This is a genomic window from Thalassotalea sp. ND16A (genome assembly GCF_000764205.1).
In the GTDB taxonomy this organism is placed as follows: domain Bacteria; phylum Pseudomonadota; class Gammaproteobacteria; order Enterobacterales; family Alteromonadaceae; genus Thalassotalea_A.
In genome coordinates this window covers 1-56,532 of sequence record NZ_JQDZ01000043.1, presented here as the reverse complement: position 1 = coordinate 56,532, position 56,532 = coordinate 1, and the positions used below count along the sequence as shown (strand labels likewise).

65 protein-coding genes and 2 pseudogenes are annotated in these 56,532 nt (G+C 42.0%); 34 read left to right on the top strand and 33 right to left on the bottom strand.

Annotation, left to right across the window (positions count from 1 at the left end):
• Positions 1-210 (bottom strand): annotated as a pseudogene (locus ND16A_RS21670) (IS110 family transposase); the annotation flags it as partial.
• A gap of 191 nt (positions 211-401) precedes the next feature.
• Here ND16A_RS21670 and ND16A_RS11510 point away from each other — a divergent pair.
• The 4 genes from ND16A_RS11510 (at position 402) to ND16A_RS11525 (ending at position 1,803) form a co-directional block, all read left to right on the top strand.
• A complete protein-coding gene (locus ND16A_RS11510) occupies positions 402-662 on the top strand; it encodes a hypothetical protein (RefSeq protein WP_033077146.1) in 261 nt (86 codons plus the stop codon).
• Between the two features lie 128 nt (positions 663-790).
• A complete protein-coding gene (locus ND16A_RS11515; RefSeq protein WP_033077145.1) occupies positions 791-1,087 on the top strand; it encodes a hypothetical protein in 297 nt (98 codons plus the stop codon).
• Between the two features lie 171 nt (positions 1,088-1,258).
• Entirely contained in the window at positions 1,259-1,516 is a 258-nt protein-coding gene (locus tag ND16A_RS11520; protein WP_033077144.1) for a type II toxin-antitoxin system Phd/YefM family antitoxin, read from the top strand.
• On the top strand, positions 1,504-1,803 hold the full coding sequence (locus ND16A_RS11525; protein WP_033077143.1) for a type II toxin-antitoxin system RelE/ParE family toxin: 300 nt from the start codon (positions 1,504-1,506) through the stop codon (positions 1,801-1,803). Before ND16A_RS11520 ends, ND16A_RS11525 begins: the two co-directional genes overlap by 13 nt.
• Positions 1,804-2,216: 413 nt before the next feature.
• On the opposite strand, the pseudogene ND16A_RS19900 reads toward ND16A_RS11525, so the two are convergent.
• A pseudogene (locus ND16A_RS19900) lies at positions 2,217-3,371 on the bottom strand (IS110 family transposase).
• Positions 3,372-3,494: 123 nt separating this feature from the next.
• Between ND16A_RS19900 and ND16A_RS11535 the strand changes: the two are divergent.
• From ND16A_RS11535 to ND16A_RS21260, 11 genes are all read left to right on the top strand, one after another.
• Entirely contained in the window at positions 3,495-3,728 is a 234-nt protein-coding gene (locus tag ND16A_RS11535) for a hypothetical protein (RefSeq protein WP_033077142.1), read from the top strand.
• Positions 3,729-3,846: 118 nt separating this feature from the next.
• Positions 3,847-4,293: a hypothetical protein gene (locus tag ND16A_RS11540; RefSeq protein WP_033077141.1), complete on the top strand. Its 447-nt coding sequence runs from the start codon at positions 3,847-3,849 to the stop codon at positions 4,291-4,293.
• A gap of 167 nt (positions 4,294-4,460) precedes the next feature.
• Complete coding sequence (locus tag ND16A_RS11545; RefSeq protein WP_033077140.1) at positions 4,461-4,922, top strand: DUF6326 family protein; 462 nt, start codon at positions 4,461-4,463, stop codon at positions 4,920-4,922.
• Between the two features lie 122 nt (positions 4,923-5,044).
• Positions 5,045-5,620 (top strand): undecaprenyl-diphosphatase, encoded by a 576-nt coding sequence (locus ND16A_RS11550; protein WP_033077139.1) that lies wholly within the window; start codon positions 5,045-5,047, stop codon positions 5,618-5,620.
• A gap of 135 nt (positions 5,621-5,755) precedes the next feature.
• Positions 5,756-6,115, top strand: a complete 360-nt coding sequence (locus tag ND16A_RS11555; RefSeq protein ID WP_033077138.1) for a nuclear transport factor 2 family protein — start codon at positions 5,756-5,758, stop codon at positions 6,113-6,115.
• 131 nt (positions 6,116-6,246) lie between these two features.
• Entirely contained in the window at positions 6,247-6,630 is a 384-nt protein-coding gene (locus tag ND16A_RS11560; RefSeq protein ID WP_033077161.1) for a VOC family protein, read from the top strand.
• A gap of 102 nt (positions 6,631-6,732) precedes the next feature.
• Positions 6,733-7,140, top strand: coding sequence for a DUF2784 domain-containing protein (locus ND16A_RS0119025; protein WP_033077137.1), 408 nt, complete (start codon positions 6,733-6,735; stop codon positions 7,138-7,140).
• A 46-nt stretch (positions 7,141-7,186) separates the two neighbouring features.
• Entirely contained in the window at positions 7,187-7,885 is a 699-nt protein-coding gene (locus tag ND16A_RS0119020; RefSeq protein ID WP_052072993.1) for a DUF5050 domain-containing protein, read from the top strand.
• 224 nt (positions 7,886-8,109) lie between these two features.
• On the top strand, positions 8,110-8,685 hold the full coding sequence (locus ND16A_RS11565; protein ID WP_033077136.1) for a YdeI/OmpD-associated family protein: 576 nt from the start codon (positions 8,110-8,112) through the stop codon (positions 8,683-8,685).
• Between the two features lie 44 nt (positions 8,686-8,729).
• Positions 8,730-9,134 (top strand): hypothetical protein, encoded by a 405-nt coding sequence (locus ND16A_RS21265; protein ID WP_160173496.1) that lies wholly within the window; start codon positions 8,730-8,732, stop codon positions 9,132-9,134.
• Positions 9,135-9,216: 82 nt separating this feature from the next.
• On the top strand, positions 9,217-9,360 hold the full coding sequence (locus ND16A_RS21260) for a hypothetical protein (protein ID WP_160173495.1): 144 nt from the start codon (positions 9,217-9,219) through the stop codon (positions 9,358-9,360).
• Positions 9,361-9,579: 219 nt separating this feature from the next.
• Here the strand turns inward: ND16A_RS21260 and ND16A_RS11575 are convergent, their stop codons facing one another.
• The 3 genes from ND16A_RS11575 to ND16A_RS11585 all read right to left on the bottom strand — a co-directional run bounded on the left by ND16A_RS11575 (position 9,580) and on the right by ND16A_RS11585 (position 12,203).
• Positions 9,580-10,764, bottom strand: coding sequence for an acetyl-CoA C-acyltransferase family protein (locus ND16A_RS11575; RefSeq protein ID WP_033077134.1), 1,185 nt, complete (start codon positions 10,762-10,764; stop codon positions 9,580-9,582).
• 70 nt (positions 10,765-10,834) lie between these two features.
• Positions 10,835-11,491 carry a 3-oxoacid CoA-transferase subunit B gene (locus tag ND16A_RS11580; protein WP_033077133.1) on the bottom strand — a complete coding sequence of 219 codons (657 nt, stop codon included), beginning with the start codon at positions 11,489-11,491 and terminating at the stop codon, positions 10,835-10,837.
• Between the two features lie 10 nt (positions 11,492-11,501).
• Positions 11,502-12,203 (bottom strand): CoA transferase subunit A, encoded by a 702-nt coding sequence (locus ND16A_RS11585; RefSeq protein ID WP_033077132.1) that lies wholly within the window; start codon positions 12,201-12,203, stop codon positions 11,502-11,504.
• Positions 12,204-12,340: 137 nt separating this feature from the next.
• Here ND16A_RS11585 and ND16A_RS11590 point away from each other — a divergent pair, with 137 nt between their 5' ends.
• Positions 12,341-13,246, top strand: coding sequence for a LysR family transcriptional regulator (locus tag ND16A_RS11590; RefSeq protein WP_033077131.1), 906 nt, complete (start codon positions 12,341-12,343; stop codon positions 13,244-13,246).
• Here ND16A_RS11590 and ND16A_RS21485 read toward each other — a convergent pair.
• From ND16A_RS21485 to ND16A_RS11595, 3 genes are all read right to left on the bottom strand, one after another.
• Positions 13,241-13,786: a DMT family transporter gene (locus tag ND16A_RS21485; protein WP_052072992.1), complete on the bottom strand. Its 546-nt coding sequence runs from the start codon at positions 13,784-13,786 to the stop codon at positions 13,241-13,243. The two genes, ND16A_RS11590 and ND16A_RS21485, sit on opposite strands and share 6 nt — an antisense overlap.
• Before the next feature lie 8 nt (positions 13,787-13,794).
• Positions 13,795-14,181, bottom strand: coding sequence for a DMT family transporter (locus tag ND16A_RS21480; RefSeq protein WP_052072991.1), 387 nt, complete (start codon positions 14,179-14,181; stop codon positions 13,795-13,797).
• Between the two features lie 250 nt (positions 14,182-14,431).
• Positions 14,432-14,710: a chlorhexidine efflux transporter gene (locus ND16A_RS11595; protein WP_033077130.1), complete on the bottom strand. Its 279-nt coding sequence runs from the start codon at positions 14,708-14,710 to the stop codon at positions 14,432-14,434.
• An 85-nt stretch (positions 14,711-14,795) separates the two neighbouring features.
• Between ND16A_RS11595 and ND16A_RS11600 the strand changes: the two genes are divergently transcribed.
• Positions 14,796-15,719: a LysR family transcriptional regulator gene (locus ND16A_RS11600; RefSeq protein ID WP_052072990.1), complete on the top strand. Its 924-nt coding sequence runs from the start codon at positions 14,796-14,798 to the stop codon at positions 15,717-15,719.
• 28 nt (positions 15,720-15,747) lie between these two features.
• Here the strand turns inward: ND16A_RS11600 and ND16A_RS11605 are convergent, their stop codons facing one another.
• The 4 genes from ND16A_RS11605 to ND16A_RS11620 form a co-directional block, all read right to left on the bottom strand.
• A complete protein-coding gene (locus ND16A_RS11605) occupies positions 15,748-17,166 on the bottom strand; it encodes an alanine/glycine:cation symporter family protein (RefSeq protein ID WP_033077129.1) in 1,419 nt (472 codons plus the stop codon).
• A gap of 274 nt (positions 17,167-17,440) precedes the next feature.
• Positions 17,441-18,280: an S-formylglutathione hydrolase gene (fghA, locus tag ND16A_RS11610; RefSeq protein ID WP_033077128.1), complete on the bottom strand. Its 840-nt coding sequence runs from the start codon at positions 18,278-18,280 to the stop codon at positions 17,441-17,443.
• A gap of 79 nt (positions 18,281-18,359) precedes the next feature.
• Positions 18,360-19,490, bottom strand: coding sequence for an S-(hydroxymethyl)glutathione dehydrogenase/class III alcohol dehydrogenase (locus ND16A_RS11615; RefSeq protein WP_033077127.1), 1,131 nt, complete (start codon positions 19,488-19,490; stop codon positions 18,360-18,362).
• 182 nt (positions 19,491-19,672) lie between these two features.
• Positions 19,673-19,999 (bottom strand): DMT family transporter, encoded by a 327-nt coding sequence (locus ND16A_RS11620; RefSeq protein ID WP_033077126.1) that lies wholly within the window; start codon positions 19,997-19,999, stop codon positions 19,673-19,675.
• A 181-nt stretch (positions 20,000-20,180) separates the two neighbouring features.
• Between ND16A_RS11620 and ND16A_RS11625 the strand changes: the two genes are divergently transcribed.
• From ND16A_RS11625 to ND16A_RS11635, 3 genes are all read left to right on the top strand, one after another.
• Positions 20,181-21,047 (top strand): LysR substrate-binding domain-containing protein, encoded by an 867-nt coding sequence (locus ND16A_RS11625; RefSeq protein WP_033077125.1) that lies wholly within the window; start codon positions 20,181-20,183, stop codon positions 21,045-21,047.
• A 152-nt stretch (positions 21,048-21,199) separates the two neighbouring features.
• Entirely contained in the window at positions 21,200-23,521 is a 2,322-nt protein-coding gene (locus tag ND16A_RS11630; protein WP_443080315.1) for a DPP IV N-terminal domain-containing protein, read from the top strand.
• A gap of 298 nt (positions 23,522-23,819) precedes the next feature.
• Entirely contained in the window at positions 23,820-24,107 is a 288-nt protein-coding gene (locus ND16A_RS11635; protein WP_033077124.1) for a GIY-YIG nuclease family protein, read from the top strand.
• A gap of 574 nt (positions 24,108-24,681) precedes the next feature.
• On the opposite strand, the gene ND16A_RS11640 is transcribed toward ND16A_RS11635, so the two are convergent.
• The 5 genes from ND16A_RS11640 to dinB form a co-directional block, all read right to left on the bottom strand.
• On the bottom strand, positions 24,682-26,565 hold the full coding sequence (locus ND16A_RS11640; RefSeq protein ID WP_033077123.1) for a M56 family metallopeptidase: 1,884 nt from the start codon (positions 26,563-26,565) through the stop codon (positions 24,682-24,684).
• Between the two features lie 2 nt (positions 26,566-26,567).
• Positions 26,568-26,945: a BlaI/MecI/CopY family transcriptional regulator gene (locus tag ND16A_RS11645; RefSeq protein ID WP_033077122.1), complete on the bottom strand. Its 378-nt coding sequence runs from the start codon at positions 26,943-26,945 to the stop codon at positions 26,568-26,570.
• Positions 26,946-27,414: 469 nt separating this feature from the next.
• The gene (locus tag ND16A_RS0119010; RefSeq protein WP_327144248.1) at positions 27,415-27,681 is read right to left on the bottom strand and encodes a GIY-YIG nuclease family protein; all 267 of its coding nucleotides are present in this window, start codon (positions 27,679-27,681) and stop codon (positions 27,415-27,417) included.
• Between the two features lie 436 nt (positions 27,682-28,117).
• Entirely contained in the window at positions 28,118-28,993 is an 876-nt protein-coding gene (locus ND16A_RS11650; RefSeq protein ID WP_052072989.1) for an MBL fold metallo-hydrolase, read from the bottom strand.
• Between the two features lie 74 nt (positions 28,994-29,067).
• Complete coding sequence (dinB, locus tag ND16A_RS11655; RefSeq protein WP_443080313.1) at positions 29,068-30,132, bottom strand: DNA polymerase IV; 1,065 nt, start codon at positions 30,130-30,132, stop codon at positions 29,068-29,070.
• Positions 30,133-30,287: 155 nt separating this feature from the next.
• On the opposite strand from dinB, the gene ND16A_RS11660 reads away from it, so the two are divergent.
• From ND16A_RS11660 to ND16A_RS11670, 3 genes are all read left to right on the top strand, one after another.
• Entirely contained in the window at positions 30,288-31,058 is a 771-nt protein-coding gene (locus tag ND16A_RS11660; RefSeq protein WP_033077120.1) for a MaoC/PaaZ C-terminal domain-containing protein, read from the top strand.
• 58 nt (positions 31,059-31,116) lie between these two features.
• A complete protein-coding gene (locus ND16A_RS11665; RefSeq protein WP_033077119.1) occupies positions 31,117-31,680 on the top strand; it encodes a DUF4136 domain-containing protein in 564 nt (187 codons plus the stop codon).
• Positions 31,681-31,808: 128 nt separating this feature from the next.
• Complete coding sequence (locus ND16A_RS11670) at positions 31,809-32,069, top strand: hypothetical protein (protein ID WP_033077118.1); 261 nt, start codon at positions 31,809-31,811, stop codon at positions 32,067-32,069.
• Positions 32,070-32,117: 48 nt separating this feature from the next.
• On the opposite strand, the gene nqrM is transcribed toward ND16A_RS11670, so the two are convergent.
• From nqrM to ND16A_RS11685, 3 genes are all read right to left on the bottom strand, one after another.
• A complete protein-coding gene (gene nqrM / locus ND16A_RS11675; RefSeq protein ID WP_033077117.1) occupies positions 32,118-32,339 on the bottom strand; it encodes a (Na+)-NQR maturation NqrM in 222 nt (73 codons plus the stop codon).
• A 31-nt stretch (positions 32,340-32,370) separates the two neighbouring features.
• Positions 32,371-33,453, bottom strand: coding sequence for an FAD:protein FMN transferase (locus ND16A_RS11680; protein ID WP_033077116.1), 1,083 nt, complete (start codon positions 33,451-33,453; stop codon positions 32,371-32,373).
• Positions 33,454-33,645: 192 nt separating this feature from the next.
• On the bottom strand, positions 33,646-35,280 hold the full coding sequence (locus ND16A_RS11685) for an electron transfer flavoprotein-ubiquinone oxidoreductase (RefSeq protein ID WP_200880819.1): 1,635 nt from the start codon (positions 35,278-35,280) through the stop codon (positions 33,646-33,648).
• 574 nt (positions 35,281-35,854) lie between these two features.
• Between ND16A_RS11685 and ND16A_RS11690 the strand changes: the two genes are divergently transcribed.
• The 3 genes from ND16A_RS11690 (at position 35,855) to ND16A_RS11700 (ending at position 38,107) form a co-directional block, all read left to right on the top strand.
• Positions 35,855-36,604, top strand: a complete 750-nt coding sequence (locus ND16A_RS11690) for an electron transfer flavoprotein subunit beta/FixA family protein (protein WP_033077155.1) — start codon at positions 35,855-35,857, stop codon at positions 36,602-36,604.
• A complete protein-coding gene (locus tag ND16A_RS11695) occupies positions 36,604-37,530 on the top strand; it encodes an electron transfer flavoprotein subunit alpha/FixB family protein (protein ID WP_033077114.1) in 927 nt (308 codons plus the stop codon). The genes ND16A_RS11690 and ND16A_RS11695 overlap by 1 nt, the downstream gene beginning before the upstream one ends.
• 241 nt (positions 37,531-37,771) lie before the next feature.
• The gene (locus tag ND16A_RS11700; RefSeq protein ID WP_033077113.1) at positions 37,772-38,107 is read left to right on the top strand and encodes a translation initiation factor; all 336 of its coding nucleotides are present in this window, start codon (positions 37,772-37,774) and stop codon (positions 38,105-38,107) included.
• 47 nt (positions 38,108-38,154) lie between these two features.
• On the opposite strand, the gene ND16A_RS11705 is transcribed toward ND16A_RS11700, so the two are convergent.
• The 9 genes from ND16A_RS11705 to ND16A_RS11745 all read right to left on the bottom strand — a co-directional run bounded on the left by ND16A_RS11705 (position 38,155) and on the right by ND16A_RS11745 (position 46,366).
• The gene (locus ND16A_RS11705) at positions 38,155-38,766 is read right to left on the bottom strand and encodes a fumarylacetoacetate hydrolase family protein (RefSeq protein ID WP_033077112.1); all 612 of its coding nucleotides are present in this window, start codon (positions 38,764-38,766) and stop codon (positions 38,155-38,157) included.
• A gap of 71 nt (positions 38,767-38,837) precedes the next feature.
• The gene (locus tag ND16A_RS11710) at positions 38,838-39,830 is read right to left on the bottom strand and encodes an amidohydrolase family protein (protein ID WP_033077111.1); all 993 of its coding nucleotides are present in this window, start codon (positions 39,828-39,830) and stop codon (positions 38,838-38,840) included.
• Between the two features lie 54 nt (positions 39,831-39,884).
• Positions 39,885-40,421: a 3-hydroxyanthranilate 3,4-dioxygenase gene (locus ND16A_RS11715; protein WP_052072988.1), complete on the bottom strand. Its 537-nt coding sequence runs from the start codon at positions 40,419-40,421 to the stop codon at positions 39,885-39,887.
• Positions 40,422-40,436: 15 nt separating this feature from the next.
• Positions 40,437-40,868, bottom strand: coding sequence for a RidA family protein (locus ND16A_RS11720; protein ID WP_033077153.1), 432 nt, complete (start codon positions 40,866-40,868; stop codon positions 40,437-40,439).
• A 70-nt stretch (positions 40,869-40,938) separates the two neighbouring features.
• Positions 40,939-41,739, bottom strand: a complete 801-nt coding sequence (locus tag ND16A_RS11725) for a 2-keto-4-pentenoate hydratase (protein WP_052072987.1) — start codon at positions 41,737-41,739, stop codon at positions 40,939-40,941.
• Between the two features lie 52 nt (positions 41,740-41,791).
• A complete protein-coding gene (dmpG, locus tag ND16A_RS11730) occupies positions 41,792-42,901 on the bottom strand; it encodes a 4-hydroxy-2-oxovalerate aldolase (RefSeq protein ID WP_052072986.1) in 1,110 nt (369 codons plus the stop codon).
• A 9-nt stretch (positions 42,902-42,910) separates the two neighbouring features.
• Positions 42,911-43,930, bottom strand: coding sequence for an acetaldehyde dehydrogenase (acetylating) (locus ND16A_RS11735; protein WP_052072985.1), 1,020 nt, complete (start codon positions 43,928-43,930; stop codon positions 42,911-42,913).
• Positions 43,930-44,790 carry a 2-keto-4-pentenoate hydratase gene (locus tag ND16A_RS11740; protein WP_052072984.1) on the bottom strand — a complete coding sequence of 287 codons (861 nt, stop codon included), beginning with the start codon at positions 44,788-44,790 and terminating at the stop codon, positions 43,930-43,932. The genes ND16A_RS11735 and ND16A_RS11740 overlap by 1 nt, the downstream gene beginning before the upstream one ends.
• 97 nt (positions 44,791-44,887) lie before the next feature.
• Positions 44,888-46,366 carry a 2-hydroxymuconic semialdehyde dehydrogenase gene (locus ND16A_RS11745; RefSeq protein WP_033077110.1) on the bottom strand — a complete coding sequence of 493 codons (1,479 nt, stop codon included), beginning with the start codon at positions 46,364-46,366 and terminating at the stop codon, positions 44,888-44,890.
• 428 nt (positions 46,367-46,794) lie between these two features.
• Between ND16A_RS11745 and ND16A_RS11750 the strand changes: the two genes are divergently transcribed.
• The 5 genes from ND16A_RS11750 to ND16A_RS11770 all read left to right on the top strand — a co-directional run bounded on the left by ND16A_RS11750 (position 46,795) and on the right by ND16A_RS11770 (position 50,702).
• Positions 46,795-48,108, top strand: coding sequence for an MFS transporter (locus ND16A_RS11750; RefSeq protein ID WP_033077109.1), 1,314 nt, complete (start codon positions 46,795-46,797; stop codon positions 48,106-48,108).
• Positions 48,109-48,240: 132 nt separating this feature from the next.
• A complete protein-coding gene (locus ND16A_RS11755) occupies positions 48,241-49,053 on the top strand; it encodes an aspartate dehydrogenase (protein ID WP_033077148.1) in 813 nt (270 codons plus the stop codon).
• A 76-nt stretch (positions 49,054-49,129) separates the two neighbouring features.
• Entirely contained in the window at positions 49,130-49,606 is a 477-nt protein-coding gene (locus ND16A_RS11760) for a VOC family protein (RefSeq protein ID WP_052072983.1), read from the top strand.
• Positions 49,607-49,647: 41 nt separating this feature from the next.
• Positions 49,648-50,382: a sulfite exporter TauE/SafE family protein gene (locus ND16A_RS11765; RefSeq protein WP_033077108.1), complete on the top strand. Its 735-nt coding sequence runs from the start codon at positions 49,648-49,650 to the stop codon at positions 50,380-50,382.
• Between the two features lie 11 nt (positions 50,383-50,393).
• A complete protein-coding gene (locus ND16A_RS11770; protein ID WP_033077107.1) occupies positions 50,394-50,702 on the top strand; it encodes a 2Fe-2S iron-sulfur cluster-binding protein in 309 nt (102 codons plus the stop codon).
• A gap of 11 nt (positions 50,703-50,713) precedes the next feature.
• On the opposite strand, the gene ND16A_RS11775 is transcribed toward ND16A_RS11770, so the two are convergent.
• The 3 genes from ND16A_RS11775 to ND16A_RS11785 are packed head-to-tail and all read right to left on the bottom strand — an operon-like array spanning position 50,714 to position 52,738.
• Positions 50,714-52,000 carry a hypothetical protein gene (locus ND16A_RS11775; protein WP_033077106.1) on the bottom strand — a complete coding sequence of 429 codons (1,287 nt, stop codon included), beginning with the start codon at positions 51,998-52,000 and terminating at the stop codon, positions 50,714-50,716.
• Positions 52,000-52,281 carry a DUF2249 domain-containing protein gene (locus ND16A_RS11780; protein WP_033077105.1) on the bottom strand — a complete coding sequence of 94 codons (282 nt, stop codon included), beginning with the start codon at positions 52,279-52,281 and terminating at the stop codon, positions 52,000-52,002. Before ND16A_RS11780 ends, ND16A_RS11775 begins: the two co-directional genes overlap by 1 nt.
• A gap of 19 nt (positions 52,282-52,300) precedes the next feature.
• Positions 52,301-52,738, bottom strand: coding sequence for a hemerythrin domain-containing protein (locus ND16A_RS11785; RefSeq protein ID WP_033077104.1), 438 nt, complete (start codon positions 52,736-52,738; stop codon positions 52,301-52,303).
• A 320-nt stretch (positions 52,739-53,058) separates the two neighbouring features.
• Here ND16A_RS11785 and ND16A_RS11790 point away from each other — a divergent pair, with 320 nt between their 5' ends.
• Positions 53,059-53,598 carry a 3-hydroxyanthranilate 3,4-dioxygenase gene (locus tag ND16A_RS11790; RefSeq protein WP_033077102.1) on the top strand — a complete coding sequence of 180 codons (540 nt, stop codon included), beginning with the start codon at positions 53,059-53,061 and terminating at the stop codon, positions 53,596-53,598.
• Positions 53,599-53,953: 355 nt separating this feature from the next.
• Here the strand turns inward: ND16A_RS11790 and ND16A_RS11795 are convergent, their stop codons facing one another.
• On the bottom strand, positions 53,954-54,268 hold the full coding sequence (locus ND16A_RS11795) for a hypothetical protein (RefSeq protein WP_033077101.1): 315 nt from the start codon (positions 54,266-54,268) through the stop codon (positions 53,954-53,956).
• A gap of 417 nt (positions 54,269-54,685) precedes the next feature.
• On the opposite strand from ND16A_RS11795, the gene ND16A_RS11800 reads away from it, so the two are divergent.
• Both ND16A_RS11800 and ND16A_RS11805 read left to right on the top strand, forming a co-directional pair.
• Positions 54,686-55,060, top strand: a complete 375-nt coding sequence (locus ND16A_RS11800) for a BlaI/MecI/CopY family transcriptional regulator (RefSeq protein WP_033077100.1) — start codon at positions 54,686-54,688, stop codon at positions 55,058-55,060.
• Positions 55,053-56,252 (top strand): M56 family metallopeptidase, encoded by a 1,200-nt coding sequence (locus ND16A_RS11805; RefSeq protein WP_033077099.1) that lies wholly within the window; start codon positions 55,053-55,055, stop codon positions 56,250-56,252. The genes ND16A_RS11800 and ND16A_RS11805 overlap by 8 nt, the downstream gene beginning before the upstream one ends.
• The last annotated feature ends 280 nt before the right edge of the window (positions 56,253-56,532 follow it).

The window sequence follows — 56,532 nt, the reverse complement described above, 5'->3', positions numbered from 1 at the left end:
GCTGACCCAATACCAGCAATGCATACATTCAACGCCTAATACGAGATCATCTAAATAAGGTTTTAATAATTCATGAAGTGCTAATCGATCTGCTTTAATCTGTTGATGTAACACCTTTTTTCCGTCACTATCTAAAATACAAACGTATAAAATGTACGCATGAAGATCGATTCCACAATAATATTTGTGAGAATTGGTATAGAATTTCATTTGAGTCTTCTCCTTTTGGTTTTGTCGCCTTGAAGTCTAGTTTAAAGCTGGACTTCAAGGAGAAGGCTCAATAAGTATCAAGTTGTTTAAATAGGACAAAAAACAGTTGGCTTTTGCTCCTTCGTCGCTAATTTTAGCCAACTATTTTATTGCCTCTTAACGAGGCGTTATGAGTCACGAGGCATCTGCGTATGAGCGATAATCATAAGTGCGAATCAATGGCTCTTGCAGAGGCGTGGATCGAAAAAAGTGGAAGATACTGGGTTCTTAATATAAATAGTGTAGCTACTGAGCAAGATCTTGAAGATAATCACTATCTTGAAGAGATTGGGCAAACGATACGTCAGGTTACCATTCAAATAAAATTTTGCCCGTATTGTGGCTTTAAATTAAGTAAATCTCGGAATAATGTTATACCAGGTTTCGAGCTACATGATTTTTCTAAGTGGTAAGCCGAAGAAACTCATAACAATGAACTCAAGTGGGACTGCTAACAGCTTGCTCGGTTCCGCTTCGCTACACATTTTAGCAAGCTATTATCAGCCCCTTAGTAGGGCGTTGGTATTTACAAGGAGGTTCAGTGTTTTACTTTAAACTTTATGATGATAAAAGGTTAAAAGAACTCAAGCATACTAAAAAAATCGAGATCGTAAATAATGCGGTTAAACTGTATCGAAAAGACAAGCCATTGAATATTTCTACCCGATTACTATCAATATTAATTTGGTGCGCTATTCCTGCTTTAATATTATTTTTAGTATCAAGTTTTAGTTTTTCTATTGGTTGGTTCTCGCTATCTATCTTTATTCTTAATATAAAATTAGCTAATAATGAAAGCGCAGATGTTGAAACTTATCTAAATCAAGCATTAGAGTAATGTAAATATAACAAGCATTTAAAGCGGGACTGCTAACAGTTGGCTCGGTTTCGCTTCGCTACACAATTTAGCAAACAATTATCAGCCCCTTAAATGGGCGTTAGCCGTTTAAGTTGTAACCGATAGGAGATGTGCTACTATAGTGATACATTTTTCTAACTAGGAAATATTATGAGAGTTGAATTGGTTACAACACTCAAGCGACAAGCTACAAAAATATTAGCTGATCTTCACTCTTCAAAAGAGCCTGTTTTAATTACAGAGCATGGACAACCCTCTGCATACTTAGTTGATGTCGATGATTATGAGTTCATGCAACAAAGAATGGAAATACTTGAAGCTGTCGCTCGAGGTGAGCAGGCTATTAATAACGGCAATGTTTATTCTAATGAAGAAGCTAAAGAGAAAATGAATAAATGGCTGAAGTAACGTGGACAGCCCCAGCTCTTAACGATCTAAATGAAATTGCAGAATACATTGCGCTAAGTAATTTGCTAGCGGCCAAAAGTTTGGTTCAGAAGGTTTTTGATAAAGTAAACAGGCTTGAAATTTATCCTGAATCAGGGAAAACGCCCCTAGAATTACAAAATTTCAACTATAGAGAAATTATTGTTAACCCCTGTCGAATTTTCTATAAAGTTGAAGAAAACCACGTTTACATTTTACATGTAATGCGTCAGGAACGAGATCTTAGAAAGTTTCTTTTAAATAGCTAGTAAACGGCTAACAAGATACTCAATAGGACAAATAACACTGTCACGGCTTTTGCAAAAAGCGCAAAACCACGTGCCAGTATCATTAGCCTCTTAGTAAGGCGTTGATATGACTCCCCACGTCAAGAAAAAATACACTGATCCTTGCTGTTAATTTTCAAGCCATAAGTTTTATTCATAATAATAAATGAGTTAACACATTAGATGAAGCCAGTAATTTCGTCGGTTATCCTGCTGGTATTCGTGGATTACTAATCTGCTGATTAGCAGCGCCTACCTTACATGTTCCGTCGTGGCACTTGGTTTCAATCTATGTTCGAGGTTCAATGATGATTGCTTATCATTGCCTTCCTAACGCCGTCGGTGGTTGTGCCACAGCCGATGCTTGACCCAATGCATTAACTCAAAACTCTTCATCATGCTGGTACTCTCGAAATGCGCAGTTCTGGTTTCACTGGTGATACTGCAATTTCTCTCGATATTGCCCAAATATAGGCAATGAGTTCCCGAGCGATTGCGGTAACCACAACGCTCCGATGTTTACCTTTGTGCATTAATCGTTGGTAACGACGGCACAATCGAAGCTGAGCCTCTCAGGCGATATCAACGATTTCTTTGCTTAAACTTTCTTGCCGTTTTTTTAATTCCGTTGGTATGTTTGGTTTGTGTTTATACGAATGTGCACACTCGACCAATAGTCGTCTTGCTCTGGTATTACCGCACTTAGTGATTGCGCCCAATCGACGTTTGTTGCTGCTGGTATGCTCGGAAGGCACAAGTCCTAAATAAGACATCAGTTTTCTTGGATGATCAAAGCGGCGTAAGTCACCCAATTCCACAATGATCCCGGTTGCCGATAGTATTCTAATGCCACGCATGGCTTGAATGGCTTTCACCACTGGATAGAAACGCCAATTTCTAATGTGATGCCTTAACTCGTTATCAAGACGTTTCAAGCGTTTTAACCACTCTGAAATGGTCATGATCATTTCCGTGAGTACAATTTGCTGGCAAGGATGGGGTAAAACGAGTTCAGTTAACCAGCGTAGGTGCTTATTACTCCAATTATCGTTCACTTTACAGTGAATATGATTACGCAAAAATAAGGCTTTGAGTTGATGCTTTGCATCTTTTAAATCACTCATCGCGCTCTCTCTGGCACGGGATAAATCGCGTATTGCTTCATCATCCGGCTCAGGTACATAAATAGGAGTGAGCTCCTCATCTTTTAATAACTTAGCCAGTTTCAACGCATCGCGTTTATCCGTTTTCACTCGTTCGCCAGGCTTCTTTGGAATTAAAGAAGGCGCGATTACATAGCAGCAATGGCCAAGGCTGGTGAGCAATCGATAAATCCAATAACCACAAGGGCCCGCTTCATAGACAAAATGTAATGTGGCATTAGGGTACTTAGACTGAAATTGCCAAGCCAGTTTTATCAATGACTTTTTATTGCTCGGAACTTTGCCGTAGCTTTGCGGTTTCGGACCACGACCGTCTTCCAGAGTTGCTACTTGAGAGAATTCTTTGTGGGTATCTAACCCAATGAAAAGTATGTTATGTTTATTCATGCTAGCCTCCGCTTTAGTTATGTAACAAACTAATTATGGCACTGGCTTTAAGCTAACCCACGATTGGAGGCTAGCACCTCGTGGGAGTCATTATGTCTATAAGACTAAGGAAGAATGTAGTAAATGGAAGAAATAGTTGAAGGTTTCGGGCGTGGAATTTTTCGAATTATAAAATGGATTTTAATCGACGCATTTGTTGAATTTTTCCTATATGGCTATGGTTATGTCTCGCTTAAAATAGCTACATTTGGTAAATACCCAAAGCCAGGCCGTGATAATGAAACCTTGTGTATTGTAACTGGCTTAATATCAGTGGCTGTAACAATAGTGTTAATTATTTGGTTTGGCTCAATATAGTCTTACAACAAGTCAATCAAGCAGGACTTTTCCCCGTTGGCTGGGTTCCGCTTCGCTTCACATTTTAGCCAACTGATAAAAGCCTCTTATTGAGGCGTTACGCATTCAGGAAAGTATCGTGCACTCATGCAATAATAAATATTTATTCCTCGGTTCGATTTGTAGTGCTCTTGCTGCTATAGCTCATTTGGGGTGTATCATTTTCGGTGGTGACTGGTATCGTTTTTTTGGTGCTGGTGAACAAATGGCAAGAATGGCCGAGGATGGACATTGGTACCCAACTGTTGTTACATCAATTATTGTTTTGATTCTGTCAGTGTGGTCTCTTTATGCGCTTTCTGGCTCAAAAGTTATATTTCGGCTTCCGCTTCTTCGATTAGGGTTGGTTGTTATTTCTCTTATCTATTTACTTCGAGGTGTAGCATTTATGGCCATAATGCCAATATTTCCCGAAAATAGTTTAACGTTTTGGCTTGTCAGTTCGGGGATTTGTTTAATTATTGGTACGCTATATGCCGTTGGTACTTTTCAGTCTTGGTCACAATTAAGTGTAAAAAATGTCTAAGTTACTCAATAGGACAAATAACACTGTCACGGCTTTTGCAAAAACGCAAAGCCACGTGCCAGTATAATTCGCCCCTTAGTAAGGCGTTAGGTTTTGTTACACATTTATGCACTCAGCCAAGTATGACTCTGTTATATTTACAATAATTATTCGAATGGAATGAGCCAATGACTGATACAACACAAACAACAAAAAGAAAAATGGATGTGGCAGTTAAACTATCGATACTATGGATGGTCGTTATGTTTAATATGATTTATGCTGATATTCTTGCATTTATTTCCGCATTTATTACTCCAGGAGTTATAGATGAACTAATGAACGGATATTCAGGGAGAGTAAAACTTTCTCAAGAATTATTGCTCATATCTGCCTTCTTTATAGAAATACCTATCATGATGATTTTTCTTTCCCGAATACTAAAGCATCAAGTTAACCGCTGGGCAAATATAATAGCAGGTATGTTAACGCTTTTATTTGTTGTTGGTGGTATAGAAACCGAGCCATTCTTCTTATTTTTAGCCGGTATTGAGGTCTTGGTTATCATGGTAATTATCTGGACTGCATTCAAATGGAAAAGCCCTGTTTCAGCGCCTATTGCTATTACTAGTGGAGCCACTCAAACCTAACAAGCCAATTAAGGCGGGAGTGCTAACAGCTTGCTCGGTTCCGTTTCGCTGCACATTTTAGCAAGCTATTATCAGCTCCTTAAATGGGCGTTAGGCAGTCATAGGAGTTTTGAGCAAGTATCATGGAAGAATTTAATGTAGCAACTTTTATATTCATCAATCAATATGCAGGGAAAAGTAGTTTATTGGATGCTGCTCTAATTGGTTTTGCTGAAGCTATGCCGTACATTTTTATACTCATAATTATTTATTTATGGTTTGGTGGCTGTATCGAGAGAAAAAAGTCGAGCTTCAATTCTGGGCTTTCAGTATTACTTGGTATGTTAACTAGCTATGTTATTTCACTTTTTTATTATCACTCGCGCCCATTTGTAGATAATTTTGGAACGCAATTGGTCGAACATGCTCCCGATTCTTCATTTCCTTCGGATCACACGACTTTTATCTTCTCTATATCTGTAATGTTGCTATTTAATAAATCAACTAGAATTATCGGTAGTATTCTATGTTTTCTTAGCTTTATTAGTGGGTTGTCTAGAGTTTTTGTTGGTGTCCATTTCCCTTTAGATATATTTGGTGCGATTTTGGTCGCAATTTTTTCATCGGTGGTTGTGTTTAAATTACAATACAAAACCCGTTTTATCTTAATCTATTTGGTGCAAAAAATGCCTAACAAGGCAATAAAGTCGGATTTGTAACAGTTTGCTCGGTTCCGCTGCACATTTTGCCAACAATTATCAGCCCCTTAGTTGGGTCTATTTTTCCGTGTTCCCCCACAATTAGCGGATACCTTCTATAGTTAATTCGTATCAATTAATTTAGGAGAATATACAATGAAATTAGCTGACATAGTACAACGTGGTTGGGTGGCAGTTGGCACTGGAGATTTTGATGCCTTAGTTAAAGATTACATGGAAGGTATGACATTCATCATGCCTGGGCAAGTCGACATTCTGGAGGGGCGGCAAGAGTTTCGTTCTGCGTTAGATGGTCTTGGTTCCATCCTTCCTCCAGGTTTTGAAATCACGGAACTTAGGCATATAGAAGGGGAAAATGAAGTCGTCTCTATCGTTGAATGGAAATCCGATAAGATTACCGCTTCTCAGTTATCAGTTTTGTTCAAGTTTGAGAGTGAAAAAATCTATGAGGAGCGCTGGTTTATAGATACTGAACAGTGGAAAAGCGCATTCTGAGCTGTAGGGAAACATAACAACAATTTAAAACGGGACTGCTAACAGTTTGCTCGGTTTCGCTTCACAATTTTAGCAAACTATTATCAGCCCCTTAAATGGGCGTTGGTAGAATCTACAGTGAGGAACATATTTTGATATTATCGTTAGTAAGTATTCCTGTACAAAATCCAATTGAAGCTCACGAACTTTACACTTCAAAGTTAGGGTTTATTACAAAAGAATTCAATCCTGAGCTAAATTTAGCAATAGTTGCTTCCTCAGAAGATCCTCAAGGCGTATCCATTTTGTTAGAGCCTTGTAAAGGAACTTTTGCCGAGAGCTATCAAACTTCAGCTTATAAGGCTAACCTGCCGATAATGATCTTTTCTACTCAAAACGTAGAAACAGAATTAGAAAGGTTAAAGGCACAAGGCGTAAAGTTACGTCCTGAATTAAATAATCCTGAGTGGGGATTAATGAATATGTTCGAGGACGGTTGTGGAAACATACTGATGCTCGAAGAAAAATCTGCATAACAAGAATTTCAAGCGGGACTGCTAACAGTTGGTTCAGTTCCACTTTGTTTCACATTTTAACCAACAATTATCAGCCTCTTAGTTGGGCGTTAGGTGTAAGGTTTGTCCAGAGAATCACTGCTAATATTCTTGGCAGATATCATTCTAGTCACGCATGTATTATTCGTGTTCTTCGTGTTTTTTGGCCTTGTGGCTATTTACTTGGGATATTATCTAAAGTGGCATTGGGTTAGAAACCCCGCTTTTCGGATATTACATTTGGTGGGTACCGGAATTGTGGTCGTGCAGTCTTGGTTTAGTGTTATTTGCCCTTTAACCATTTGGGAAATGTCGCTCCGGGAAGAGGTTGGCTCTGAGTCTTATTCGGGTTCATTTATCCAATACTGGATTCAGAATATACTTTACTACAGTGCGCCCGAATGGGTATTCATTGTATTGTACACTGGCTTTGGCGGCCTAGTTCTAAAAAGTTGGTTTTTGGTACGCCCAAACCAATTTAAAAGGAAGTAATATGAGTCAATCACCTAATAAGCTGTTCAAGCGTGACTACTAAAGTTTGGCTCGGTTTCACTTCACAATTTTAGCCAAACATTATCAGCCCCTTAACCGGGCGCTAGTTGCAATTCCACTAAACATAAAATTTAAATTTAAATTTAAATTTTTCGAGAGCCAGTATTCTCTGAAAATTACAAGTCATACCGAAAGTGATAGCTACCCCGCCGTTTCCCCTGACGGAAAAAGCATTGCTTTTTATGGAAAATATGACGGCAATAAAACATGGTCCATTCACACCATAAACATTGATGGTACCAATATGCAGAGATTGACGAGTGCAAAAAACAAATGGGATAGCTCGCCTACATGGTCACCTGATGCCAAAACCGACACTAGTGAAATTTCTATTGCAGATAGCGATGGTAGTAACGTCATTAGGCTTACGCAAAATAATGCTGACGATTGGTATCCTGAGATTTCACCTGATGGTACGCAAATCGTATTTATGTCAGATAGAGATGGAAATCGAGAAATTTACACTATGGATATCGATGGCTCCAATCAGAAACGATTGACTGTTAATGATGTTGCAGATTGGAACCCATCTTGGTTTGCTGATGGCTCTAAACTCATTTTTACCTCAGAGAACAAGGAGGATTTTTTTGATATCTATATGATGAATAAGGATGGTTCTTTCCAGGTTATAAGTTTTTGTTATTTCCTGGAATTATATTTATGCTTCCGTTTAGCGAAGAATTAGATTTTGGGTTAAAGCTTGTTTTGCTACTTGGCGGTCAATTTTTAGTTACTTCAACTAGTACCATTATTATATTAAAATCATATTTTTACTTTTTAGGTAAATTAAAAAAACAAGGCGCTCAACATGACAAATAATACTGTCACAATTTCTGCAAACGGCGCAAAAATGTGTGCCAGTATCCTTTGCGTGTTAGATTAGTGTTATGCCGAAGAGAATCTAATTTAATGCCTGAATCCGATCCATTGAGAATCATGACATTTGCAACACCGAAAGATCTCTTTCAGTGGCTCAAGGTGAATCACGCCACTGAAAGAGAGCTATGGGTGAAGGTATACAAGAAAAATACTGGGATTTTGAGCGTGACTTGGAATGATATCGTGATCGAGGCTCTATGCTGGGGCTGGATTGACGGTGTTAAGAAGTCAATCGATGCCCAAGCCTACCTTCAGCGCATTACTCCCAGAAAAGCGCGAAGCAACTGGTCTAAAAGGAACACGGAGCATGTGGAACGTTTGAAAAGTGAGGGGCGGATGATGGAGTCAGGGCTCGTGCATGTTCGTGCTGCGAAAGCGGACGGTCGTTGGGAAAACGCCTATGTGATCAGTGAAATAGAAGTGCCCGCAGATTTCCTAGCGGCATTGGAAAGCAAGCCGAATGTGAAACAGTTTTTTGAAACACTCAATAAATCGAGTCGTTATGCTATAGCGTACGGATTGACAAGTGCGAAGAAACCCGAAACCAGAGAAAGGCGGTTTGCAAAATTCATGAACATGCTTGTTCACGAAGAAAAACCTAAATAAGTGGAATACGCCATAACAGGGCAATTCATCAGGACAAATAACAGTTGGTTTTTGCACCTGCGTCGCATATTTTAACCAACTGGTATTGGCCATTATTTGCCCCTTTTATGCCTAAGGAAAGTATGCATCGTTTTCTTGCCATCTTTATAGCTACAATTGCAGTAATCCAATGTTACGGTATTGGGGAAAGGATTATTCATGCATCGTGGCAATGGTACAAATTCTATGGTTATAGTAATGATGGGTACACAACTTTAAGTGTTGGTATGACAATATTCACTTTTGCTGCTTCGATAATTACTTTAATTTGGGGTTTGAGTATTTATGAAAACTCTAGTGATAAATTTACTCTTTTAACTATTAAATATTCATCTTACTCATTGGCGTTTTGGTCTTTTTTATTGGCTTTATTGGTAATGAGCCCACTTGGACAAATAGTTCAGAGATAGCTAGTTATTCTTAATCAATCGAAAGGTTTGGTTTTAAAAGCCGCATAACAAACGGTTAAATAAAGAGTCGAGTGCACAATTAATGAAAGCTCAGTTAAGCCTTGATAAATTACTGGCAGTTGAGCCAGATAGTCACCATAAGTTGTTGCTCGGGCTATATCATGATGCTGAGTTTGGTTTAAAAGATGAGATGAGTACCTGTCTGTCGTTTGATACCTCCCCCTAATTGATCATTTAACTACGGTGATAGTAAAATAGACAATACACCTTAAGCTATTGAGTTTTGACTAGAAATACTTTTATCCTGTAACTTTTTATGGCGTTTATGTTTTTATAACATATTGATATTTACAGAAAACAAAAAACAAAAAAGGGATCGTGTAGATCCCTTACTACGTATCAGCTCAGACAGAGCACCCAGTTTTTTAAACTATAGTGCTCGTACCTACACCCGCTCAATTAGGGCCGCGATACCTTGTCCGCCGCCAATACACATAGTAATAACCGCATATTTTCCTTGAACCCGATTGAGTTCATGGATAGCTTTTACAGTGATCAATGCACCGGTTGCGCCAATGGGATGGCCTAATGAGATACCTGAGCCGTTAGGGTTAACTTTGTCCATGTCTAACTCTAATTCCCGACATACCGCTAATGCTTGTGCAGCAAAGGCTTCATTAATTTCCCAAACGTCAATATCATCTTTGTTGATACCGGTTTTCGCCAGTAGTTTATTTACCGCAGGAACCGGACCAATACCCATCACTTGTGGCGCAACGCCAGCAAAAGCGTAACCGACAAGCTTAGCTAGCGGTTTTAAGCCATTTGCCGCAGCAAATTCACTATCAGCCATCACCAAAGCCGCTGCGGCATCGTTGATACCCGACGCATTGCCAGCAGTTACCGTGCCGTCTTTCTTAAATACCGGACGTAGTTTGGCCATGTCAGCTACCGTACAATCAAAGCGAACATGTTCATCGGTTGTGTATGAAATTACCCCTTTGCGAGATTTCAGTTCAACGGGCACAATTTGACTATCGAAACGATTTTCTTCAATCGCTTGTTGTGCCCTACGATGCGACTCGGCCGCAGCTTCATCTTGATCTTCCCGGCTAACTTGCCATTGCTCGGCCACATTTTCAGCCGTGATCCCCATGTGAATATCATTAATTGGACAAGTTAAGGCGCCAACCATCGGATCGACTAATTGGCTATCCCCCATTTTGCTGCCAAAACGGGTAGACGGAGACCAATACGGCACTCGTGACATAGATTCTGCGCCACCGGCAACCGCGACATCACAATCGTCTAATAATAACAGTTGCGCGGCCGAGATCACCGCTTGTAAACCTGAGCCACATAACCGGTTTACCGTTAGTGCCGGGGTTGATTCTGGTAAGCCACCTTTAAGCGCGGCAACTCGGCTCATGTACATGTCACGTCGGTCTGAATGGGTCACATTACCAATGACACAATGGCCAACATCTGCAGAATTAACACCCGCTCGTTTTACCGCTTCGCTTACCATTTGGCCGGCCAGTTCTGTAGGCGCAACGCCTTTTAAAGAACCACCAAAATCCGCAATAGCAGTACGCACACCACTTAAAAAAACCACTTCTCTTTTAGACATATCATTCTCTCAAATTTGAAACTGCTTATACAAGCAAAGGAAGTTTTTACAACATCACTTAATGACCTTACTAAACATTCATCTCCGGAACGTTTTCAGGAACCACCAGTTCTCCGGCGGTCAATTCAATAATTTGTTCAACAGTTACCCCCGGGGCTCTTTCGAGTAAGTGAAACATGCCGTCTTTAATTTCAATGTAAGCAAGGTCAGTCAACACTTTTTTGATACAGCCTCTGCCCGTTAATGGCAAGGTACAGTTGCTTAGCAGTTTTGACACGCCATGTTTCGAGGCATGCGTCATCGTCACTATGATGTTTTCCGCACCAGCCACTAAATCCATCGCGCCGCCCATCCCTTTAATCAATTTTCCAGGGATCATATAAGACGCAATATTACCGTTAACATCGACTTCAAAGGCACCAAGCACGGTTAAATCAACATGGCCACCACGGATCATGGCAAAGGATTCAGCGCTATCAAATAGTGATGCACCGGTAGCCATGGTTACCGTTTGTTTACCGGCATTGATCAAATCGGCATCAATTTCATCTTCGGTTGGAAATTGGCCCATGCCTAATAAACCATTTTCAGATTGCAGCATTACTTCCATACCTTCCGGTACAAAGTTTGCCACTAAGGTGGGAATGCCAATACCAAGGTTCACGTAGAAACCGTCTTGTAATTCTTGCGCTACACGTTGCGCCAATTGTTCACGAGTTAAAGCCATGTTCTTCTCCTTAAGCTGAACGCACGGTGCGTTGTTCGATGCGTTTTTCAAAGTTGCCTTTGATTAAACGGTTCACATAAATACCTGGGGTATGGATTTCATTAGGATCTAACTCACCCGGTTCAACAATCTCTTCCACTTCTACCACTGTGATCTTACCGGCAGTTGCCGCCATAGGGTTGAAGTTACGCGCGGTATGGCGGAAAACTAAATTACCGTAACGGTCTGCTTTCCATGCCTTTACGATGGCAAAATCACCGGTAAGAGACTCTTCCAGAATATAATCTCTGCCATTGATGTTACGCTCTTCTTTGCCTTCCGCGACAGGCGTACCTACACCAGTTGCAGTGAAAAATGCAGGGATACCAGCGCCACCAGCCCGCATTTTTTCAGCGAGTGTACCCTGTGGTGTCAACTCAACTTCTAATTCTCCCGCCATCATTTGACGTTCAAATTCTGCGTTTTCACCAACGTAGGAAGCGATAATTTTTTTGATTTGACGATTTGGCAATAACAACCCTAAGCCAAAGTCATCAACACCACAGTTATTCGAGGCAACCGTAAGGCCTTTGGTACCCATTTTTTGTATTTGGGCAATTAACCCTTCAGGAATGCCACATAAACCAAAACCACCGGCAATCACGGTCATGTTATCTTCAAGACCCGCCATTGCTTCTTCGTAGCTTGTCACTACTTTGTCAAAACCAGACATATCGTTAATCCTTATCAGGGTTATTCTGCAAAAATATTGATTGTAATAATCAATCATGATTAAATATTTATCAAATTGATTTTTTATAACAATTAATAAAAAATTTAAATATTTACTCAGTTAAAAACAGGTTCGTTATGAATAATGCCACGATAAAACAATTGCGAGCCTTTGTTACTGTTGTTGCTTCAGGAAATTTCGCTGAAGCGTGTGTGTTATTGCACCTATCGCAACCCGCCTTAAGTATAGCGATAAAAAATTTAGAGCAGAGTATTGGTGGCAAGTTATTGATCCGTTCTACTAAAACCTCTGTGCTAACACCAGAAGGGAAAGAATTTTACCCGACGGCAAAACGGTTACTCAACGACTGGGACACTGCTTTCAATGACTTGAACGATTTATTCTCGTTAAAGCGTGGGAAGTTAGCGGTTGCCGCAATGCCGTCATTTGGCAGTAGTTTATTGCCAGGCTATATCCGGCTGTTTCGCGATAAACATCCGAACATCAATATCAAAGTTCATGATGTAATCGCCGAAGATACGGTTGCTATGGTACGAGCTGGGCGGGTAGAGCTTGCTATCACTTTTGACCCGGGAGATTGTGACGATCTTACCTTCTTTCCTTTGTTTAGCGACAACTTTATCGTCGCACTGCCGCAAAAGCACCCACTATTAACACATAAAAGTGTGTCTTGGCAGGCGATTGCACAATACCCACTGATCGCCTTACAAAAGCCATCCAGCATTCGCGAGCTGATTGAAAAAGCCTTAACCGCAAGTGATATTCGTTTAAATATAGAATTTGAAACCAATCAATTAGCGACGATCGGAAAAATGATTGCGGAGCAGCTAGGCATTAGTATCATGCCATCATTATGCAAGCCGCAATTACAATCACAAGGGGTAGTGTGGCGTCCGCTTGAATCGCCGCTGGTAAGCCGTCGAGTGGGCATTGTCAAAAAAAGGCGAATTCCACTGTCTTCCACGGCTCAGGCGTTAGTTGATATTATTAAAACAAACATTATTGAAGAAGAAATATTATGATGAAGCAACCTGATCGAGCGCTCGCATTTTGGTCACGCGTTTCGTGCCCAACTCAGAATACAGCATTCCGGCAATAATCAAACAGCAACCCAACCAACCTTTTACGCCGATGTGCTCAGCCAAAAAGATAAATGCAGCAACATGGGCAATGATAGGCTCTAGCGCAAAAGTAAGCGCGACTTTATCAGGCTCGAGCAATCTTTGGCTCGCGGTTTGAACATAGTAAGCAAAGGCGCTGGCAAATATGCCAGAATAGAGGATCGCACCAATAACATTCCAATGGCTTAATTGAACGATGAGCGGCTCGTAATGCGCATTCATCTGAGCAGAACTTTCAAAGCAAGCAGCTAATGCGCTGTAACAGGCAACAGCGCCTAGCTGAACGATACTCAATGGAATTGCCGAAAAACGTCGACTATACTTGCCCATCATCGTGATGTGGACGGCATAACAAAGCGCGCTTATGGCAACTAAGATATCTCCTTTATTAATCTCTAACTTATCGCCAACCGTTAAAAAGTACAGGCCAATAGTTGCCACGACCGCACTTATCCAAACTTCTTTACCGACTTTTCTGTTAAAAAACCTAAAACCGGCACTAAAGGCACACACATGCCGGTAATGAAGCCAGCATTGGAAACGCTGGTATAGAGCATGCCTTCGGCTTGCAGCGAAAACCCTAAAAATAACAATATGCCTAAGCCAAAGCCGGTTTTTAGCAGGCTCAACGAACTATTTTCTGCTTTGTCTTTCGTTGATTTGCGACTGATAAAATACATCGGCAATAACACTAATGTGGCGATAGCAAAGCGAAAAGCGTTAAAGGTATTCACCGGCATGACATTGATTGCATCGTCTATCACCACAAAGCCTACCCCCCATATGAAGTTAACCAGTAGCAAAGCAAAAAGGGCTTGAAGGGGGGTATGAATCATAAGTTCAAAAATTCCAAGAGTGCTAAATAGAAGCGTTAATTGCGGCTGGTGATTTTTTTGAAGCGCATAATACCAATCCGTATAATGATCTGGTCATTGAGTCACTCATATAAACAACATATGAGTAACCCTTCGGGAACGTATATAAAGCTTGATAACTTCCTGAAATTTCAAAAAGATATGAATAACTATCTATTTAAAATTTCAGTTGTTCTAAAACTTTCTATATCATTCTCAATTGATCACTTCATTACGCGAACTGGTATAATAACCAATGTGCTCGTGCTTTATCGTAAAGCCAATTAAATACAATTGCGTAGAAACAGCAGAAGACTACAAAGCCAATATCCAATAGCAGCACGGTAATAAAGTCTAATGCTAAGACCCACATAAGCAACGAGATTGCCAACGCAAGGCCTGACATTCCTAAGGCGTTTTTATCGGTAAATAAAACTACGGCTATGGTTAATAGCAATAACGCCACCAGTTCAAACATAAAACTGTGGAATATTCGTTCTTTTACGCTCATTAGGAGATCCTCTTACGGGGTTGAATTGCCGTATAGTATCAGTATAATTAAATGATACAAATTAGTTACCATCAGTTTTAGTGATATGTTAAACATTGAACAACTCAGAATGTTTGTCGAAACCGTTGATACCGGCTCTTTCTCAGCGTGCGCCAGAAAGTTAGGCAAAGTACAATCTGCGGTAAGTCAGGGAATTGCCAATTTAGAAGTCGAACTGGGCACCGAACTGTTCGACAGATCAACAAGAAAGCCAAGCCTGACCAGTGAGGGAGAGCAATTACTTGCTCATGCTAAAGCGGTGATCCAACAGGCGCTGGAGTTAAACTCTGCTGCTGAAGCTTTGGGCCGGCAAGAAGAATCTGGCCTTAGCCTGGCCTTAGATAACGCGCTGTTAATGCCCTCTTTCACCAAGATATTGACGGCTTTTGGCGAAAAATTTCCGGCAACCGCAATTGAAATCATCACGGTAGCAGGTACCGATGTTGCGCAACGAATAAAGAGTGGTCGCGCAGATATTGGCTTAATGTTTTCAGGCGGATCACTGAGAAATGATGTTGATGTTTGTTATATCGGCAGTTTGCCCTTCTATGCCGTTTGTCATAAGGCGCATCCATTAAGCCAGTTAAAGAGAGTTCGCGCTGTCGACTTATTGCCGCACCGCCAAATAGTGCAAAGAGGAGAGTCGGGAGAAGTGTCAGAGCAAAATTCTTTAATGTCGGCAAATGCCTGGTGGGCAAACAGCATCGACACCATCATGTACCTGGTTTCTCAAGGCATAGGTTGGTCATATTTGCCCGCACATTATGTATTAACTAACCTAGAGCAGAAGGCATTCACAATACTACCCGTGGTATTCGATCATAAGGCCTGGAATACGCCGGTAGAAATAGTAACGCCGAAAAATAAGGGTAAAGGTCCGGCGATGACTTGGCTATATACTGAATTAAAAACACTGTTAGATGATAATACCAAGTCCGAAAACTTTTTCGTTAGCGCTGCTAAAAATTAATTTCGGTTAATTAACTGGCTGAACTCCATCAAGGTTTAGGTTTTGACCAGACACCCGGTTCGGTTTCTCCCTGTATTTCGACATCCGCAAGTGAAAAACTGGGTTGGTCATTTATTTTGAGTTTAGCCAGATAATCCTGGGTTAAATTGACGATTGTTGGAGTGAGTAAAACAATTGCGTAAATATTCACCAGGGTCATTAAGCCTAATGCCATGTCAGCTAATCCCCACACCTGTTTTAACGTCGCGTTTGCTCCCCAGAATACCATGATCAAGTAAACGCTGGTGTACAGTACCCGGCCAACGGTGTTGTCTAGTTTGAATAAATGCAGGTTGCTTTCTGCATAGGCATAATTGGCAACCACCGAAGTAAAAGCGAATAAGGTGATGGCCGCGGCAACAAAGTAATTTCCGCCAGTGCCAAAATGAGCAGTCATCGCATTTTGCGTCATCCTAATGCCTTCCATTTCACCGCTGATGCTAATATCAGATAACAAAATGACTACTGCGGTACAGCTACATAACACCATGGTATCTAAAAAAACCCCTAGCATTTGCACATAGCCTTGAGCGACGGGGTGGTTAGGTACTGGTGATGCACCTGCAGCTGCATGAGGAACGCTTCCTGCCCCGGCTTCATTGGAATATAAGCCGCGCTGAATACCGTTTTTAATGGCCGCGCCTAAAGCTCCTGCCCCAGCCTCAGTTAAGCCAAAAGCAGAAGAAAAGATATCCATGAACATTGCCGGTAATAATTCAATATTCATTAGCGTGATAACAAGTGCAGTAACCACAAACGCTAACCCCATAAAGGGCACAATAAGCTCGGCAAACCGAGCGATACTACGCATGCCACCCACGACTATGCTACCCGCGAGTAACACAATGACCGCGCCCGAATACTTAGTCGAAATAGCAAAGGTATTGTTTAAAGCATCGGCAATGGTGTTGGCTTGCATAGCGCTGAAAGTCAGGCCGTAACCGAGAAAAAGACAAAGTGAAAAAAGGATCGCCAGCCAAGGCTTATTGAGTCCAGCACGAATATAATAGGCAGGGCCACCTCGGAACTCTTGATGATTATCTCGTACTTTATATAGTTGCCCAAGCACGCTTTCAGCAAAGCCTGTCGCCATGCCTAGTAAAGCAATAACCCACATCCAGAATACCGCGCCACTGCCACCGAGGGAAATTGCCATAGCAACACCGGCTAAGTTACCCGTCCCAACTCGGGCAGAAAGTCCTGTACACAAGGCTTGAAATGAACTGATCCCCGACTTGTCTGATTGGCTGCTGCCTTTCATCACGGTAAACATATACCTGAATTGAAGTAGTTGTACCAAGCGAAGTTTGAACGAAAACCAACAGCCGGCAAAAAGTAACAAATAAATTAATACCTGGCCTTGGCCCCACAGAACATTGTTGATGGAGCTTACCAACTCATTAATCATTTACTTGCCTTTTTATGATTTCATTTTAAGTAAAGTTATAGCTTTTTAGTACCATGTATTGGCACAACTATTTGTACACAATTCATATTATCTATTCATTTCCTAATTAACAACTATCGTTTAGATAAGTGAATACCTGGGATAACAAAATTGATGCAGACGCCTTTGCTATAATTTGCCTGACAGTTTTCTCTTATAATTGGCTAAAAAGATGCTACCAAGAAGAAATGCCATCGAAACTATCAATGGCATTCATAGCAAGTTGAATAGAGAACTATTTGTTCAGGTGAGTTGCATGAAAGCGCAGGTGCGATTCGATAAAACTGGCAATGAAGTAATAGCTATGATCGTAGCCTTGTTGCAAGTTTAAGGTGATAGGATAGCCACTTTGCTTAGCCGCTGCCGTCAATGTTTCCGGTTTTAATTGCTCAACCAGAAAGTCATCTCCCTGGCCTTGATCAATCAATGCCGGAACGAATTGGCTGGCCTTGCTCATTAACTCGCTGGCATCGTGTTTAAGCCAGGTCGTTTTATCGTCACCCAAATAGGCGCTAAATGCTTTTATTCCCCAGGGACAATTTACCGGATTGGCAATTGGGCTAAATGCCGACATTGAGCGATAACGTTCAGGATTTAACATCGCAATCGTTAATGCCCCATGGCCGCCCATAGAGTGACCTGAAATTGCCCGCTTATTACTTACCGGAAACGTAGCTTCAATCAACTCAGGTAATTCCTTCACCACATAATCATACATTCGATAATGACGATTCCAGGGCGCTTGCGTAGCGTTTACATAAAAGCCAGCCCCCTGGCCTAAGTCATAGCCTTCATCATCGGCGACATCTTCGCCCCTTGGGCTGGTATCTGGGGCGACTATCGCTACGCCTAACTCTGCCGCAATGCGTTGCGCACCCGCTTTTTGCATAAAGTTTTCATCGCTACAGGTTAACCCTGAAAGCCAATACAATACCGGTACCTTAGCACCATTACTGGCTTGTGGCGGCAAGTAAATGGCAAAGCGCATATCGCAATTTAGCGATTGCGAATAATGACGATACTGCTTATGCCAGCCACCAAAACTCTTGTTGGCGGATAAATTTTCTAAACTCATATTAAATTTTCAACCTTAAACTTTAAAAGCTATGGCTGCCCTAATACAACACCGGCAGCCATAGCTTTACTGATGGATATTATTTGTCGAAATGAATCACACTGCGGATGCTTTCGCCTTTATGCATCAATTCAAACGATTCATTTATATCTTCCAGACCCATAGTATGAGTAATAAAGTCACTCAATTTGAATTCACCCTGTAAGTAACGTTCTACGTAATCCGGTAATTCCGTACGACCTTTAACACCACCGAATGCTGAACCACGCCATACACGACCGGTCACTAACTGGAATGGACGGGTTGATATTTCCTGTCCTGCGCCGGCAACACCAATAACCACTGATTCGCCCCAACCTTTGTGACAACATTCTAACGCTGAGCGCATTAAGTTGACGTTACCAACACACTCAAACGAGTAATCAACACCGCCGTCAGTTAATTCAACGATGACATCTTGAATAGGTTTGTCATAATCTTTTGGGTTAATACAATCGGTTGCGCCAAGCTTTTTCGCTAAATCGAACTTACTTTCGTTAATATCGATGGCAATAATACGACCCGCTTTCGCCATGGTTGCACCAATAACGGCGGAAAGACCTATACCGCCAAGACCAAAGATAGCAACGGTTGCGCCCTCTTCCACTTTTGCCGTATTCATTACCGCGCCCATACCGGTGGTAACACCACAACCGAGTAAACAAACTTCTTCTAATGGTGCTTCTTTATTGACTTTCGCCAGAGAAATTTCTGGTAGTACGGTGTATTCAGAGAACGTTGAACACCCCATGTAATGGAAAATTGGCTTACCGTCTTTATAGAAACGTGAGGTACCGTCTGGCATTAAGCCCTTACCTTGAGTTTCTCTGATTTTTTGACACAAATTGGTTTTGCCTGATAAACAGAACTTACATTCACCACATTCCGGCGTGTAAAGTGGGATAACGTGATCGCCAACTTGCACACTGGTAACGCCTTCACCTATTTGCTCAACAATACCACCACCTTCATGACCTAAAATAACCGGGAAAATCCCTTCTGGATCGTCACCCGACAAGGTAAATGCATCGGTATGACATACGCCTGATGCAATCACCTTTACTAACACTTCACCTTTACGAGGTAGCATGACATCGACTTCTTCGATAGATAATGGTTGTTTAGGGCCCCAGGCAATGGCGGCTTTTGATTTAATAAATTGATCTGACATCTTGATTCTCTCTTTTCTGTAAATTTTGGTAATGATTAAACTTAGTATTGGTTAAATTGGATTTCTCTTAAATTGGCTGGATAGATTTAACTATCCTATTGCTACAGTTTTTACATACAAAAATTCATGCTGGTAAAATTATAGCGGGTATCAGTCATCTTATAGATGATTTAAAAAATAAATTAATGGTTGTGGCCCTGCGATAAATTGATCAAGGCAACGCCTATGGCGACAAATGCCATGCCAAACCAAGTGGTTGGCTCTATGTGTTGACGATAGATTAACGTGGATAATATGGTTACTGTCATTACCGCAAGACCTGCCCATAACGCGTGTACTATGCCAACCGGCATGCCCTTCATTGCCTGGCCTAAAAAGATAAAGGCGGCAAGGTGACCTAATAATACTAAAAGGCTGGGCAGTGGTTTGCTAAAGCCATCGGTTTCTTTTAACGCGACATGCGACATAGCTTCTGCGGCTACGCCAAATAGCAAAAATAACCAACTCATATCTGCTTCCTTTTATTTAAATAGTGTCTACTAACTGCTTACCGATTTGAATTTGGTCACTCTAAAACGGCTGGTGTTTGTTTATGGCAGCTATTATATTTATTTCTGTTAAAATGATAATACGGTGATTTTGCAAATCACCTTTACCTATATGTAACAATCAATGATTGGAGTAAGAAAAATGAACTGGGAAGGGATCAGCGAGTTTGTGCAAGTGGCCGAAACAGAAAGCTTTACTCAAGCAGCTAAGCGCTTATCTATTTCAACGGCACAAGTGAGTCGACAAGTGAGTGCGTTAGAGCAGCGATTAAGCGTAAAGCTTTTTTATCGTACCACACGAAAAGTATCGCTTACTCAGGAAGGGCAAGTATTCTATCAACACTGTCGTGCTGTGCTCGATGGTTTGGATGCAGCCGAGCGCGCCATCACCAACTTACAAAGTAAGCCGCAAGGAAAAATTAAGCTCACCGCGCCGGTAACTTATGGCGAACAGCAAATCATGCCGTTGGTAAATAATTTTTTGCAACGTTATGTCGACGTTGAAATTTTAGCTCATTTAACCAATAAACAAGTAGATATCATTGATGAAGGCTTTGATTTGGCCATTAGAATGGGTAAATTATCTGACTCGACGATGATGGCGAAAAAGCTATCCAGCCGAACCAATTTTGTCTGTGCCTCACCGGAGTACATCAACAAACATGGCCTGCCGCATACCTTGTCTGAACTTGAACAACACCGTTGTTTATTAGGCACTCTGGATTATTGGCGCTTTATCGAAAATGGCAAAGAAAGAAATGTCCGGGTACATGGGCCGGTTCACTGTAACAGTGGCCTTGGCCTGGTAGATGCAGCCTTAAAAGGTTTAGGCATAGTGCAGTTACCAGATTATTACGTGCAGCCGTTGATTGAAACCGGCAAGTTAATCACTATACTTGATCACTTTAGAGAGCCAGAACAAATCATTTGGGCGGTGTATCCGCACAACCGAAATTTGTCACCTAAAATTCGATTTTTGGTGGATTATCTGGCCGAACACTTAAACTAAAGAGTAGTATTTGTCAGCGTTAACAACGGTGATTAATATTGCTTTACAATTTAGTCATGTAAAAAAGAGAAAAATCGGAAGTTACCTTCGACACCAGGCACAGCGAAAGGTAGTATACAGGGCAATTAATTAAAGCAAAATTAAATGCCCCCATGTTAAAAACCCTAAAAAAATCTAATTCATTGAAAACACTATCGATATTGTTTTCATCAATGCTATTAACGGTATCGGTTAGCACTGTCGCGCAAGTACCATTTGAAGGTGATGCCATGATCACTCCTACTGAACCTGAAAAAATAGAGCAAGCCGAGGCATTAACGATTGAAAGAATTTTTTCTGCTCCTTCTCTAGATGGACCTACCTCAAAAAATTTAAAATACTCACCCGATGGCACCACAGTAACCTATTTAAAAGCGAAAGAGTCAGACAATGACCGTTTTGATCTTTGGCAATACGATATTGCCAGCAGCACACATTTGCTGCTAGTGGATTCAGACTCCATTTTTGCCGGCAAAGAAGAATTAAGTGATGAAGAAAAAGCTCGTCGTGAACGTCAACGCGTTTATGGCAGTGGCATCATGGAATATGTGTTATCGAGTGATGGCAACAACATCTTGTTCCCAATAAACGGTGACTTGTATTTATACGCCCAAGACAGCAAAACATCGCGTCGTTTAACCGAAGATCAAGCCTACGAAACCGATATAAAATTCTCACCAAAAGGCCGCTATGTTTCGTTTATTAAAGCGCAAAACATTTATATCATCGACTTACAAGAAAATGAACAAAAGCAATTAACCGATGACGGCAAAGGCACCATTAAAAACGGCATGGCCGAATTTGTTGCCCAGGAAGAAATGGATCGGATGACCGGTTATTGGTGGTCACCAAACGAGAAGAACATCGCCTTTTTAAAAGTGGATGAGTCAGGGGTGCAAACCGTTATACGTAATGAAATTTACGCCGAAGAAGTAAAACTGTTTGAACAACGCTACCCTGCTACCGGTACCAATAATGTTGCAGTATCGTTGCATAACATTAAGCTGAGTTCCGGAAAAACGACTGATTTAAACCTGGGCAAAGAAAAAGACATTTATATCGCCCGGGTAAACTGGCTGCCTGATTCCAAAACTATTGCTTACCAATGGCAAGACCGGGCACAACAAACGCTGAAATTGAACTTTCACACCCTAAAAGCTCGTAAAGCAAAAACCATTATTGAAGAAACATCAGATCATTGGGTAAATCTGAATGATGATTTAACCTTTTTGAAAAAATCAAAACAGTTCATCTGGGCTTCTGAACGCGATGGCTATAAACATTTATACCTTTATAACTACCAAGGGGAGCTGATCAGCCAGTTAACCAAAGGTCAGTGGATTGTTGACGAACTGGTGTCAATTGATGAAGATAATGGCTGGTTATATTTTACCGGTCGCGCTGACACCCCGATTGAAAAACATTTATACAAGGTGACTTTAGATGGCAAGTCACCAGAACACGTAAACCGAGTCAGTAAACGCAGCGGCTTTCATAACATTGCTTTTGCCAATGACCACCTCAGTTACCTGGATGATTTTTCCAATATCAATACGCCGGCGCAATTGAGTTTGCATCAGGCAAATGGCAAACGATTGACCTATTTATTGGAAAATAAGCTTGATCACAGCCATCCCGTGGCGCCTTTTCAAGGATCATTAGTCACCCCAACCTTTGGCACGTTAAAAGCCAGTGATGGCACAACAGATTTATATTACAAGCTTTACACTCCGCAAGACTTAAAACCAGGGAAAAAATACCCGGTGATCGTCAGTGTCTACGGAGGCCCGCATGCCCAGCGTGTGACCAATGAATGGACTGGTGCTGACATGACCCAGTACATGGTAAACAATGGTTATGTGGTGTTTCAACTGGATAATCGTGGCTCAAATTATCGAGGCACGGCGTTTGAGTTTGCCATTTACAAAGAATTGGGCAATGTTGAACTTGATGATCAGATTTCCGGAGTAAAATACCTGCAGACATTACCTTATGTTGATAAAGAAAATATCGGTATCTTTGGCCACAGTTATGGTGGCTACATGGCACTAATGGCAATGTTTAAAGCCGGTGATTACTTTAGTGCTGGCGTTAGTGGCGCACCGGTAACCGACTGGATGTTATACGACACCCACTACACCGAGCGTTATTTGAGTCATCCGGCAACCAATGCTGATGGCTATGAGAACAGCTCAGTGTTCCCTTATGCCAAAGATTTTGACAATGACAATGCGTTATACATTTACCATGGTATGGCCGATGACAACGTGTTGTTTACCAATACCACGAAACTGATTAAAACCTTGCAAGATGAAAACAAACGGTTTGAACTGATGACTTACCCGGGCAGTAAGCACAGCATGCGTGGTAAAAAAGTGAAAGTGCATTTGAATTATTCAATCATCGACTTTTTTGATCGAAAATTGAGAAAATAAAAGTACAAGGTACAAGGTACAAGGTACAAGGTACAAGCAGCATTGTTGAGGCCCCAGGTTAGTTTACAATACTCACTTGGGGCTTTTGTATATGAATTCAATTATATCCGGCAGGTCAGTGCCATTCAGAGACGTTTAACCTTCCAATATCAGGGCATACTTAGAAACAATTAACCACGTCATTGCGGCGAAGGCCGCAACCCCCTTTCGGATATAGCGTGCCTATAAACAATCGCTTCCACAAACTAATTTCAACTAAGCTACACTTAAATTTCATTTATTGAAAAGGAATTCAATCATGAAGCACCCCGCAATTTATATCATTTCAAATACGCATAATACGGTATTATACATTGGCGTAACCAGCAATTTAGTTCAACGAATTTATCAACATAAAGAAAAACTTATTGGAGGATTTAGCGCTAAATACAACTTAACAAAACTTGTTTATTTTGAATTATTCAACGACATGGAAAACGCGATTGTAAGAGAAAAGAGATTAAAGCAGTGGCATCGAAAATGGAAAAATAGATTAATTGAAGAGGTTAATCCAAACTGGCGAGATTTATACCCTGATATTATTTGAGCTTATTTTTGCTAGCCACAGCATGCGTAGGGAGGTTGCGGCCTGCGCCGCAATGACGGTGTGTTTTTTCTCATATTGTATAGGTCTCTTAATCGCTCTTTATAATCATTTAGTCCTGAATTAATCCATACTTACTTAGTTCAGGTCATGTTTATAAATGGCATCGTTGCAGAAATTGAAGATAACATGCCAGAAGGATTCAATAATCCTTCGGATAAAGACAAATAATTAACGACTTAAATGAGCGATAAACGGACATTCCAACACGAACGCATTAGAATCACTTTTCTTCGCAAAACGGGCTTTGGATAATATTACAACTAACGACCGCTCACTTACAAAGGAGACACTGCCAGCATTTTTGTCAATCAATGCACGCCTTTGGAGTGTTGACACTACTAATGTGTAAATTTTAGTGATACAGCGATCAGCGAGCTGGTTCTTCTCGATGTTATCACCAATGTAAAAATGAGCCGCTAATGGGTTGCAAGCTGTGGCGAAAAGCTCTTCATCGCTTCAAGCCACAGATAATTTACAAATGCAAGCACTACGATCTCATTCCCCTTTGTTAACCCTACAGGAGTAGAACACCATGCGGGAAATTGAGATCATCTCTTACCTGTGTGACATTTCCGGTGGTGAGATCGATATCATAAAGAATACCCTGATTGGTTTTTCTCTTGGCAGCAAGGCTTTGTCCTTTCTTCTTTTTGCCTTTGTTGGCAGCATGATATTGTTTACCGACCTTTGACATGCCGTTTACCACGGCAAAAAGGTGTCCATTGGCGATAACAATTCCCGCGGTGTTGCCTTCCGGTAATGTGGCAACCTTTGTGATACTTCCTGAATTGTCCGTGAAAGAGTAGATATCTCGACGGTTAGAGACGTAGTATCGACCTTCAGAATAAGCGATAGCGCTAAGGTTATACAATGACTTCAGGTTACGAAACGAAGATACCTCATAAGTCTCCAAGTCCACGGCGACCAGTTCATTATGCACTAGAATTTCCGAGAAATATTCCTTTTCACCGCTCGATGACACATGGTATCCGTTCCTAGGTACAAGATTCCCTTTACCCGACACAATTAACTTATTCCCGACAACAACACCATCCATGTCCTGCCATTGTTGATCTGGTTGGTCGTGAAGGTAGATTGTATTTAAGAAGTTTCCATAAACATCGACAAAATAAATTGCGTCATTTTGATTGTCGAGAAAAGCCAATGCTCCACGGGGAAGCACCACGAAGTCGATTGAATACAACACACCATCAGGAATGGGGATCGTTCGTCGTTTTTCTCCTGTCGGGCCGTAAATGATTACCTCACTGCCTTGATGAACGTACACCTCTCCCGCGTACGATCTTGCATTGCCGCGTCCGCTCACCAACATTTCAGATTTGCCGGAAGAATCCAGTTTCGAGAGCTGTTTAGACTCAAGCACCAGAAGACTTTCAACAGCAACTTGGGACATTGCACTGGTTGATTTGGCGATAACACTGAAGCCAACTAATGTACTCATTCCAAAGCCAACCACGAGTGCTATAAGATATTTAGTTTTCATTACTTTCTCCTTTGCTAATTTTTCTATACGGACAATATTAAAATTTTTGCTGTTCTTTATGCCAACAACGGCTGCACATTCTTCTGCTGCGCCATCACCATTGAGTAAGATTTCCGCCAGATCATATGAATAATTTTGTTTTAATTGATGCCTGCATTTTTCGTCGCAGCTCAACTCTATTTGCTCTCTGGCAATTTTGATAAATCGTCGAGCTAATGGATTCCACCACAATACCGCTTGTATACCGGTCAATAGCCACATCCAAATTGGATCTTTTTGTTGAATATGATTCAGTTCATGGACAAGGATGGTTCTGGTTTTATTGCTTTTTGTGTGGCTTTGGTTGAGCCAGACTACCGGCTTGAAAATTCCTGTTGCCATGCCTGGACCACCATCAGGCAAAAGACGAATAGAAATATTGCTGCATTCAATACCATTTTGCTGCCAGAGGTTTGTCATCTCTTGAGAACTGTTTTTCCATCGTCGAAGCAATAATTGGTAATTAAAAATGTCTTTTGCCAAGAGTAATATTCCAATGATTAATATCAATTCAACTGCGGGTATAGCGGCTAATATTTCATCAAGAGAGTGTGCCGTATTGACAGGGTTGACCATATTGTTCGTTTGTTCAACAAGCAGTTCAGGAATGATGCTTGAGGTATTCGTTTGATAGTCACCAAGCCAGACTGTTGGCACTAATAATTCATTACTATAATGAACCAGAGTATCAGGTACGATTATCAGTGTTGCAGCTAAATGCCAAGGAATAAGCCATGCTACCAGAGCGGCCAACACTACATAAAAACGTAAACGTGCCGGTGCATCTTTTAAAATCAAAAGTATCATTGCAGCAATTGCACTGATCGTTAAGTTAGTCAGTAAATAGTCCGCCATGATTATTCTTCCTTATTATCTTTTCGCTTGGCGAGGAATTTTTCTAAAAACACAATATCCTCATCACTTAATTCATCATCCTTAATCAAGTGGGCGATCAGATGGCTAGCATTACCATGAAAAAAACGTCTGACAAAATCGGGCAATAGTTTTTTGGAGATAGCTTCTTTTTCGATAGCGGCTGAATAAACAATCGAGCGTCCCTCAATACGTTCACGTCTAATAGCCCCTTTTTCTTCAAGACGATCGATAATTGTTTTCACCGTGGTATAAGCAACCTTTTTATCTTCAGCTATCCATTTGTGGATTGCCGGTGCAGAGCAAGCACCCTCATCCCAGAAGCGTTGCATTACGTCTAATTCAAATTCACTTAATTTCATATTAGTTTTCTCATTACCGTTAAACTACATTTGTAGTAGTTAGTTACTACAAATGTAGTTATTGATAGAAGCTTTGTCAACTGCTTTGATGAAATTATCTAGGATTAGTAAAAAATTTTCTGAGGGGCTTTGATATATAGTAAAGCGAATCGTAACAAGAAAAACTATTAGAGAGCTTTGTGGCCCTTTACACTGAGTGGCTGCTTTGGAATTGAAGACAGACATTACTCTTGAATAACACGTAATTTTCTAATGACCGCGTAGGCAGTAAAGTTAGCTCTGATATTGCAAATTTGTACTACCGAGTTTAGCACAATTTGCACGGTTGCGGAATTTAACGTAATGTAATCAAAAGCTCACAGGCTGTTGTGAGCGAACAAGAGACTGATACGGTATAAGAAAAAGTATGCCGTCATCCCACCGTGCTTTTGGGTGGGATCTCCTGACGCAAACTGTGACTAATACAGAGTTAAAGGAGCTCTTGATACAAGTCCTTCCATTGTGGGTTTGCTTTTCGAATCAGTCTTTCCTTCCAACTTCTTTGCCAAATTTTAAGCCTTTTTTCTTTTTGGATTGCACTATTCATATCTTCAAATAATTCAAAATAAACCAATTTAAACAAGTTATATCGCTTACTGAAACCATCAATAAGCTTTTCTTTATGTTGATAAATTCTCTGGATTAAATTGCTGGTAACACCGATATATAAAACGCTATTTGTAGAGTTGGTTATGATGTATATGGCTGGTTTTTCATGATCGAAGTCCTTTTCAATGCTAGAAATTAAAGTCTAGTTGATAGAGGGGGGATTTTCTTTATAGACTCCTTAAACCTGAAGGAGATCCCACCCAAAAGCACGGTGGGATGACGGTGCTACTTTTCTATGAATGCGCGTGCTTCTTTGGCGCTTTTTAACAGGTTTAGTGAATGGCTCTTGCTGGCACAGGCCGACGTATGCCGAGACACCTAAGAAGAGTGGAATACCCATTCTTTTTCACCTCTAGAGCCGTCTTTGTGGCAATAAAGATCAATATATACAAGAATAAACATTACTCAAAATCTAAAATTGTCAGCTCAAGTTTGAGCTACAACATACGCTGCCTGCTTGCACCCTGTAACTTAAATTCACCACAATCTGCCCGTAGTTCGTAGCCCGTAGCCTAACTCTTTTATTATTTTGGGGTTAAATCTTTTATCAAGGTTTTCATCCATTTCTCTTCGCTGATAAATTGCCAGGCCCAGTTTTCATACTTTTCACCTATGCCATCGGCGAGGATCTCGCCACTGCTGTTACCGGCTTTCACTGCCATTTCCACTCTGTTGATGGAATATTCAATCATCTCGATAAAGCCTTGCAAACTTGCCATATTACTGAGCTCGCCATGGCCGGGGATGATGACCACATCTGGTGGGAACTGATTTTTAATTTTTTTGATGTTGGCAAGATAGCCCTTTACCGAGCCCCCACCATTGAGATCGACGTACGGAAACCGCCCTTGAAAATACAAATCGCCCATATGCAATACATTGGCTTTTTTAAAATAGACAATAGAATCGCCATCGGTATGACCGCTTGGAAAGTGTGTTAGCTGAATTTCTTCATCATCCAAATACATGGTTACCCCATGTTCATAGGTGATCACCGGCAGATTGGCACCAACCTTTTTATTATCTGTCGCCACTCTTTTGCGCACATTTGAGTGGGCAAAAATAGGCGCCTGCTTGGCAAAATGAGCATTAGCGCCGGTATGATCGCCATGATAGTGAGTATTCACAATGTACTTTAACGGCACATCTTTAATCTCTTTCATTGCCTGCTCAATTTTACTCGCTAACGGCGCAAATTGATCATCCACTAATACTAAACCATCTGTTGTTGCCAGCACGCCAATATTGCCACCACGACCTTCCAACATGTAGACATTAGCATTGGCTTTTAACACGCGAATTTCAACACTCGATAAATCACTTGCTGCGTGGGCCGTAAACATCACCGAGTTAGTGCAAAAACATACTAACAAAGACATTAAAAACAGTATTTTTTTCATAGTGTTATCTCAAATGCGAGGGAATTTACTTTAATTGTTATTAAATATGGACTGCATTTCTAAAAAAATCAAAATTAAAGCGGAAGGGTTAACTGTGCTTTGTCGATATCATTACTGTCGCTTGGCTTAAAACCTACGGTTAAACCAATTAACCGTACTTTTTTACCATTGCCTCTGATTAACGCTTGTGCCAGCAGAGGTTCAAATAAACTGGTATCCAGACCGTCTTGACTCTGCTCAACCGTGGTTTGAGTAAAATCAGCAAATTTAATTTTTACCCCTTGCCGCACTATGGTTAGGTCTTTTACTTTATCCAGACGGGTTAAAAACTTAGGTAACAATGTTTCAATCACCGCAACACAACTGCTTTTATCGTTTATGTCTTTAGCCAGTGTCGTTTCAATTGCCAAAGACTTTCTTATCCTTGCCGTTTCAACCTCACGATTATCGATACCAAAGGCGCGCTTGTATATGGCAGGGCCAAATTTGCCCATGAGTTTTTCCATGGTATTAACATCACTAGCCCGGACATCAGCGCAAGTATAAAAGCCCCTTGCTTGCAATTTTTCTAAGGTTTTGGGACCAACCCCAGGAATTTTTTTCAACGGCAAGCTTTCGACAAAATCGCTTACCTTGTTGGGGGGTACTACACACTGCCCGTTTGGCTTATTTTCATCGGAAGCAATCTTGGCGATAAATTTATTTGGTGCCACACCGGCGGAGGCGGTTAAATTAAGCTCCTGGTAAATTTCAGCTCTGATTTTTTCTGCAATTAAGGTGGCACTACCGTTACACTCAGTGCAATCAGTAACATCAAGATAGGCTTCATCTAACGACAAAGGTTCAATTTTATCGGTATAGCGGGAAAAAATTTCGCGAATATGGTCTGAGGCTTCTTTATAGGCAGACATCCTGCCCGAGACCAGTTTAAGGTGTGGACACAATTGTAAGGCTCTACCAACCGGCATAGCCGAACGCACCCCGTATTCACGAGCCAGATAATTACAGGTAGCAGTTACACTGCGTGGCCCAGTACCGCCAATGGCAATGGGAATATTCGCCAGTTCCGGATTATCCCGCATTTCCACTGCGGCATAAAAACAATCCATGTCGACATGAATAATTTTTTTCAGTGCCACTTACCCCCCCTGCTCATTGAACTTATGAACCCTTCATTAAATACTGTATATAAACACAGCTTACACAAACTATTTTACAAATTCAATATTTATGATATCAGCAGATCTGCTATGGTAGAGTATTATGAAAATAACGCTTACGGACAACGCTGTAGATGTACCATTATTTAAAGTTGCTCACCAAACGCCAACAGAAAATATTCTTTAATGAATACAGCCTTGAGTTTGACGTAAAAGGCCTGCCTAGCAAAAACATAGAGCGGTTTCGTAAGCTTTACCGAGTATCTGCAGAGCAAGACTTACCCATAAGTTATGCGTTTATTGCCGGTTTCAAACCTATGATGAAAGCGCTCAGCCATAAGCATTTTGCCTTTTCACCACTGGGTTTGATCCACTTAACCGCAGAATTTAAACAGTTTTTTATGATTGATTTTCAACAACATTACAAAGTTGTGATCAACATTAAGCAAAGTCGCAGCCACCCATTAGGCAAGTTGGTACAAATTGAATCAAAGTTTTATCAAGGTGAAAAATGCTGTTTGATCAATAAAAATACCATGTTGAAAAAACTCAAAGCCACAGATAGAGCACCATTAACGAACCAGCATTCGTATACCGCTGACACACCATTTCATGTTGACAGCTTAATTGCCAGAGCTTATGCCAAGGTAAGTTATGACTACAACCCCATTCATATCAGTGAAAGATTGGCAAAACTCTTTGGTATGCCCGGTGCCATTATTCATGGCATGTACTTAGCGCATTTATTATTGATCGAGAAAAAGATAGTTGCAGACAGATTAAAAATTGAGTTTAAAAAACCTTGTCTGTTAGCAACCGATATTGGCATTAGCAACAACTCTGAGCAGTGGCAGATATTTTCAGGGCTCGATCAACTGCATTTAAACTGTAAATTGCTGGAATAGATTTTTAATGACTTAAAGACTATACCTTATCAATAATCACAATGAATTCGGTATTACTATGCATAAGGTCAGGCTAATTAACTTCATCGCTTTTATCATCGGCTCAAGCTTACTATTAACGGCTTGTAAAAGTACCGATACTAATGTCGATTATGACACTGACACCAACTTTTCCACTTTCAGTGATTATCAATTTGTTGCTTCTAATGAAGCACAAGCAGCGCCAATGGAGCAATTAACCAGCGACCGTATTAAAGATGCCGTTATGATGCAATTAACGGCAAAATCACTGAACATGGCGGATACCGATGCCCAGTTGCAGGTGAGTTATTTTACCACTCGGGAAGAGCGTGAAGACACCTCATCTTTCAGTATTGGTATAGGTGGAGTAAATCGTAGCAGCAGCAGCGCTACCGGTATTGGCGTTGGTACCACAATACCGCTTGATTCCGGCATTAATATTTATACCCAAATTACCATTGATATTCATCATCAAGGTAAACTCATTTGGCGTGGTTTTGACGGTTTTGAAGCAGAACAAGGGATAAAGGCTGCCGAAAAACACCAGGAAATAAACAAAGTCGTGGGCACTATTTTGAGCAACTTTCCACCTAAGCAGTAAGTATATATACCAAGTAGATTAAATATCTGCTCATTTTTCAGAAAGGAAAATCATATATCAATTCGATATAACCAAAAAGAATATAAACCATTATAATTATTATTAGGTCCTAATTATGTGGTTTTCAAATGTCAGTGATGGTTAATGAAGTTTTTGCTTTAAAAATAAAAAAACTGCTCATTGGAGTAAGAATTTATTTCTCATCCCTATTTATTGCATCGATAGTGGCATCACTGTGTTGTGCCTACCTTGGTGAAGCAAATCTGATTGTTATCACGATCAGTTTACTCATTGGCAGCTTACATGGCATATATTCAATCATTCGCATTTATCAAACAATCGGATTTGATCGTTATTACCAGCAAGTCGCAAAAATTAATGATGAATGATTCAAAAAAAAGCTTAATACCCGGTATTAAGCTTTTTTTTGAATTAGATTAAATGTTTTTCACATCCAATGAATTTTCTTTTAATGCCGCCTGGCGTTCACGCTCTTTACGCTTTGCACACGGACTGTCGCAGTTACACGCTTTTTCAATACCTACTGAACCTAAGCCACCACAGCTGCCGGCAAGAGTTTTTTGTTGAATGATATAACCCACGGCCATCGCCAAAAACATAACGATAAAGAAACCAAAGGTTAATAAAAATACTGACATTTTTTCTCTCTTTCTACTGTTAATAAAAGCGCTATTGCGCAACTAACTGCTTAAACTGCTCAGTGCTATATTCCGCAAAACCGTCATCCGTTTTACTGATTAAATACACCGCAAAGTTATTTGCTTTGGCAAATTCATAACCTTTTTCAGGTCCCATCACTTCAATGGCCGTTGCTAAACCATCGGCAGTCATTGATGATGGATGTACCACAGTTACCGATACCAACTTGTGGCTTATTGGCCAGCCGGTTTCAGGGTTAATGGTATGAGAATAACGAATACCGTTTTCTTCAAAATAATTTCGGTAATCACCCGATGTTGCCACCGCATTATCGCCGGGTATTATAAGCTTTTGTACCGCTCTTGTACCAGCAATTGGTTTTTCTACCGCAATGCACCATCTTTGACCATTCGTCTTAATTCCTTTAAGGCGCATTTCTCCACCAATATCAACGAGATAGTTATGGTAACCATGTTGCTCTAACAATTCTGCGACCTTATCCACAGCAAAGCCTTTAGCAATTGCTGAAAGATCCACATACACATTTGCATCCGATTTGGATAGTTGTCGGTCGCTTAAATTAATTTTTTTAATGCCTATGTGTTGCTTCGTACTGGCAATCAACTCAGCCGAAGGGACTTTTTCAACGCGCTCTTCCGGACCAAAGCTCCACAGATTCACTAATGGGCCAACGGTGACATCCAATGTGCCCTGCGTTAATTGTGCCAAACGGATCGACTCAGTTAATACCTGGTTTAATTCGACCGAAATTATGCGGGCATCATGTCCCTGGTATTGATTAAATTTTGATAATTCTGAATTTTTATCATAAGTAGACATTTGGGCATTGATCTTGACCAATAAATCGTCCACTTTATTCGCTAACTGTGATTGTTCAAGCTGTTGTTTGTTGGCAATGAGCTTCACCGAATAAACGATAGGCCCCATTGTCCGCCCTGTTAACTGTAATTGTTGCTGTTCGCCAGCGATTATTTCTACATCAGCTTGCGGTGAACAAGCACTTGTTTCTACATCTGCTTGCGGCGAACAAGCAATAACGCTGCCTAGTAAGAGAAAAGTTAACAGAGGTTTAACCGTTATTGAAAATCGCATACAAATTATCGGTGGATAAAAATTGCGCGTATTATAAACGAATCAACCAGGCAAAGCACTCGATATTATCTTACCCAGTTGCTGAACATAAACAAGCCCGGAAATCCGGGCTTGTTTATTACATTGATGAAAACAATCACCCTCTAAAGGCTATCCCTGCCTGTCGGGTATAAGTACAATCCATGTATAAAACTACATGTTCGGGTAGTTTGGTCCGCCAGTACCTTCAGGCGTTACCCAGGTTATGTTTTGGCTTGGATCTTTAATGTCACAGGTTTTACAGTGAATGCAGTTCTGTGAATTGATCACAAATTTATTCTCGCCGTCTTGAGTTTGTTCCACTTCGTATACACCGGCAGGACAGTATCGCTGTGCAGGCTCGGCGTATTTCGGTAAATTCACACTAATTGGAATTTGCATATCGTTCAGTTTCAAGTGACACGGTTGCTCTTCTTCATGGTTGGTATTTGATAAAAATACCGAGCTTAACTTATCGAAGCTTAACACCCCATCCGGTTTCGGATAGCTGATCACCGGACACTCTGAGGCCAGCTTTAATTGCTCATGATCGAGACTGTTGTCAGAGAAGTTGAACGGTAATTTACCACCAAAGATATTTTGATCTAAGGTATTGTAAGCACCACCAAGGAATGTCCCCAGTTTATGCATTACCGCGCCAAAGTTACGGGTATTGTATAGCTCATCATAGAGCCATGAATTTTTGAAGTTATCGGTGAACGCCGTTAAATCGTTACCCCCTTCATCGCCAGCAGCAAGCGCCGCAAAAATAGTTTCAGCGGCTAACATGCCTGATTTCATCGCGGTATGATTGCCTTTGATCTTGGCAAAGTTAATGGTACCGGCGTCACAACCTACCATAACCGCCCCCGGCATAGTCATTTTCGGCAGTGAATTGAATCCACCCTTTGCTAACGCACGAGCACCATAAGATACCCGCTTACCACCTTTTAGGTATTGCGAAAATTTCGGGTGATGTTTTAGTTTTTGAAATTCATCAAACGGGCTTAAGTGCGGATTAGAATAATTTAAATCGATAATTAAACCGACAAATACCTGGTTATTTTCAGCGTGGTATAAGTAACCACCACCCGTTGTATCGCCTTCTAACGGCCAACCCGCGGAGTGAATGACTAAACCTTCCTGGTGCAGCTCAGGGTCAATGTCCCAAATTTCTTTAAAACCAAGACCGTAATGCTGCGGTTGCTTGCCTTGGTCCAGGTTGAACTTGCTAATCAGTTCTTTGCCTAAGTGACCACGACACCCTTCTGCAAATACGGTGTACTTGGCGCGTAACTCCATGCCTGGCATGAACGAGTCTTTTTGATTGCCTTCAGCATCTAAGCCCATATCACCAGTGATGATGCCAGCGACCTTACCGTCTTCATAAATAACGTCTTGCGCCGGGAAACCAGGGAATATTTCAACACCCAAGCTTTCCGCTTGTTCCGCTAACCAGCGACATACGTTGCCCATAGAGACAATATAGTTGCCATCATTGTGCATGGTTTTTGGCACACTAAAGTTAGGCAGTTTAATGCCCTTATCCTTGTTATTTAATAAATAGATATCATCGCCAGTTACTGGCGTATTTAATGGTGCACCTTGTGCTTTCCAGTCAGGGAATAATTCAGTTAATGAACGAGGTTCAAATACAGCACCAGATAAGATATGAGCGCCAACTTCAGAGCCTTTTTCAACAACACAAACCATTAATTCTTGATCTTTTTCTTGTGCCATTTGCATTAATTTACATGCTGTAGATAAACCCGATGGGCCTGCACCCACGATCACAACATCAAATTCCATCGATTCACGTTCCACGCGTATCCCCTTAGATTGATTTTTCGAACAATACTGTTTAAATTTAGATATCTATATATAGCATTTTATAAGCGGCAAACCTATGCAAATCCGGCAATATAATTGTCTTAGATCACATTAAATGTAACTTAACATTGACGTTTTGTAATCGGCTTAGTAATCTTTCGCCCATGAAATAAATATACCCGTCAGCATTCAAGATGCCGGTTTCAGAGCGCTTGAGCGATTCCAATTCAAGGCGCATCTATACAGTAATGGTTATTCCCTTACAAATAGATGGAACGAAGAAGTGGGATTGCTCAAACGCTTCTTCGATGGGTTTAAAAGTGATTTATGCAGCGCTATGAATTTTAACAATGGAATAACCATTCTCTAAATTTAATACCTTGCCTAAATCACTTTAAATTCCCACTGAAACCCGGCACTTTGAATGTTGACGGGTATTTACATTAAATCAGTTTTAAACAACAATTTCAAACAAGTGTTTGACTATTGTCTACAAATAGATAAAATACCGAACAACAAGTTAAATGACTTTGGTAAAAAATTAGAGGTTGCTATGAAAGTACTAGTTCCAATCAAGCGCGTAATTGACTATAACGTCAAAGTTCGTGTTAAGCCTGATAACTCAAACGTTGACTTAACCAACGTTAAAATGGCAATTAATCCATTCTGTGAAATCGCGGTAGAAGAAGCTGTTCGTTTAAAAGAAGCTGGCATAGCTACTGAAATTGTAGCCGTGTCTATTGGTGACAAGTCTTGCCAAGAACAACTACGTACAGCATTAGCACTAGGTGCTGATCGTGCGATTCAAATTGATACCGACCAAAATTTAGATTCAATTAACGTTGCCAAGCTGTTGCAAAAAGTTGTTGAAGAAGAACAGCCACAATTGGTATTACTCGGTAAGCAAGCCATTGACTCAGACAATAACCAAACTGGCCAAATGTTAGGTGCATTAACTGGCATGCCACAAGGTACTTTTGCCTCGATCGTGAAAGTTGAAGGCGATAAAGTTAACGTTACTCGTGAAGTAGATGGCGGTTTACAAACTGTTGCTCTTAATCTTCCAGCTATCGTGACTACTGACTTACGTTTAAACGAACCACGTTACGCATCGCTGCCTAACATCATGAAAGCGAAACGTAAGCCTTTAGCTGTTAAAGCCGCTGGCGATTTTGGTATCGATTTAAGCCCTCGTACGACTTTGATCAAAGTAACTCCTCCGGCCGAACGTCAAGCCGGTATTATTGTTGAGTCAATCGACGAGTTAGTCGAAAAATTAAAAAATGAAGCGAAGGTGATCTAATGTCTATTTTAGTAATTGCAGAACATGACAATGCAAGCCTTAAGGCTGACACATTAAAAACTGTTGCAGCTGCGAGCGCAATTGGTGGCGATATTCACGTACTAGTTGCTGGTGCTAACTGTGCTGCAGCTGCAGCTGATGCGGCTAAAGCTGCTGGGGTTAGCAAAGTATTAGTTGCTGACAACGCTGCTTATGAAAACCAACTTGCGGAAAACGTAAGCTTATTAATCACTGAATTAGCGGGCGACTACGGTCACATTTTGGCCAATGCTTCAACAACGGGTAAAAACTTTATGCCACGTGTTGCCGCTTTATTAGATGTTGCGCAAATTTCAGAAATTATCGCAGTAGAAAGTGCCGACACTTTTGTTCGCCCTATTTACGCAGGTAATGCTATTGCTACCGTGCAATCTTTAGATGCAACTAAAGTTATCACTGTCCGTGCAACGGGTTTTGACGCTGTTGAAACTAACGGTTCTGCTGAAGTTGTTGCCCTAAGCAATGCCACAGATGCTGGTACTTCTAGCTTTGTTGGCGCTGAACTTACGGTTTCAGAACGTCCTGACTTGGGTGCAGCGAGCGTTGTTATCTCTGGTGGTCGTGGTATGCAAAACGGCGAAAACTTCCATCTTCTTGATGGTATTGCTGACAAACTTGGCGCCGCTATTGGTGCTTCACGCGCTGCGGTTGATGCAGGTTTTGTTGCAAACGACATGCAAGTTGGTCAAACGGGTAAAATCGTTGCCCCAGATCTATACATCGCGGTAGGTATTTCTGGTGCCATTCAACATTTAGCCGGTATGAAAGACTCTAAGGTTATTGTTGCTATCAACAAAGATGCTGAAGCGCCTATCTTCCAGGTTGCTGACTACGGTATTGTAGCTGACTTATTCGATGCCCTACCTGAGTTAGAAAGTAAATTATAAGATTTATAATTTATGCTGAATTGATTTCAGCACCTTAAGCATAAAATCTAATCTCCCCAGATTATTAAGAAACCAGCCAACAGGCTGGTTTCTTGTTATTTGCCGCTGAAAATATCGAGTGCGTTACCTTGTTAATCTTGGTTATAATAGCCTGAACTCGGGATAACCAGCACTTGCTTAATCAAATTGGTATAAGGCCATTTTTCCGAATTCAGGTTATAGGTTTACAGGAATTATCACTATGTCATCGTTACAAGATCAACTATCGCAACTTGTTTATTCTACCGACGGTGGTCGTGTCAAAGAAGCAAAAGCAGAGCAAGCCATTACCCCATCCGATGGCTTTGCCCAGGTACGTCGTGAAACCAAAGGCCGCAAAGGCAAAGGCGTAGTCACCATTACTGGCTTAGGATTAGATGCAAAAGAGCTGAAAGTTCTGGCCAAAAAACTGAAACAAACCTGTGGCACAGGCGGTACCGTTGTTGGTGAAGTAATCGAAATTCAAGGTGATAAACGTGATGTCATTAAAACCGTATTGGAGAAAAACGGCTTTAAAGTGAAATTTATCGGCGGCTAATCATTTATCATCAAGAAGGTAAACACCTTCTTGATGATTCAGTGCGGCTATTTCGCCTGCCAACTATGGGCTAACAGTTGTTCATTGCCAGCTATCACTTTCGCGGCAAATGTAGCTCCAGGTTGAATAACCCCAACCCCTTTCGGCGTACCTGTCATGACTACATCGCCATCTTCCAATTCGATAAAGGTTTGCAATTCGTTGAGAATGTCATCGGGTTTATACATCATTAACTCAACACCGCCAGATTGGGCGACATCTCCGTCAATACTGAGCTCTAAAGACAATGACGCATCAATGCGGTCAATGGCGACAAAGTCGGAAAACACGGCAGAGCCGGTAAACGCTTTCGCCCGCTCCCACGGCAAGCCCTTGGCTTTTAATGTTGATTGTAAGCCACGTTTGGTTAAATCCAGGCCAAAACCAACGGCGCTAAACTTGCCTGCTTGATAAACAAAACACAATTCACCTTCAAAATGTAATGGTTCTTGATGGTAAGAATTTAGTTCATTGCTTATCGCCGAATTGGGCTTAATAAATACCACCATATCATCAGGGATTTCATTGCCCAACTCATGGATATGGTCGACGTAATTTCGACCAATACAAACTAGTTTTGATGGTGTTACTGATTTACCAGCAACTTTAATACTGTTCACTACGTTCTAATTCCTGTCTCAATGAAGGTTAAGGCGAGTACTATAACATACTCTTTTAGCCACTCTGGAGCTTAAAGGTTAAAGAACTCCATCGCATTTAAGCCCATTATTTTTCGTTTGGCACTATCGCTTAATACTTTGTTTTCTCTGACTAAAGTACCAACACGTTGCTCGCCCAACGGGAATGGTGAATCCGAGCCAAGTAATACTCTGTCTTCGCCCATAACATTCGTCAGTAATTGCAATGACTCGTCAGAGAACACGGCAGAATCAACAAAGAAACGGTCAGTGTAAGACGAAGGCAGATTGGGACAATCTTGGCGAACGATGTCGCGATGACGCCAGGCATTGTCTACTCGTCCTAGCTGGAAAGCAAAACTGCCGCCGCCATGGGCAAAACATAATTTCAAGTCTTTGGAAATACGCTCGAATGCACCCGATAAAATAAGCGATAAAATCGATAACTGAGTTTCTGCGGGCATTGCCACCAACCATTGCAGCATATATTTCGGCATTCTGTCGCCACCTAGCATATCCCAAGGGTGAACAAGTACAGAAATATTCTCACTGGCACAGTGTTGTAAAAACGTTACTAAGCCTTCATCATCCAGGTTTTTATCACCGACGTGGTTGCCAATTTGCACGCCTACATGGCCGTTTTTGGCGGCGCGAGACACTTCTTCACATGACTTATCAATATCTTGCAATGGCACTTGCGCCAGGGCTTTTAAGCGATTGTTATCGTGGCTACAGATATCTAACGCTAAATCGTTAAATATCTTCGCACACTCGTGCGCCTCTTCCGCTTTTTTTGCATAGGCAAACAATAGCGGTGTGGCACACATCACTTGAATATCAATACCGTCACGGTCCATTTCTTCTATGCGTACCGCCGGATTCCAGCAAGCTTCGTATACCGGACGAAAATCTTTATCGCCAAGCATTAACATCGCCTTACCTGGCTCGGTATGGCGCATCCAGGGCCATTCGCCTCCGCCAAATTTATTGGCGAGATCTGGCCATTGTTTCGGCAAAAAGTGGGTGTGCATGTCTACTATACTCATGATACTTCCTATGTTTTATGCAGTGTAAATTTATGTGTGTTTCTTGTGTTGCTATTACGCCGGGTGAATTGCCGCACAGCTCGGGCAGGTACGCAGCGACTCATCGCTGGCAAATGCTTTAAACACAGGTTGTAAATCTTTTGAGATATTTTTTAATACCATCTCGGCTCTATGCACCAGGTGATGACATTCCTGGCAATACCATTCAAACGCATCTTTTTCCCCCGGTGGACGTTTCGGTTCAATCACCAGACAAATACTGCCCTCTTCCGGACGTTGTGGAGAATGGCGGACAAACGGTGGCAATAAGAAAATATCACCTTCTTTTAAATGCACTTCTTCCGGGCCATTTTTGGTCATCACTTTCAGATAAGCATTACCTTTCATTTGGTAAAAAAATTCTTCTACCGGATCAACATGATAGTCATAACGTTCATTGGGACCGCCAACCACGGTGACCATCAAATCGGCATCTTCCCAGACCAGTTTATTGTTCACTGGTGGCTTTAATAAATGCTGATGATCTTTGATCCATTGTTGAAAATTAAAGCCGGCTAAGCTGCTGACATTGTCGATTAATTCGTTACTCATCTTGCTCTCCCAAAGCTACAGTGGTTTATAGGCCACGACTTTAATTTCAATTAATAAATGCGGGTGTGGTAACTGGTGTACCGCCACTGTGGTACGGGCCGGACCCGACTCATCAAAGTACTCGCCATATACCTGGTTGTAACCGGCAAAATCGTTGATGTTCACTAAGTAACTGCTCACTTCGACCACATTGGATAAGTCCGCACCGGCCTGTTGCAAGATATCACTGATGTTATCGATAACCGCGCGGGTTTGGGCTTTGATTGATAAGTTGGTGGCGCCCATTTCGTCCACTTCAACGCCAACAAAACTGTTATCGGGTAAGCGTGAGCTGGTACCGGAAACATAGATGAAGTCGCCAGCGCGTTTGTAATGGGGAAAACGGCCTCGCGGTTTCGCTTTGCCTTTGATCACCTGGCAATCGCTGCTTGCTGTATTGTTAGTCATGGTTTTACCTTTTTTTGTAAACGGAGATTTAACCGCTAAATTAAACTCTTTGATTTTAATCTTTGATAAGTTAAACAACGCTAAATTCGGCAACGCCTAATTTTTCACAATGCAATTTCACATGAACACCCGGTGTCAGTGCTTGTGCAGCAGTTGCTGCCCCGGCTAATACAATAGAGCCTGCAGGTAATACCTTGCCAGCTTCACCGGCAACTCTTGCGGCGGCAGCAAGCGAACGGTAAGGGTTGCCTAAAATTGCGGCACTCGAACCTATTTGCACTGCTTTGCCGTCAAATTCCATCACCATGCCAAGGTTTGACAAATCCAGCCCGGCTTGTTGCCAGGCACCGATGGTAAAGCCCGACGAAGAACAGTTATCGGCAACAACATCTTCCAGCGAAAACTTAAAGTTGTTGTAACGTGAATCAATAACTTCTAATGCTGGTGCCACCGCTTCCACCGCAGCCATGACTTCGGCCAGGGTAACGTTACCCGATAAGGGCTTTTTCAATAAAAAGGCGATCTCAGGCTCGACTCTTGGGTGGATAAACTTATCAAGAGCAACTTCGCCGCCCTCTTCAATAAACATTTCATCGGTTAATGGGCCCCAAATCATGTCATCGACCCCCATTTGGATCATTTTGGCGCGGCTGGTAAAGCCCATTTTAATGCCTACTTGTTGCTCTCCTCGCGCCAGACGACGACCAAGAGATTGGTCTTGCACATGGTATGCTTCGGCCAAAGATAACGGATAGCCTTGTTCCGATAATTGCATTATTGCTCGCGCGTGAAACGCCGCATCGTCTACCTGTTTGGCTAACACACTGATTTTTTCATCAACGCTATGGTTTGAAAGTTTTAAATTGCTCATGGTTTAGTTCTCTTTATTAGGGTCTGATTTGTACCGCAAAGATCAACAGCCCCTAGGCTCGTTGCGAAATACTGTGGTTAGTGTGTGCTTGTTTATCTAGTTGTTTTTTACGCAACAAATCCAGTGCCACATCAACGATCATATCTTCCTGGCCACCGACCATTTTACGATCGCCGAGCTCAACTAAAATCTCGCGGGTATCTAAACCGTAAGTAGCCGCTGCCTTTTCGGCATGACGTAAGAAGCTTGAGTACACGCCGGCATAACCTAGTGATAATGTTTCTCTGTCTACTTGTACCGGCCGGTCTTGCAACGGACGAACCAGATCGTCAGCAGCATCCATTAACGTGTATAAATCAGTGCCATGATCCCAGCCAAGGCGAGATGCCGCAGCAATGAATACTTCTAACGGTGCATTACCGGCACCGGCTCCCATGCCTGCCAATGAGGCATCGATACGAGTAACGCCATGTTGCGCAGCAACGATGGAATTAGCCACACCAAGCGATAAATTATGATGGGCATGAATGCCTAATTCAGTTTCTGGTTTTAATATTGCTTTGTAGGCTTTTGCTCTGGCGGCAATATCGTCCATATTCATCGCGCCGCCGGAATCGGTGATATACACACATTGGGCGCCGTACGATTCCATTAACTTGGCTTGCTGAGCCAGCTTTTCCGGTGAGCTCATGTGCGACATCATTAAAAAGCCACAAGTGTCCATGCCCAGTTCGCGCGCATATTCAATGTGCTGTTTGGCAACATCGGCTTCGGTACAATGGGTGGCAATACGTACCGAACGTACGCCAGAGTCCCAGGCCCACTTTAAATCTTCTTTGACCGCAATTCCGGGCAAAATCAACGTGGTTAATTTGGTGTGTTCAATCACGTCGCTCACGGCTTCTATCCATTCTTTATCGGTGTGAGCGCCAAAGCCATAGTTAAAACTTGCGCCGCCCAGTCCATCGCCATGAGCGACTTCAATGGCATCGACACCGGCTTTGTCTATGGCCTTGGCGATCGCTTGAACATGATCGATGGAGTACATGTGACGAATGGCATGCATGCCATCGCGCAATGTAACATCCTGGATGTATAATTTTTTGGCATCTGTTGCCGCTGCAATTGCAGTTTCTGATGATGAATTAGTTAACTTGCTCATAATAATTCCTTACGCTGGGGTGCCAGCCGCTAATGGGGCAACATCCGCTTTGCTAAACTTGATGTCGGCAATTTTTTCTGCGGTGCCAAGGGCGGCAGAGGTCATGATGTCCAGGTTACCGGCGTACGCTGGCAAATAATGGGCTGCGCCTTCGACTTCCAGGAAAACTGCCGATTTAAGGCCAACAAAATCCCCGTAGCCCGGAATGTGCAATGGTGCATCAGCCTCAAAACGTTCAAACTGCACTTGCTGTTTTAATCGATAGCCTGGTACGTATGACTGAACCTTGGCGGCCATTTCTTCAATTGATGCCTGAATTTCAGCTTCGCTGGTACCGGCTTGTTCTGGTAATTCACTTAATACCAGGACAGTGTCCCGCATCATCATTGGCGGCTCCGCCGGATTCATAATAATAATCGCCTTGCCTTTGGCGGCACCGCCCACTTGCTCAATGGCACGAGAGGTGGTTTGAGTAAACTCATCAATATTGGCACGAGTACCAGGACCGGCCGATTTTGAAGCAATGGATGCGACGATTTCAGCATAATGGACCTTGGCCAGTTTACTGATAGCGGCCACCATAGGGATAGTTGCCTGACCGCCGCAAGTTACCATATTGACATTGGCTTGCTCCGGGCTTTGTTGCAGGATTTGCTCAAGGTTCACCACAGGTACGGTGTATGGACCAATCGCTGCTGGCGTTAAGTCGATCACTTGCTTGTTATGACGTTGTAATATTTCATTGTGATGCTGGTGAGCGTAGGCAGACGTTGCATCAAAGACAATTTTAATGTCGTCAAACTCGGCCAAATTAACTAATCCTTCAATACCTTCATGGGTAGTCGCCACGCCAAATTTTTTCGCTCGTGCCAGGCCATCTGAATTTTCATCAATACCTACCATAGCCGCCATTTCCAGCGTGTTTGAAGTGCGTAAGATTTTAATCATTAGATCGGTGCCAATGTTGCCGGAACCGATGATCGCCACCTTGGTTTTAGGTGAAGTAGTTTTAGTTTGAGAACGTGCCATTATGCTTGCTCCTCAGAGTTATTCGTTTCAGTACTGCTTGTATGACTGGGGGAAAATGCCACAGTGACCGAGCCCAAACCGGAAATTCGCGTTTCTACCACATCACCGGGAGCAACTTGTACCATAGGACCTAAAGCCCCGGTTAAAATAATATCGCCAGCTTTTAATGGCGAGCCGTTTTGCACGAAGGTTTTGGCTAACCACACTGCCGCGTTTAACGGGTTGCCTAAACACGCCAGGCCAGCGCCAGTTGAAACTTGCTCACCACGACGTTCCATCACCATGCCGCAGAGGCGCAAATCGATGTCTTTTAGATCTACCGGTTTACTGCCTAGTACAAACAAGCCAGATGAAGCATTATCGGCGATGGTATCGACAATATTGATATCCCAATTGGCAATACGACTGCCGACAATTTCGATCGCCGGTAAGGCATAGGCGGTGGCGTTGATAATATCGACCACAGTTGGCTCGTTTACGGTAATATCGTGTTTTAGAACCAGCGCAATTTCCGCTTCGGCTTTCGGTTGCATGACTGCATCTAAGGCAACGGTTTCGCCATCACCAATAAACATATCGGCATATAGCACGCCAAAGTCGGGTTGATTGACCCCCAATTGGCTTTGTACGGTTTTAGAAGTCAATCCAGCTTTTACGCCAACGGCGCGACGACCTTGTTGTTGAAAATACTCGGTATTGAGTTGCTGTACTGCATACGCCGAGGCTAAACATTGCGCCGGCAGTAAATCGCGAACGGGCTCACAAGGTTGTCCTTGTTGATGCGCGGTGCGTATTTGCAGCGCGGCTTTAATGACATTCTCGTTTACTGCGAGACTTGTACTAGCTGTTGGTTGACTCATCGCTAATTCCTAATAATGACTAATTTTTTTGCTAATTCTGAAAACAGAAATAAAATATTTGTTTCGGTATTGGTTACGGTAATTATTTGCTATCGGCTTAAAGCTTGATGCAAATGTTGGTTGGCTCTGAATAGAAGTTCAGTGAATGAACTCCGCCTTCGCGGCCAACACCAGATAATTTCATGCCACCAAATGGGGTGCGCAAATCGCGTAAGTACCAGGCATTGACCCAACAGATACCCACGTCCATTTGTTGGGCAACTCGGTGGGCTCGTTGTAAGTTTGTGGTCCACACGGTTGCTGCCAGGCCATATTTGCTATCGTTGGCCATGGCGATGGCTTCATCTTCATCGTCAAATGGGGTAATGTGGCAAACCGGTCCAAATACCTCTTCTTTGACAATCTTGCTGTCTTCACTCAAACCGGTAAATATCGTCGGTTGAACAAAGGCACCATTATCACGAACATCGTTAAACACGGGATAGCCACCACCAGTAACTACCGTGGCGCCGTCAACTTTTGCGCTGTCAAAATAGGACAGTACTTTGTCGCGATGCTTATGAGAAATTACCGGCCCCATATCCGTGTCTTCATCTAACGGCCAGCCGATTTTTATCGCCTCGGCTTTGTCTTTAAGGGCGGCAACAAACTTATCGAATATTGCGCGTTGTACATAAAGGCGCTCGGTACATAAACAGACTTGTCCGCCATTGGTAAACACAGAGCGAGCCGTACCGGCTACCGCTTCATCGAAATCACAATCGTCAAAAATAATGCCGGCATTTTTGCCACCCAGTTCAAACGATAATGCTTTTACGCCATCGGCACTGGCTTTCATAATGGCGGAACCGGTACTCGATTCGCCAGTGAACGTCACTGCATCGACGCCAGGGTGCGTTGTTAAAAATTCACCGGCCGATTGATACCCAAAGCCATGCACCAAGTTAAATACACCGCCAGGAATACCGGCGTCATGCATCACTTCGGCTAACAAAGTCGCTGTGGCCGGAGTTTCTTCGGATGGCTTGGCAATAATGGTATTGCCGGCGGCCATAGCAGGGGCGAGTTTCCAGGTCATCAGTAATAATGGTAAATTCCACGGCGCGATAACGGCAACCACACCAAGCGGTTTATTTACCGCGTAATTTAATGCCCCCTTACCATCTGGAGTATCGGTATGAAAACAATCGCTTGATTGAGATTTGACCATGTCGGCAAAGATGCGAAAGTTTGCCGCCCCTCTGGGGATATCAATGGTGCGTGCCTGAAATAATGATTTACCGGTATCGGCCATTTCAGCAGCAACAAATTCATCAAAGCGTGCTTCAATGCCATCGGCCACTTTATGTAACAAGGCACAACGCTCATCCATAGTCATCTTGCCCCAAGGACCATGCAGTGCCGCATGAGCCGACTTCACCGCGGTATCTACCAAGGCAGAATCAGCTTCAGCAACATGATTAATAATGCTACCGTCTACCGGGTTAATATTTTCAAACAGCTTATCACTGGCTGTAAACTCGCCGGCAACGTAGTTTTTTAAAATAGAACCGGCATGGGGTATAGTGGTATTCATTCAATGCTCTCTTGGACAGTTTTTGCGAATGAGTTCACTTTACGTAACCACGCCATAATATAAAAATAATATTTAACACCTCACCTATAACCAAAAAGTTATAGCCAATGGGTTTTATCACGGCCAGTTTTTACGGTATGCTAAAGAAAAAAACAGCAACGTTAGTCGCCTACATAGCGGGTTAGTTAAAATTCCACGACCGTCCGGCAACAGGCATTTTCATTGGCATTTACTAAAATTTCTAGATTTTAATCGGGGTAACATTAACGCTAAGTGGCGACTTTAAAGAGCCAACGAACGGTAAAATTAGTGAATAAAACGACAAAAGGCTATCTCAGTTAAATTATAGTTAACGACAAAATAGATACTTGACAGCTACCATGTATACAATTAGTTTAATTTGCATCCAGACAAATAACGAGGTGAGCATGTCCAGTGAAACTTTAGAAACACCAGCAACAGAAGAGATAGAAACAACAATGCAAAACAAATCGATTTTTTATGGTTGGTGGATAGTGTTAGGCACTATCGTTGGCCTGTCATTTGGCTATAGTGTAATTGCCATGTCATTTGGTACGTTTATTAAAGAATTTGAGAGCAGCTTTGGCTGGAGCCGGGGCCAAATATCGATGGGCGCTACGGTTATCGGCATTACTGCCATTATCTTCTTCCCTTACGTCGGCAGCCTGGTGGATAAATATGGTGTCAAGAAAATCATGGTACCTTCGACCATCGCTTTTGCCTTCACCATGGCATCGATGTCTTTGCTGACCCCGTCAATTTGGCACTTGTACGCGATGTGTATCTTAATTCCAGTGATGGGTGCGGGTACAGCGCCATTAACCTATTCGAGAATCTTGGTTAGTTGGTTTGATAAAAAACGTGGCTTAGCCTTAGGTATCGGTCTTGCTGGCGTTGGTGTCGGCACAACGATAGTGCCACTAATCGCCTCTTATTTTATTGATTTATACACCTGGCGCGAAGCCTATGTCGCCATCGGTGTGTTAATTTTGGTATTGGTATTACCGATCGTACGTTTTGTCTTTAAAGAACAGCCACAAGATCTTGGTTTAAACGCAGATGGCGTTAGTAATGAAGCGAAAGAAAATAGTGAAACAGTAGCTAACTCCGGCGAAAAAGTTGGATATAGCGCAAAAGAAGCATTAAAACAAAAAACCTTCTGGTTAATGTTCGCATCCTTTTTAATCACCGGTTTAACCACGTCAACGGTACTGGTGCATTTGGTGCCGATGATGATGGATCAGGGCTTAACGTTAAAAGAAGCGGTAGGAACTTTTGCTTATTTAGGTATGTCGATTGTTGGCGGCCGTTTACTTGCCGGCTATTTAATGGATAAGTTTTTTGCCCCATTTGTGGTCGTGTTTTTCATGTTTGGTCCGGTCATTGGTCTGGCATTATTTGCTATGGGTGCCACTGGCCCGGCAGCAGCTGTGTGTACTGGCTTGATCGGTATCGCCATTGGTGCTGAATTTGATGTTATGGCATATTTTACCAGTCGCTATTTTGGCCCGCGCAGCTTTGGTGCTATATACGGTTACGGCTACTCAGGTTTTAAACTCGGTGCCAGTATCGGACCACTAATTATGGGTATCGCCTATGATGTTACCGGCCGTTATACCGAAGTGCTCTGGTCAATGTCAGGCATAATGATCATCGCCTGTATTCTCATCTTGAGGATGGGCAAGTACCCAGAATTGCCGGTTAGAAAAGCCGAACAGTAAGTAAACTCCCAGGACCAAGGATAACCTCTGTGATTATCTCTTGGTCCGCCACTTCACTATGTATACAAACAAGTCATTTTATATACATGTATGGAATGTGATATTAATAGAACAAATAAGATTGAAACCATTATGAACAGAACATTAAAAGTAGGCATCGCCGGTTTTGGCACCATTGGCCAGGTAGTTGGTCAAGCCTTAAACGATGGCATGGACGGCTTAGAATTAACGGCAGTGACCTCTGGTAACCTTGACAAAGCAAAGTCTAATTTAAATGGCTATGCTAAATCAGTGGCGGTTGTCGCTGCTGATCAATTAGTCGATCTGGTTGATGTTATTGTTGAATGTGCCCCAACCACTGCATTTATGAGTGTTGCCGAGCCAACGCTGAAACAGGGTAAAATTTTAGTCACGGTTAGTGGCGCGGCAATTTTACAACACCCGGGAATTGTCGAAACAGCAAAAGCCAATGGTGGTCAAATTATTTTGGCAACCGGTGCCCTGCTTGGGCTTGATGCCGTAAGAGCCGCAGCCGAAAGTACCATTCACTCGGTAAAAATGGTGACTCGTAAGCCACCAACATCGTTAACCAAAGCAAAATTTATCATCGAAAATAACATTGATATTTCCAACCTGAGCGAGCCTTTGCAAGTGTTTAAAGGCAGTGCCCGCGAAGGTGCCGAAAAATTTCCATCAAATGTAAATGTTGCTGCCGCACTAGGCTTAGCCGGTGTGGGTGCCGATGAAACGCAATTAGAAATTTGGGCCGACCCAACAAAAACACGCAACACTCATTACATCGACGTTGACGCCGACAGTGCCAGTTTTTCATTAACCATTGAAAACGTACCGACGATAGAGAACCCCGGAACCGGCCGAATTACCGCATTAAGTGTAATTACCGCATTGCGTTCAATAGCAGCGCCAATACGAGTTGGCAGTTAACAACCATTAACCCTCACGCTGAGGCAAAGTTATTACTCGGCGTAAGTAACAAATTTAGAAATTAAGGACACAAATTATGTCAAACGAAAGCAATAGCCAAACCATAAGTAAACCAGCAGAACCAATTAAACTAAAGCATTTGGCCATGGCATCTGCCGATCCAGACAAAAGCCGCGACTTTTTCATCAACGTATTGGGCTGGTCCGTTGCCGGTGTGGTTGCCAGTCGTAATGCCAATGGTTATTACGTAACCGACGGTAATATTAACCTGGCCATTTTAAACTTTAAGAATGGTCCTGCAGCCGGTAAAGAGTTTCCACAAGGGTATGTCGGTTTGCATCACATCGGCTTCCAGTGTGATGACATTGAAGCTATGGTTGGCGATTTCCAGTCAAATGGCTATCAGCCAAGACACGATGTAAATCTGGCCCAGGGCCTAGGGAAAAACCCGGCGAAAGATAACGCCGAGTACAAAATGAATGGCCCGGAAAATATCATGGTTGATATTTCAGAGCGTGGCTGGGTTGGCACGCAAACTTATAAAACACTTTAATGGAAAACTGATTCGGCTCAGTAACTTATGGTCAATGACTAATGCTCAATGAATTAGGCCTATTTGTTATCACCCTACTCACTTCTACCCTAGCCGGTATTTGTGCCATGGGTGGTGGCATGATTTTAGTGCTTATTTTGCCATTTTTTGTGCCGGCAGCCGCGATCATTCCGGTGCATGGCATTGCCCAGTTGGCCAGTAACTCATCCCGACTAGCCTTGTGTTTTGCTGCGATTCACTGGCCATTGGTAAGGCAATTTATCCTGGGTGCGTTTGTTGGCACCGCGCTGTTTAGCACCTTCTTGCTCAATATCTCCAGTCAGTACTTGCCGTTGTTTATTTCCGGCTATTTATTAATCAGCCTGTGGGTAAAAGCCATAGACAGATGGTTGAGTAAATTGGAAAGCTTTTATGTAGTTGGTGCGTTGCAAGCAGGTTTTGGTTTATTGGTTGGTGCACCAGGACCAATAACGGTAACTTTGCTTTATAAAAAGCTGGACAACAAAGATGAAATTATTGCCACCGCATCGCTGTTGATGGGCATAACAAATTTGAATAAGGTCTTGGTGTATACCTTGATTGGTTTTCAGTTTTCCCCTTACTGGCCATTAATCCTGGCTTGCATTTGTGGCGCTACCTTAGGCTCCATATTGGGCAGCAAGTTACGTAATAAAATATCGAATCAGCATTTTATGCCGTTATTAAAAATTCTCCTGACGGTACTGGCTTTAGTCACCGCGACTAATAGTGCCGCTAAGTTAATATCATCAATATGAAGGAAAAAACCATGACTAAAATCACTTTCATTGAAGCCAATGGCAAGCACAAAACCGTAGAAGCGGAAAATGGCCTGAGCTTAATGGTGGCGGCCATGGAAAACAACATCACTGGCATACCAGCCATTTGCAATGGCTGCTGTAGTTGTGGCACTTGCCTGGTGGAGTTTTCTAGAGAAGATTTGGCGTTAACCTCAACCAAGTATTTTGGTGAAGAACAAGTGTTAGAAAAACTGAAAAACTCGAATTCAAAGTCGCGATTGGCGTGCCAGGTGATCGTGAGCGACAAACTTGCCAATAGCAGGGTGCAGGTAATTTAATGCCAAGTTGATTAACGGTTTTCGATTTGCTTTAAGGTGGCGTTGTACAAACGTTTGCAGCGCACCAGCAAGGTCAGTAACCAGAAAAACTCCAGCCCAAGAGTTAGTGCCAAGAGCAGATAGAATTGATTGAAAACCAGGGTAAGCAATAGCGCTAGAGCTGAGAGTAAATGCAGATAAAACAGCATATTGCCGTGCTTTTTCGGTAAGAATTGGTGCATGTTAGGCAGTAATGGCATCAGTGAAAAATCGAGTAAACAGCGTTGCTGTAAGTGGGTATAAGATAAAAACGGCATAATTTTTAATAACATGCCGAGCATGATAGAAACCACATAGAGATAGATCACCAGCGCCGTCAGTAGCAGGGTTTGGTTTTCCATTCCAGCTACCGATAATAGATTCTCTCCCAGACAATAAAGCACAAATACACTTATCATCGCCAGCGTAGACAGACGCCAGAAATTAACCGTAGCATCGGGGATTTTGCGTTTGCGTAAGCTCAGTAAATAACATAAATAACCAATAAAAATGCTATTTGATAGCAACAGCAATAACACCAATATCTGCACTTGTGCTTGGCCGAAGAACAGCACCAGCAACAGGCCGAGAATAAGCATGGGCAAATAGCGGCGAATGCTGGCATTAAATTCCGGCGCGACATGAAACATCGGAATAATTTGAAAGCTGACCGCAATGAGCAACAAGCCAATCCAACCGGCGATGCCCCAAATGGCATGCAGATCGGTAATAAATTTATCAAACGGGATGATCTGCCAGCCTAAGTTTCTCGCCAACATCAATAAGCCCAAGACTAAGGTGACTAGCAACGCCAACACGGCAAAGCGAATGGCAAAGATGCTGCTGCCCTGACTTAATTTTTTCGCCAACACCCAGCCCAGGGCAATCAGATAAACACCAAAGCCCATCGCCAGAAAGATCATTGCCGCGACTTTTAATGTCGCAAGGGGTGAGATAAATCCAGCGATTAAACAAGCCGTACCAACGACATGCAGCACGAGAAAGGTGTTGGCAACTAACTTAACTTTCGGTATGCCGATCCCGCCAATCACCGGCAGTATTTGTAACATTGCCCCCATCATTACGGTAGTAATAAAGCCGAGGGTAAAACAATGGGTGATCGCCAGCATATGCGGGTGCCAGCGGCTTTGCCACACCTCAGGCCCTGAAAATGCCAGCAAAAATGCAGCAACCAAGGCAAACAGCACTGCACAGATAAAAAAGCGATAGACAATACTAATTGCCGGCAGAGACGAAAAGTTAAGGCCGCTCAGGTTCATTATAAATCCGAGTATTTCTGGTTTAAGTGCTGACTTAGCTGTTGCCTAAACTTATCGTGATCTGTCTGCCGATAGATATAAATATTGAATTGGTTTTCTTTGATACGTTGGCACTGATATGCCCAACCCGCTTGCGCCAGTTTTTCATATAGAGGAAATGGTTCACGCCGATGAAACACCTTTAAATACTGCCAGGGTTGCAATTGCGCCAATGCCGTTAAAACTTTGGTCATTGGCTCTGGTGGTTCCAGCTCACTCACATTTAAATCAACTTGCTGCATTAATGTTACCTATTCAACATTAATCACAATGCTGTTTTAGTTGCGCAGTCAGTTGTTCAGTGTCATTTATATTTTGCTGACACATCGGGTAAAGCATCATTTCTTCTTTCATATTATGTTGTTGCATTAACACCATTAGGGTTTCTGAAAAACCCAGAAAGTCTTCGCTGTTTTGCTCGGATAAAGATGTGTTTAACGATTGCACCAGACCACGCATCTGCTCATGTTCCATGCGCATCACTTGCGTAGGACCCGAGGTCATGCCTGTTGCCTGCTCAAACTCCGGAAATAAAATGGTTTCTTCCGCTTGCAGATGCAGTTCAAGTTCAGCAACAAACAATTGCCACTTTTGTTCGGCCAGGGCCCAGTTACTTTTAGCAACTTCCGCTTCTGCCTCGGCAAAAATATCATCACAATGACGATGTTTATCTGTCATATAATCTGGGATAGCGTTCATCTTTAATTCCTATGCGTTCAAGTGTTAGTAACGTCATTTTAACGGCCTGACATGTGCTTACTTTGACCTACATTAATAAATGTTAAATTTGCGTTAATAATTATCTCGAGTGCCGGTTCATTTACTGCTGTTAACTGCAATTTTGCCACCAACAAGACATAACAAAAACAGTATAACAAAGACCAAAACCATAATATTTCAGTTAATGCAATATTGATCCAGATCAAACTTTATTCGCCTAAAGCTTTCTATAGTAGTTGCGTACGAACAATTAACCTTGTTTGAATTTTAACGATTATAGTGAGTTTTAGGAGAAGATTATGGCCATGCCAAAAGCATTGAATTTACCCAAATGGATCAAAGACAACGAGCACATGTTAAAGCGACCTCCGGTAAATAATGAACTAATTTTCAAAGATGCCGAGATGATGGTGATGATGGTAGGCGGCCCAAATGTGCGCATGGACTATCATTGCAATCCAGTAGAAGAATTTTTTTATCAATTGAAAGGCGATTGCTATCTGAACTCGTTTGACGAAAACGGTGAGCCATGTGAGATCCACATTAAAGAAGGCGAAGTATTACTCTTACCTGCCGGCACCCTGCACTCACCACAACGACCCGATGCCGACAGCTTAGGCCTAGTAGTAGAACCGGCGAGACCAGAAGGTGAACTCGACCGTTTACAGTGGCATTGTCCAAACTGTCATAATGAGGTTTATCACGTAGAAGCTAAAATTCTGTCCATCGTTGAAGATTTGCCAAAAGTCTATGACGTTTTTCACAATAATATGGAGGCCAGAACGTGTAAAAAATGTGGCAGCATTCATCCCGGCAAAGAAAAGCCAAGTAGCGAATAGCAATTATATTAAGTTTTTGCCATGCTTTTGGCCAACAACCTGACATTCAACCCTTAATGTCAGGTTGTTGATAAGCAAAACAGCGACTTAGCAGTTAATATTAGGGTCTGTTGATCTTTTCTGTGCATTTTTGCAGCGTTTAGGCATCATTTTAGCAAGGCATCGCTTTTTGTCGTGTGGTGATCCACATAAAAAAAGCAGAAACGCCGCAAAAATGATGCCTAAACGCTGCCCTTCGGGTTCAAACAGGCGAGCTTTGCTCCGCGTTATGGCTCAATCATTTGGAACAACCAAACTTCTATCGCCATGCCTTGTTCAAAGCTCGCCTGTTTGAACAAAATTTGTACCGCAAAGATCAACAGACCCTTGTCACTTTAACTGAGTATTCTGGCCGTATATTCCAACTTTGTTTTGCTTTATTTCTTGCTCTTATCAACATAAACCAAACAAAGAATATTGCCGTTAAACACTTCGATAACAGCGCAAACCAGATAGGCAGGTGTGCCGAAAGATCTATCAGCACGCCATCATTGGGGTATAGCCCAACACCAAGAAGAGACGGAATACGATACCAGTAATAACAAATGACTGCAGCGGTGGCGAACCCTTGATCTAATAAGCTAATTTGTTTTTTTAACAGTCGCTTGCGTAAATACAAATATAGCGACATGGACAAAGTTCGACTCCTGTATAGGTTATATTTCACTTTCGCAACATCCGCTTCTGCTTTGGCAAAAATGTCATGACAATTGCGAGGCTATCGTTCAGATAATCTGGGATAGCATTCAGTTCAATTCCTATAAGTTCAAAAATTGTCAAAACTCAAATTGATTCTATCGCCATTGCCATTTCCACCTTTGATCTAGGTTAATAAATGATCAATCGAGGTTATTTATTAACCTTGTTTACTGATGAAATTAGCAATTGCCCATGCTTACATCTCCTCGAATATTGAAAAACGATGAGTGATTTCAAAATTCGTCAGCTTTAAATAATCACTTAGATCTAAAATTTAACTTGCCCTTAATGATTACATGTGTAATCTTATTGTAATTACAAATGTAATCGTTAATGAGTTGATTGAAAAGTGATTGAAATAAGCAAAGCAGAATTTGAAGTATTAGAAGCACTCTGGCAAAACCACCCGGCCAGTGCGAGTGAAATCATCGCCCGCTTAAACGAGGCGAAAACCTGGCATGATAAAACCGTTAAAACCTTATTAAACCGGATGGTAAAAAAAGGCGCGATCAGTTTTGAAAAACAACAACGCCATTATTTGTATTCACCATTGCTTGAAAGAGAAACTTACACCTACAAAGAAGGCAGCAGCCTGATAGAGCGTTTTTTTGGTGGCAAAATTGCCCCGCTAGTTGCCGGTTTTGCCAAAACTGAGAAGCTATCGAAAGGCGATATTGACGATCTTAAAAAAGTGATCGCCCAGTGGGAGCAAGATAATGGTTGATTGGCTAATTGATCAGCAACTCACCATCTCAATATTACTGTTGTTGTTGATTGTTGCTGAGCGCAAACTGATCCCCTTCGTTGGGGCAAAATTTTGTTATGCACTTTTTGCTGCAATTCCGTTAGCCCTGATTATTGGCAACATTCCAGAAGCGGTTAAACCGCAACTCAATACGGAAATCAGCCAGTACATTGTTGCCCTTAGTAATGGCAGCACAATGATCGAAAGCAGCGTTAGCTGGCTGGCAATATGGCTGCTAGGTTGCGGCGTAGTGATAATGTTATGTCTGTATTCTCACTACCAACTCTCGCTGGCCAATTCACTGCAAGCGGTGAATAACCTGCAAGCACAAATACAGCTGCCGTCGGCATTAAAAATTTATCAGAGTGACAAAGTGGCAAGTCCATTATTAGTGGGGCTAGTTGGCCAGAAACTTATCCTTCCACAAAATTTTCAACAATTATATAGCGCCAGGCAATTGGCCATGATTATTGAACATGAAGTTTGTCACTTTCAACGAAAAGATACACTGTGCAATCTCATAGCCCTGTTACTTATCAGTCTTTTTTGGTTTAACCCTTTAATTTGGTTAGGTTATAAAAGTTTTAGACGATTGCAGGAAGTATCGTGTGATGAGAATGTATTAGCCAATAAAAATACCAAAGACAAAATTCAATACGGTAAAGCCATGCTATTAAGTATCGAAAATAGTAACAACCAACTTTACACCCATACCCACTACACAGAGAAACAAACTATGTTAAAACGATTAAACTTTATTAAACAACAACAACACAACAAGCCTTTAGTCAAAGTTGCCGCAGTGGCATTGATTGCAAGTTTATTAGGTGGCATGGCGGTAGCCCACGAGCCGAGCAGCAGCAAAGCCGAACACGTTGCCCCAATTACGCGAGTTGAGCCAGTGTATCCAAGTGCAGCGGTTGAGCAAAACTTAAATGGCTCAGTAGTGTTGCAGTTTGATATTTCCTCTGCAGGTAAAGTAGAACATGTAATAGTGATTAATGCCGAACCAAAGAAAGTTTTTGACAATGCCGCAAAAATCGCCTTGCGACAATGGCAATACCAAAGCTCGACTCATGGCGTGAAAAATCAATTGGTGCAACTGGACTTTGTTGCCAAAGGGACGGAAAAACCGGCTGATTTAATAGAGCGCATTAAAGTCACAAAATAGTTTTATGTCACAAGAAGAGCGTATATATCATGAGTATTTAACTGATGATATATGCGCTCTTTTTGCTAGACAGCGGTTTTCACCAACAATACCAATTTGATTAAGTATGTGATCTACTTTTTCATGAGGAAAAACGGATAAATACAAGGCATAAAATTTAGTAAGTAGTTATTCTACTTATAAATTTTATAACGCAGTAGTTATTCGTTTTAACCATTAAAAATGAGCAGATATTTAATCAACTTGGTATATATCAGCCTTCACTAACGGAGCCGGATTT

Bases quoted from the DNA above. Each gene is read 5' to 3' on its own strand.
- ND16A_RS11605 (WP_033077129.1), bottom strand. From the start codon at position 17,166: ATGATTAATGAGTTGGTAAGCTCCATCAACAATGTTCTGTGGGGCCAA.
- ND16A_RS11775 (WP_033077106.1), bottom strand. From the start codon at position 52,000: ATGAACCTGAGCGGCCTTAACTTTTCGTCTCTGCCGGCAATTAGTATT.
- ND16A_RS11690 (WP_033077155.1), top strand. From the start codon at position 35,855: ATGAAAGTACTAGTTCCAATCAAGCGCGTAATTGACTATAACGTCAAA.
- ND16A_RS11665 (WP_033077119.1), top strand. From the start codon at position 31,117: ATGCATAAGGTCAGGCTAATTAACTTCATCGCTTTTATCATCGGCTCA.
- ND16A_RS11580 (WP_033077133.1), bottom strand. From the start codon at position 11,491: ATGGCTTTAACTCGTGAACAATTGGCGCAACGTGTAGCGCAAGAATTA.
- ND16A_RS11780 (WP_033077105.1), bottom strand. From the start codon at position 52,281: ATGCAGCAAGTTGATTTAAATGTGAGTGAGCTGGAACCACCAGAGCCA.
- ND16A_RS11680 (WP_033077116.1), bottom strand. From the start codon at position 33,453: ATGCGATTTTCAATAACGGTTAAACCTCTGTTAACTTTTCTCTTACTA.
- ND16A_RS11790 (WP_033077102.1), top strand. From the start codon at position 53,059: ATGGCCATGCCAAAAGCATTGAATTTACCCAAATGGATCAAAGACAAC.
- ND16A_RS11785 (WP_033077104.1), bottom strand. From the start codon at position 52,738: ATGAACGCTATCCCAGATTATATGACAGATAAACATCGTCATTGTGAT.
- ND16A_RS11645 (WP_033077122.1), bottom strand. From the start codon at position 26,945: ATGAAATTAAGTGAATTTGAATTAGACGTAATGCAACGCTTCTGGGAT.
- ND16A_RS11750 (WP_033077109.1), top strand. From the start codon at position 46,795: ATGTCCAGTGAAACTTTAGAAACACCAGCAACAGAAGAGATAGAAACA.
- ND16A_RS11795 (WP_033077101.1), bottom strand. From the start codon at position 54,268: ATGTCGCTATATTTGTATTTACGCAAGCGACTGTTAAAAAAACAAATT.
- ND16A_RS21260 (WP_160173495.1), top strand. From the start codon at position 9,217: ATGAAAGCTCAGTTAAGCCTTGATAAATTACTGGCAGTTGAGCCAGAT.
- ND16A_RS11660 (WP_033077120.1), top strand. From the start codon at position 30,288: ATGTACCATTATTTAAAGTTGCTCACCAAACGCCAACAGAAAATATTC.
- ND16A_RS11525 (WP_033077143.1), top strand. From the start codon at position 1,504: ATGGCTGAAGTAACGTGGACAGCCCCAGCTCTTAACGATCTAAATGAA.
- dmpG (WP_052072986.1), bottom strand. From the start codon at position 42,901: ATGAGCAAGTTAACTAATTCATCATCAGAAACTGCAATTGCAGCGGCA.
- ND16A_RS11650 (WP_052072989.1), bottom strand. From the start codon at position 28,993: ATGAAAAAAATACTGTTTTTAATGTCTTTGTTAGTATGTTTTTGCACT.
- ND16A_RS11770 (WP_033077107.1), top strand. From the start codon at position 50,394: ATGACTAAAATCACTTTCATTGAAGCCAATGGCAAGCACAAAACCGTA.
- ND16A_RS11695 (WP_033077114.1), top strand. From the start codon at position 36,604: ATGTCTATTTTAGTAATTGCAGAACATGACAATGCAAGCCTTAAGGCT.
- ND16A_RS11670 (WP_033077118.1), top strand. From the start codon at position 31,809: ATGTCAGTGATGGTTAATGAAGTTTTTGCTTTAAAAATAAAAAAACTG.
- ND16A_RS11595 (WP_033077130.1), bottom strand. From the start codon at position 14,710: ATGAGCGTAAAAGAACGAATATTCCACAGTTTTATGTTTGAACTGGTG.
- ND16A_RS11685 (WP_200880819.1), bottom strand. From the start codon at position 35,280: ATGGAATTTGATGTTGTGATCGTGGGTGCAGGCCCATCGGGTTTATCT.
- ND16A_RS11575 (WP_033077134.1), bottom strand. From the start codon at position 10,764: ATGTCTAAAAGAGAAGTGGTTTTTTTAAGTGGTGTGCGTACTGCTATT.
- ND16A_RS11640 (WP_033077123.1), bottom strand. From the start codon at position 26,565: ATGGCGGACTATTTACTGACTAACTTAACGATCAGTGCAATTGCTGCA.
- ND16A_RS11585 (WP_033077132.1), bottom strand. From the start codon at position 12,203: ATGTCTGGTTTTGACAAAGTAGTGACAAGCTACGAAGAAGCAATGGCG.
- ND16A_RS11600 (WP_052072990.1), top strand. From the start codon at position 14,796: ATGTTAAACATTGAACAACTCAGAATGTTTGTCGAAACCGTTGATACC.
- ND16A_RS11735 (WP_052072985.1), bottom strand. From the start codon at position 43,930: ATGGCACGTTCTCAAACTAAAACTACTTCACCTAAAACCAAGGTGGCG.
- ND16A_RS11635 (WP_033077124.1), top strand. From the start codon at position 23,820: ATGAAGCACCCCGCAATTTATATCATTTCAAATACGCATAATACGGTA.
- ND16A_RS11555 (WP_033077138.1), top strand. From the start codon at position 5,756: ATGAAATTAGCTGACATAGTACAACGTGGTTGGGTGGCAGTTGGCACT.
- ND16A_RS11535 (WP_033077142.1), top strand. From the start codon at position 3,495: ATGGAAGAAATAGTTGAAGGTTTCGGGCGTGGAATTTTTCGAATTATA.
- ND16A_RS21480 (WP_052072991.1), bottom strand. From the start codon at position 14,181: ATGATTCATACCCCCCTTCAAGCCCTTTTTGCTTTGCTACTGGTTAAC.
- ND16A_RS11510 (WP_033077146.1), top strand. From the start codon at position 402: ATGAGCGATAATCATAAGTGCGAATCAATGGCTCTTGCAGAGGCGTGG.
- ND16A_RS11520 (WP_033077144.1), top strand. From the start codon at position 1,259: ATGAGAGTTGAATTGGTTACAACACTCAAGCGACAAGCTACAAAAATA.
- ND16A_RS11745 (WP_033077110.1), bottom strand. From the start codon at position 46,366: ATGAATACCACTATACCCCATGCCGGTTCTATTTTAAAAAACTACGTT.
- fghA (WP_033077128.1), bottom strand. From the start codon at position 18,280: ATGAGTTTAGAAAATTTATCCGCCAACAAGAGTTTTGGTGGCTGGCAT.
- ND16A_RS11550 (WP_033077139.1), top strand. From the start codon at position 5,045: ATGGAAGAATTTAATGTAGCAACTTTTATATTCATCAATCAATATGCA.
- ND16A_RS11765 (WP_033077108.1), top strand. From the start codon at position 49,648: ATGCTCAATGAATTAGGCCTATTTGTTATCACCCTACTCACTTCTACC.
- ND16A_RS11620 (WP_033077126.1), bottom strand. From the start codon at position 19,999: ATGAGTTGGTTATTTTTGCTATTTGGCGTAGCCGCAGAAGCTATGTCG.
- ND16A_RS11760 (WP_052072983.1), top strand. From the start codon at position 49,130: ATGTCAAACGAAAGCAATAGCCAAACCATAAGTAAACCAGCAGAACCA.
- ND16A_RS11700 (WP_033077113.1), top strand. From the start codon at position 37,772: ATGTCATCGTTACAAGATCAACTATCGCAACTTGTTTATTCTACCGAC.
- ND16A_RS11565 (WP_033077136.1), top strand. From the start codon at position 8,110: ATGCCTGAATCCGATCCATTGAGAATCATGACATTTGCAACACCGAAA.
- ND16A_RS11615 (WP_033077127.1), bottom strand. From the start codon at position 19,490: ATGTCAGATCAATTTATTAAATCAAAAGCCGCCATTGCCTGGGGCCCT.
- ND16A_RS11740 (WP_052072984.1), bottom strand. From the start codon at position 44,790: ATGAGTCAACCAACAGCTAGTACAAGTCTCGCAGTAAACGAGAATGTC.
- ND16A_RS11545 (WP_033077140.1), top strand. From the start codon at position 4,461: ATGACTGATACAACACAAACAACAAAAAGAAAAATGGATGTGGCAGTT.
- ND16A_RS11625 (WP_033077125.1), top strand. From the start codon at position 20,181: ATGAACTGGGAAGGGATCAGCGAGTTTGTGCAAGTGGCCGAAACAGAA.
- ND16A_RS11710 (WP_033077111.1), bottom strand. From the start codon at position 39,830: ATGAGTATAGTAGACATGCACACCCACTTTTTGCCGAAACAATGGCCA.
- ND16A_RS11715 (WP_052072988.1), bottom strand. From the start codon at position 40,421: ATGAGTAACGAATTAATCGACAATGTCAGCAGCTTAGCCGGCTTTAAT.
- ND16A_RS11630 (WP_443080315.1), top strand. From the start codon at position 21,200: ATGTTAAAAACCCTAAAAAAATCTAATTCATTGAAAACACTATCGATA.
- ND16A_RS11725 (WP_052072987.1), bottom strand. From the start codon at position 41,739: ATGAGCAATTTAAAACTTTCAAACCATAGCGTTGATGAAAAAATCAGT.
- ND16A_RS11590 (WP_033077131.1), top strand. From the start codon at position 12,341: ATGAATAATGCCACGATAAAACAATTGCGAGCCTTTGTTACTGTTGTT.
- ND16A_RS11755 (WP_033077148.1), top strand. From the start codon at position 48,241: ATGAACAGAACATTAAAAGTAGGCATCGCCGGTTTTGGCACCATTGGC.
- nqrM (WP_033077117.1), bottom strand. From the start codon at position 32,339: ATGTCAGTATTTTTATTAACCTTTGGTTTCTTTATCGTTATGTTTTTG.
- ND16A_RS11720 (WP_033077153.1), bottom strand. From the start codon at position 40,868: ATGACTAACAATACAGCAAGCAGCGATTGCCAGGTGATCAAAGGCAAA.
- ND16A_RS11805 (WP_033077099.1), top strand. From the start codon at position 55,053: ATGGTTGATTGGCTAATTGATCAGCAACTCACCATCTCAATATTACTG.